Genomic DNA, 57,671 nt, shown 5'->3' with positions numbered 1-57,671 from the left:
TCCTTTTGCAGCGACTGAAGCTGTAGCTGATGCAATGGCAAAAGCAATGGAAAATGGTATTAAAGAAGTAGGGATCAAAGTACAAGGTCCTGGTTCTGGTAGAGACACTGCTGTTAAAGCAATTGGTGCAACAGAAGGTATTCGTGTAACATTCTTAAAAGATATTACACCACTTCCACACAATGGTTGTAGACCACCTAAGAAGAGAAGGGTATAAGCATGGCAAGATATAGAGGTCCAGTTGAAAGACTAGAAAGAAGACTTGGTGTTGATCTTGGGTTAAAAGGTGAGAGAAGACTCGCTGGTAAAAGTGCATTGGAGAAAAGACCATATGCACCAGGGCAACATGGGCAAAGAAGAACAAAGATCAGTGAATATGGTCTTCAACTTCAAGAGAAGCAAAAAGCTAAATTTATGTATGGTGTAAGTGAAAAACAATTTAGAGCACTTTATAAAGAAGCAAACTCAAAAGAGGGAAATACAGGTGCTATCCTTATCCAACTTCTTGAGCAAAGACTTGATAATGTTGTTTATAGAATGGGATTTGCTACGACTAGAGCGTCAGCAAGACAATTCGTAAACCACGGACACGTAATGGTAGATGGGAAAAGAGTAGATATCCCTTCATATAGAGTAAAAGCAGGTCAAAAAATCGAGATTAGAGAGAAAAGTAAAACAAATCCTCAGATCCTTAGATCAGTTGAATTGACTAACCAAACTGGTATGGTTGACTGGGTTGATATGGACAAAGAAAAACTTTTTGGTCTATTCACAAGAATCCCAGAGAGAGAAGAGATCGCAATCCCAGTTGAAGAGCGTCTAATCGTTGAGCTATACTCTAAATAATACACAACATAAGTAAAGGCTATTAATGAGAAAAATTAAAGTTGCACCATTTATGCCAACAGAAGTAGAAGTAAACGAAGTGAGTGCGAACCGTGCTGAGATCGTTGCTTATCCTTTTGAGAGCGGCTATGCCGTTACACTCGCACACCCACTAAGAAGACTTATTTTAGGTTCTTCTATCGGGTATGCACCTATTTCGATCAAGATCGAAGGAGCTGCACATGAGTTTGATAATATCAGGGGTATGCATGAAGATGTTGCTGTATTTATTATCAATCTTAAGAACATTCGTTTTAAAATTAAAGACGAAAGTGACAGAGTGGAGTTAAAATACAGTTTCTCTGGGCACAAAGAAGTTTCAGCACAAGATCTGAACAATGATCAAATTGAAGTTGTGAATGGTGATTTGCCACTTGCAACACTGAATGAAGATGCAGAACTTAACTTTACAGTGGTTATCTCAAAAGGTATTGGTTATGTACCAAGTGAAGACCTTAGAGATGATGTTGAAAGTGACAGTATTGCACTTGATGCTTTCTTTACTCCGGTAAGAAAAGCGAACTATAAGATTGAGCCTGTACTTGTAGAGGACAATCCTAACTTTGAAAAGATTACATTCGACATCGAAACAGATGGTCAGATTGGTCCGGTTGAAGCATTTACAAATGCACTGGAAGTAATGAATAAGCAACTTTCTGTTTTTAATACGGTACTTGATTTAGATATCTCTGTAGCACCGGTAAAAAGAAACAGTGACGATAGCGAACTCAAACCTTTCATGCAAACGGTAGACAGTCTTGGCCTTAGTGCAAGATCATTCAATTCACTTGACAGAGCTGGATTAAAGTTCCTTGGTGAATTGGTGTTGATGAGTGAAAATGAGATTAAAAATATTAAAAATCTTGGTAAAAAATCTTTAGATGAAATCTCTGAGTGTCTCGTAGAGCACGGATTTGGTCCAGATTTTGAACTTGCAGACGTTACAAGAGTCAATCTTGTAAAGAAAATAGAACAACTTAAAGCATAGTTGTTACAGTAAAGGAATATTATGAGACATAAGCATGGTTACCGTAAATTAAATAGAACGTCTGCGCATAGAGCAGCACTTCTTAAAAACCTATCTATTGCTTTGACAAAAGAGGGTAGAATTGAGACGACATTGCCAAAAGCTAAAGAGCTTAGAAGTTATTTTGAAAAGCTTATTAGTAAAGCTTCTTCTGGTGATTTTAATGCACACAGAGCAATTTTTGCAATGTTACAACACAAAGAGTGTACAAATAAGATTGTAAACGAGATCGCACCAAAGTATGCAGACAGAAATGGTGGATATACAAGAATTATTAAAACACGTATGAGAAAAGGTGATTCAGCACCTATGGCAATTATCGAACTCGTATAATTACCTCTGAAACTTCAGTATTTCAAGGCTTTGCCTTGAATACTATCTTCTACAACTTAAATCATTAAACAATTCAAATACACATTGACAAAGTAACACTTTTAGTGTATAACACTCTTAAAGAACATAGTAACAAAGATTTTACTATGATTTCGTTATAATAATTTTATGATATGCCTCTATAAAAGAGATGCAAGAAAAGGAGAACAATTGATACCATTTTCAGATGAAGAACTAGAACCTGCCGTAATGAACGTAATAGAAAAGGTAAGACCTTCTATTAAACTTGATGGAGGGGATATAACATTAATTGCCATTAAAGATGGAACAGTCTTTGTACAGCTTCAAGGTGCATGTGTAGGTTGCGGTAGTTCAGGTACAACGATCAAGTTCGGTGTAGAGAGACAGATGCAAACACTTATTCACCCTGAGATCAGTGTAAAAAACGTACCTGCGGGTTTTGAAGACAAATTGGATCAATTATAATTAACTATGAGTAAAATAAGTCAAGATTTACTACTTAAAAGAGCCGAACATGAGTTTCTGCAGGGAGACTATGCCAAGGCACTTAGAAGTTACGGGTTGATCTTAAAAGACTATCCTACGTTAGATGAAGCAAAAATAGGTGTCTATTTGAGTGATCTGGGAATAGAGAGTGAAGAAGAAGCACAAGCTCTGTTTGACTACTATCAGATGATCAAGAGTGAGAAAGAAAATGCGGTGGATATCATCGATGGGCTTATTGAGAATTTAGACAGTTCAAAACATAAGTTACAAGAACTGTTGGTTGAACCTTTAGAAGAACAGATAGAGTATGGTGATGGTATACGTTACAGTGATTTTCAAGAACTTGTAAAGAACAGAGGCAGCTTTAAAGAAACATTTGAGGACATAATGTTCTCAACGAAAGTGGTCATCACTAATAAAGATGAGTTTATAGATTTTGTGACACAGCTTGCAAACGAAGGTTTTGATGAGATGGCATTGGGATATTTGGATGCCTCAGCAAATTTATTTGGAAATGATCAGGATATACTTGCACTTTACCATGTGGTTAGAGGGCAAAAATAGTGAAACTGGATTTCCAAAAAGATGGTTATCTTTTTCTTACTGATGATACAAACAAACTCGATAAAGACACGATCTTTTTAAAAACAGCACAGAACAGCGGCTATTATGAAAAATTAGCGTCGAAACCGGAAGCACTCACCGTTGATGAGCTGATCTCTTTTTGGGAACTTGAAAAGATGAAAGTGGTAGGGGTTACCGGAACGAACGGTAAAACGACCGTAACCGCAGCAATTTACTCTTTTTTACTTGATCTGGATGAGAAGCCGGCACTGCAAGGTACCCGTGGATTATTTGCGCAGGAAAAGCGTATAGAAGAGAAAAGTATGACTACGCCTTCCATACTGGAAACACTGCACAATATGAAACAGTCCATGGATATGGGTTGTAATTACTTCATCATGGAAGTCAGTTCCCATGCGATAGATCAAAAACGTATAGAGGGTTTAACCTTTGCCCTTAAGGTCCACACCAATGTTACCTCTGACCATTTGGATTACCATGGAACGGTTGAAGAGTACAGACGAGTGAAGAGTCTCTTTTTTGCAGATGAATCACCCAAGCTGCTCAATAAAGATGATCTTAAAAACATTACGTATAACCCCATAGGTGCGCAGAGTTATGGTGTGGATGAACCTGCTACATTCAAAGTGCAGGCGTTTTCTTTGTTACATGGTATTACCGCGGGTATCAAACATTTGCAGACAGAAGCTACATTCCACTCTCCTATGGTAGGACTTTTCAACCTCTTTAACCTTATGGCAGCGATAGGTGCTGTACAGATGCTGACAGGAAGAAACATAGAAGAGATATGTGAAGTGGTAGAGTACTTTGCCGGTGTCTCAGGGCGTATGGAAGTGGTAAGTCGAGACCCGCTGGTCATTGTAGATTTTGCACATACCGATGATGGCATGCATGCAGTGTTAGAGTCTATGAAAGACAGAGACATTTCAGTGGTCTTTGGTGCAGGCGGGAACAGAGATAAAGAGAAACGTCCTCGTATGGGTGCTGTGGTAGGTAGGTATGCAAACAAGATCTATGTGACCAGTGATAACCCTCGTGATGAAGTACCGGAAATGATACTCGAAGACATCTTATTGGGGTTGCATGGTAAAGATCATGTCACTGCAACGCCGGACAGAAGGCTTGCCATCAAGATGGCGCTGGATGCACTCGAAGATAATGAAGTATTGCTGATACTTGGCAAAGGGGATGAAGATTATCAGGAGATCAAAGGGGTAAAACATCCTTTTGACGACAGAGAAGTGGTACGAGAACTTCTCAAAGAGAGAGTTTAATTCTCTCCTTATGCTTTTTTTCAACAAAGCGCTTTTCGAACTTAGTCTGCTGTAATCTTTTTACTACACTTAAAATTTTTCATTGAGTATGTAAAATGCACTACTGTACGTAAGTACACAATTTAAGGCTTGATGCCCTTGATCATGTACATTTAAACTTCAATTAAGTAAATCAGAGTAAAATACTCCTAATTAAACTCAAAAGGATTATCATGGTACCAGGTACTATACCACAACCAGCGTTTTATATCTTCAAATGTCAGCAGTCGGCACCTCCGGGGATGCCAAAACCATCATGTGTTAAAGCAGATGATCAAGAGTCACAAGAACTTTTTCAGCACCTTGCGCAGAAATTGATGCAAAAAGGGATCATGCCAGCAGTAACGCCTATTCAGACAGGTTGTCTTAACCGTTGTCAACAAGGACCGGTAATGCTTGTAGAGCCAGGGCATACAATGTATGTAGGTTTGACAAAAGATAAGATAGACAGAATTATCGATGAGCATATCATTGGCGGGAATGTAGTAGAAGAGTATGTGATCCCAGCTGAAATGTGGGGAGAACCTCTTTCTCCTGCAAGTCTGGCTCGTTAAATTTTATATACTCTTAATCCTTAAGGTCGCACGACTTCATAGTGCGACTTTCTAATTTCCCCAATTTACTCACATTTTTTTAGTATAATAGAATTTAATAGAGGATTTTGGTATAATCCCAACAATTTTAATGAAATAAATAGGAATAATTATGAACATTACAATGCTTTATTCTAAAATACATAGAGCTACCGTAACAGATGCAAACTTGAATTATGTAGGCTCTATCACTATTGATCAAGAACTTTTAGATGCTGCCAGTATGCGTGTCGGACAAAAGATCGATATCGTGAATGTAAACAATGGCGAGCGTTTCTCTACCTATATCATTCCTGGTGAAGCAGGGAAAAGAGATATATGTCTGAATGGTGCAGCGGCTAGAAAAGTACATAAAGGTGATAAGATCATCATTATTGCCTATGCGACGATGAATGAACAGGAAGCTGATGCGCATCTACCAAAAATTGTCATACTTGATGATGACAACAGCATCGCCGAAGAGTTTGAGGGCTTAGAATAATGTTTGAAGGCATGGACTTGGGCAACATGGGCAAAATGATGGAGCAGATGCAAGAAAAAGCCAAAGAGATACAGGAACAGGCCAAAAATGTACAATTGACAGCTAAAGCCGGTGGTGGTCTTGTAGAACTTACAGCAAACGGTGCAGGCGAAGTGATAGATCTAAGTATAGATGACTCACTGCTTGAAGATAAAGAATCGTTGCAGATATTGCTTATTTCAGCCATGAATGATATTAATAAAATGGTCGAAGACAATAAAAAGTCTCAGGCAATGGGTATGATGGGCGGTATGAACCCGTTCGGTTCTTAAGTTTACTTAGCGGTTTTGGTCGACAAGATAGCTGAATTCTTTTGAATTCTTGAGTTTTACAATAGTCTTAGATGTGAGCGAGTGTTTTCCCTCTTCTTTGACTACTCTTTGAAGTGTTTCACTTATTTTCATCTTTTTTCCCTTTCAATGTGTATTTTCTCTTACGAGATAAGGTAATACTATATAATAGTTATAACAAAATGGTAACTCAAGGAAAATGCTTGCGTTTCTTACTGAAAAAGACGCTAAGTTTCATATTTATCCAGGCATCATACATTACAGTTCAATCAATTCCCCATATATTTACATAGATACCCTTCCGCTCTTTTTCTCACTTCTTTTAACAGATGGATGCTTATCCTTCATATAATGAAACCTCTCTTTTCAAACATGACATAAACATTTGATAACATAAATGTTTCCATTATGTTTCCACTATGTTTCCATTTTTTGTCACTATTCTGCAAACAAAATCAAGGATAGTTTAAATGATGTTTAAGGAAATTAAGATGATGAATTTGAAAAATATTGCACTTTCAGCAGTAGCAATAGCAGCAATAACTGGCTGTGGAGATACAACGATTTACCAGGAGCCCTCAAATGTAACAATCATTGGGGATACTATCTCAACTACAACTGGAACAACAGGATCTACTGGGACTGTTACCATTACTCCAACTAGCTTTGATACTATTTTAGCCGGAGCAAAATTTTTACCTCAAGAGACACTTGCAGGCAACATTAGTACATCTATGACATTAACCAATGATAAACTTTGGGTTATTGATGGCTTGGCAGTGGTAAAGTCAGGTGTGATTCTTACTATAGAGCCAGGAACAGTGATTGCAGGTTTAGAAGGAACAGGAGATGCAACCTCCTACATGATTGTTGATAAGGGTGCTGACATACTTGCAGATGGTACAAAGGACAAACCAATTATCTTTACTTCTATGCAACGTGTTGAAGATCCAACAAATCTTGCAGTAGGTCAATGGGGAGGACTGACTCTCATAGGACATGCAGGTAATTCTCAGGTGACTCCATACGAAGTAAATACTGCTTATACAGCAGATGCTACAGATATGGCTGACAGTTCAGGTACCTTGAGAAATGTATATATTCTTAATTCAGGTATTACTATGGCGGACCAGAAAGAGATCAATGGTCTTAGTCTTATAGGGGTTGGATCAGGAACAACGATTGAAGATATCACTGTGGATTACTCTGATGATGACGGTATAGAGATCTGGGGTGGTACAGTGAATCTTACGAATATAACGATCTCAAACTGTACAGATGATTACTTTGACATCGATGATGGTTACTCTGGAACAGTGAAAAACCTTGTGATCAACACAACAACAGGTAATGCAGGAATCGAAATGTCAGGTACTACAGCAGCAACATTTGACGGATTCACGATCACTACAGGTGTGACTCAGAAAAAAGAGGGTGCGATCTTCTTCAAGAAGGGTGGTATTGGAGGACACTTCAAAAATGGTACGATCATCCATAACGGGGGGCAAATTACTCCTGATGGTGCTATCCACTCTTCACCTGCAGCGGACGGTTTAGTAGATATAGCCAATGTATCATTTGAAAATGTGGCTATGACTGCTCCCGCGGAACTTCTTTTTACAGGTGATTCAGCAGCAGATCTTGAAGCTAAATTTAATGCCGGTACTGGCAATGAAATATGTTCTATCCCAACATCAGCTACGCTTGCAGGGAATTTGACAGGATGTAAGATTTTGACAGCAGATAAAATATGGGAATTGGATGGTCTTGTCGTAGTTACATCAGGATCAAAACTTAACATACAAGAGGGGACAACTATCGTAGGTCTTCCAGGTACCGGAGATGCAACTTCCTATATGATCGTGGATAAAGGCGCTAAAATATCTGCAATTGGAACAGCAACCAAGCCTATTATATTTACTTCGCAAAACACAGCAGCTCAAGAGGTTGGACTTTGGGGAGGACTGACTCTCATAGGACATGCAGGTAATTCTCAGGTAACTCCATACGAAGTAAATACTGCTTATACAGCAGATGCTACAGACATGGCTGACAATTCAGGTATTTTAAAATATGTAAAGATACTTAATTCAGGTATTACTATGGCGGACCAGAAAGAGATCAATGGTCTTAGTCTTATAGGGGTTGGATCAGGAACAACGATTGAAGATATCACTGTGGATTACTCTGATGATGACGGTATAGAGATCTGGGGTGGTACAGTGAATCTTACGAATATAACGATCTCAAACTGTACAGATGATTACTTCGACATCGATGATGGTTACTCTGGAACAGTGAAAAACCTTGATATCAACACAACAACAGGTAATGCAGGAATCGAAATGTCAGGTACTACAGCAGCAACATTTGACGGATTCACGATCACTACAGGTGTGACTCAGAAAAAAGAGGGAGGTGTCTTCTTCAAGAAAGGCGGTATTGGAGGACACTTCAAAAATGGTACGATCATCCATAACGGGGGGCAAATTACTCCTGATGGTGCTATCCACTCTTCACCTGCAGCGGACGGTTTAGTAGATATAGCCAATGTATCGTTTGAAAATGTGGCTATCACGACAGGTGTAGATCTAGACTTTACGGGGGACTCGGCTGCAGACCTTGAAACAGAATTTACTTTGGGAACAGGGAATAGCGTTACTATCAAGTAGAGTATACATGAGACGGGATCTCCCCGGGCTCATTGTATCTGTCATATTATTCATTATACACATTGATGTTTCCATTTTGTTATGAATTGTAGGCACTATTTCACATCTCAAAATCCATACAGATTTTTTAATAATAAACAAGGAAGAAAAATGGGCAAATTTACAAAGTTGATCTTTGTATCAACAGTTATAGCCATCTCTAGTACAGCAGTATATGCTGCAGACAATACAGAGATGGTCAAGTCAATCATGAAACTTAGAGCCGATGTAGAAGGTCTCTATACGCAGATAGATGAGAACAAAGACAGCTATAAATCACACATGAAATCTTATGCTATGCAAATAGCGGACAATGAAGTTCAGATTAACAGAAAAACGACTGCGATTAAAGTTTCGAATGCGGAAATAGTAAAACTTCAAGAGCAGATAGCCAAAAAAGGTGCCACGGCAAATGATCTCACTCCGATGCTTGAGACAGCGATAGATAATTTAGAAAAAATCATCTCAACAGGCATCCCGTTTAAAGTAGAAGAGAGAGTTGCTGATCTTGCAAAAATAAAGTCTGATTTGAAGAGTGGAAATATTACTCAGGAAAAAGCGCTTTCTTTACTATGGGCCTCTTATGATGATGCAATCAGACTTACTAAAGAGATAGGACTGTTCAAACAGCATGTACAGATCGATGATATCCAAAAATTGGCAAAAGTAGTGAAGATTGGTACAGCGATGATGTTTTTCCTTACCCCAGATGATCAAACGGGCTATGTTAAAAACAACAACGGCACTTACGAATATATTGTGGTAGAAGAGAGTAGACATAAAGAGCAGATACATACACTCTTTGATGCCCTTCAAAAACAGATCAGAACAGGTTACTTTAACCTGCCTAATGCACTGATGATCGCAGGAGTAAAATAGATGAAACAATTAATAATTATGATAACAGCTGTATTGCTTGCTGTAACACTCAATGCAAGTGAATTAAGTGAAGCATATAAAAAAGAGTATACTTTTCTAAAAGCGCAAAAAAGTGAATTGCAAAGCAGATTTATTAAAGAACAACAAGAGCAAAAAGAGAATATTCGTGCAGCAGGTGAAAAACTCAACGGACTTCAAGCCCAGCTTGTAAAAGTTTCAGATGAATTAAAAATATCACAAGAAAAACTTGAAAAGTTAAACAGAAAAGCCAGTGAAGTAACAGAGAATAGTGATACAACATCTGTGGTAATACTGCAGGCGATCTCAGTACTTAATGAGTATGGTATAGAGGTGGATGAGAGTAACAAAACAACCAATCTTCAAAAGCTAACTGATGCATTTTCACAGGCATCAAAATTATATGGGACATTATCTTCTCTACGAAACGAAAAAGGTAGATTTTATTTGCCTAATGGGAAACCCGTAGAAGCAGATATTGTTAAAGTGGGCAATATAGCGGCATTTGGTATCGCCAAAGAAGCTGCAGGCGCGTTGGCACCAGCTGGAGACGGAAAGTATAAACTTTGGAACTCTACTGATTCTTCTGATGATGCAAAAGCACTTTTTTCGGGGGAGAAACTGGATACCTTAGATATCTTTGTTTATGAAAACTTAGATAAAGAGATAGAGTTCAAAAAAGAGAAAACGGTTGCTGATACGGTGAAAGCAGGTGGTGTGATAGGCTATATTATTCTTGCGCTAGGTCTATTTGGCTTGTTGCTTATCGCTTTAAGAGTGAAACTGTTGTCAAAATCAGGGTCGAATGTAGAGAATCTGACCAATGCGGTAGTAGAAAAGTTAAATACAAGCGGTGTTGCTGAGGCACAAGAAGCGATCAAAGGATATAAAGGTTCAACAGCCAGAGTATTGAGAGCAACACTTAGAAATATCACTAGAGACAGAGAGCACATAGAAGACATTGTGACAGAAAATATTCTTAATGAAAGTACAGCGATCGATAAATTCGGATCTTTTGTACTGGTGATCGCGGCAGTGGCACCACTCCTTGGACTTCTTGGAACAGTGACAGGTATGATATCGACATTTGACATCATTACAGAGCATGGTACAGGGGATCCTAAATTACTCTCAGGGGGTATCTCTGAAGCATTAGTAACAACGATGCTGGGTCTTATAGTAGCGATACCCCTTCTTCTGCTTGGAAACCTATTGTCCGGTTGGGCGCAGAAGATCAAGGATTCAATGGAACAGAGTGCACTTCATATAATCAATGTGTTTGAGAAAAACAATATAGTGAGATAGAGATGTATGGGGCTATTGGGGATTTTGTCTCCTTGATGAATGCTGGAGGTGTAGTAATGTGGGTACTTTTTGTACTCAATCTTGCGCTTTGGTATGGACTGGGTTTCAGGTATTTGACACTTCGTCGTGGAACAGAGGGTAACGTGAGAAGACTAGTGGCCAAACATGAAAAGAGGGGTGAGGCGCAGGCGATGAGAGGATTGCTTGATTATGCGGCAGCAGACGCACTTGCCGCAGCGGAAGAAGCGAATAACATAGGCCAAAACTGTAGAAATTTTGTTATGGATGCCTTGTCCCCCTATATGATAGTGGTGGGCACCTATTCAACATTGGTTAAAACAATAGTTGTACTGGCACCGTTGGTTGGGTTGCTTGGAACCGTCATAGGAATGATTGAGACTTTTGATGCGCTGCAGTCAAGCAGTATGTTTGCACAAGGGAACAGTATTTCAGGTGGTATATCAAAAGCACTTTTTACTACGGAATTAGGACTGGTTGTAGCAGTACCCGGACTTATCATAGGAAGAATATTTGATAAACAAGAAGAGCGATATGAGTTAGAGTTTGAACAGATCGCAGATGTAATATGTACAAAGGATGAGTATGAGATTTAGACCAAGAAAGCAGAGTATTGACAATATTGATGTATCACCATTAATTGATATGGTATTTATATTGTTAATATTTTTTATGGTTACAACAACATTTGTAAAAGATATGAAGCTTGATCTTAATCGTCCTTCTGCAGCTTCCGCGAGTAAAGCCTCATCTAAAGTAATACGTGTCTATATAGACAATACAAATGAGATTTATATCGACAACCAACCTGTAAAACTTTGGGTAGTACAGAGTAAACTTAGGGATCTTCTAAGGGTCAACAGCGAGAAAGCTGTACTGGTGATATCGGATACTTCTATACCGGTCGAGAGGTTGATAGATGTGGTTGATGAGTGTCGAATGAGTGGTGCACAAGATGTTGCCGTATCTACAACTAAAGAGATGGGTTAAGATATATGTTTGCAGATAAACGCATGAAGCAAAAAAGAGAGCTTGCAGCACTCCTTTCGATGCTTTTTGGTGCTATCCTTATGGTAGTTCTGGTGGTATCTTTTAGCAAAGATGTAGAGAAAAAAGAAAAAGTCAAAAAAGAGCCTTTGAGGTATATGAAAGTTAAAAAGGTACAGCAAGAGCTCAAAAAGCCTAAGCCCAAACCAAAACCAAAGAAAAAATCAACACCAAAAGCACCCCTGCCAGACCTTGGTTCTATGTTGGGTGGTATCGAGATGGATATCCCTGAGTTTGAACTGGGAAACATAGCAGGTAATCCGAATGATCTTTTGGGGGAAATAGCCAAAGATGCAGCAATGAGTGAAGGTACAGTAGATACAAAACCAAGAGTGGTGTCAAGATCTCCTATGGAGTACCCGGCAATCGCTATGAAAAAGCGTATAAATGGGTATGTTATTGTAAATCTTCTCATCGATACAGATGGAAGTATTGAGGCTGCAAAAGTATTACAGTCCTCTCCCCCAGGTGTATTTGATACTGCAGCAATAAGCGGGATCAGGTCTTGGAGGTTTTCACCAGGTAAGTACAAAGGAAGACCTGTAAAAGTATGGGCAAAACAAAAAGTCAGATTTGATTTTAATTAAAGAGAAGAGATGCATAAGATTTTAAAAATAACAATAGTAACACTAATGTTCTTTACGTTCGTAGAGGCAAAAGGTGATGATATCCCTGAGGTTGATCATTTGTCATTGGCAACTATGATGGTGTTCGATGGAAAGTTTGATAAAGCAAATGCTGAACTTTCAGAGGCAAAAAAATATGATAAAAACCTTGATATGTCAAAGTATTACACGATTCAAGGTGTTATAGCAATGCGCCAGGAGAAACATACTCAAGCGATAGGGCTTCTTAAAAAAGCAGTTCAGGCGACTAAAGAAAAAGTCTATAAAGCGCCTGCGCCTATCAAAGAGAAACGAAAGCATCTCTTTTCTGTTGGAAGTAATCCTAAACCTGTAAAAAAAGTGACTACTCCTATTTTTGATGGGGAAAAGATCAGAAAAGAGCAACTACAAAAACTTTACAGTTATCTAAGTCAAGAGTCGTACAAAGTTAAAAATTATCGCGAAACGATTACTTATCTTGATCTACAAGGTCCATCAGGACGAGATCAGGCTGCTGAGTATATGCTCAGGGCTGACTGTTATTGGAAAATGAACAATGAAGATAGTGCCATAGAAATGCTGACAAGAGGTGCCAAAGCATTTCCAGAAGACCAGTCATTATTGAAGCAGAAGTTTTATTATTTTACTGAACTTGGTCTGTATCAAGAAGCGGTAATAAGTGCAAAAGAGTATATGAAACGTGCTAAACCCAATGCAAAAGAGTATATGGGATTGGCACAAATGCTACTTTCTTCGGGGCAAAGAGAGGAAGCGATCAAGGTACTAGAAGAGACAAAAATGCTTTTCCCCAAAGAGGCTAAGGTAGATATGCTGCTTGGACACCTGTACTTAAAAAAAGGTATGCAATTCACTACTGCTAACCTTTTCGAACAAGGTTCATACTACGAGCATAAATATACAAAGGAAGCAGCAGAATTGTATAGAAGAGCAAGGATGATTCCGCATGCTTTGTATCTAAATTCTCAAGTCACGAACAAACAAGAGAAGTTGAAACAGAAAATAGCCATTTATGTAGATCGTAAAGAGTATGAAAAGATAATCGGGCTAATAGATGCGCTAAAAAGATATAAGATGCTTGATGATGATACTATCAGATATGCAGTAGCCTATGCCTATTATATGTCTAAAGATTATGAAGAAGCAGAAGCACAACTCAAAAAGATAACAGATAATGAGTTGTTTTCTAAAGCAACTATCATTAGAAAAAATATAGAAAAATGTCAAGACAACAGTATGGAGTGTATATAACAATGAAACAATTATTTAGGCTTTGTCTACTATTTTCAGTAGTTTCAGTAGCGTGGGGAAAAAACAATGCGATGGGAACACTGACTGTTTTTGTTTTTAAAAACCAGACGCCTTTACACGGAAGTGTGGTCACAGTAGATGGCAATAGAGTCTATAAAAGTGACATCGACGGTTCAATAACAACAAAACTCACAGTAGGACAACATACGGTTGAAATAGTAGGTCGTGGACTAGATAGAGAGAATTTGGGGTATTTCAAAAAAAGAGTACTGATTAAAGAAAATAGAGATACACAAGTGATCTCAACTTTTAAAACAAGCAAAAGACCTCTAGTGACTATAGATACTCCTGTGGGTAAACTCACACAGGAAAAAAGTAGACAGCAAAATGTAACAGGCAAGGGTAGGCTGAATGGACTGGTATTGTCTGCAGAAGGTAAAACGCCTATTGCTGGGGCCAGAGTATTTGTTAAAGGTACAGCTGTGGATGCAAGAACAGATGTAAACGGTCGATTTTCTGTAGAAGTGCCTTCTGGAGTCGCACTAAGTATATCGGTTGTGCATACAGCATATAGTGCACAGACTCTCAGTGGTATTAAGGTAACAAAAAATGGATCATTATCTCGCAAGATTACTCTTACTCCAGCAAGTATGGAACTTGATGAGTATGTGGTGCTTGCTCCAAGGATTGAAGGCTCTTTGACAGATGTCATTACCGAAGAGAAAAACGCTAATGCTATTGCCAATATCCTTGGCTCAGAAGAGTTGTCAAAGAAGGGTGACAGTACTGCTGCTGCAGCATTACGCAGGGTCACCGGTGTCACTTTGGTTGATGGTCGAAACATTTATGTCAGAGGTCTTGGAGAAAGGTATTCGAATATTGAGATGAACTCACTTCCTTTGCCTTCCCCAAATCCTTTAAAAAGAACCGTTCCTTTGGATATATTCCCCTCTTCTATAATCGGGTCTATGAAGATACAGAAAAGTGCTTCTGCCGACATCCCAAGTAGTTTTGGTGGAGGGTATATAGATATTAGAACCAAGGAGAGATTCGATGAAGATTTCATCAAAATATCTCTTGGAGCAAAGGTCAATAACTATACGGGTGATGCACAGATAGATCATGTAGGGTCTGCAACAGATTGGACAGGCTATGATCATAGTTTTAGAAATATTCCGCAACCTATATTGGATGCTACAGAGGTAAAAGTAGGGGAAAGAACACCTACATTCACTACAAGGTTTTTTACCCCTGAACAGTTGGCAGAATTTACCAGAATGTATCCCAATCGTATCTATGGAGTGTATGAAACAGCACTAAAACCTGGTTTTGGAGGTTCAATGGAAGGTGCTAAAAGTTTTGATATTAATGATGATCATCATATTACTGTCTATGGGAATTATGGTTATTCACAAGAGCATAGATATGTACCCGAAGAGTTTTTTGGATATGGATTTGACGCAGATGGTAATCAAAATACTGAACCAAGCAAATATGGAACCATAGATCAGACTACTATGTCCATTGCCCATGGAGGTATGCTGAACATCGGGTATAACTATTTAGATGTATTAAGACTGAAATATACGAAACTGTATACAAAAAACGCATTAAAAACAACAAGAGTGACTGACGGTATTATAGATTCTGACCTCACACATCGAACATACTATAACTTAAATTGGGAAGAGAGGGAACTTAATGCGGATCAAATCAGTGGGGATTTTGATTATCAGTTCTTTAATCTGGACTCTAACTTGAAGTTTGGACTTGAAAACAGTACAGCAGAATTTTATCAGCCAAATAATTATAAATATGTATATGTTGAGGAAGGTGGACTTACTTTTAATGACAACTCCGTTACGAATCATGTATCAAACAGGGTTACATCGGATGATACGCTCAATGCAATGTACATCAAAAACAAACATAATATTGAAGTTTTTGATAAAGATGAATCTATTGAATATGGTATAAATATTTCATCTAAAGAGAGAATCTCTCGACAACAAAAATATGTTTTAGGTAAGAAAGTGGATGATCCGTTAATTCCAGACCGTTATTTGGTAGGAGAGATTGACAGTATATACAATAATTTTGTATTGCCTGCTTATCCATATGAGTATAGATCATTTTTGATTGAGGTACTTTCCAAAGCAGAAGATTCTTTTGATGGGTATATTGATGAAATGAGTCCTTATGTATCATGGATGAGTAGACCTTGGGATGATGTAGAAATGGTATTAGGAGTGAGATATGTTAACTTGGAGCAGAAGATCGATCAGTACAAATTAGATGTAACAAACCCTGATTCTTCACAAGCAAATAACGTTATAAAGGTTCCTCAAACACTAACAATTGATGACTATTTTCCTTCATTTAGTCTAAAATATAAATACAGTGAAAAACATTATTTTGATTTCGCAGCATCAAAAACCTATATCATGCCTGATATGAGAGAGTTTACAGAGGGTGAATATTTTCACCCATTTGAAGTTGCTACCATAGTTGGAAATCCTGAACTTGTTAATACACTTATCTATAACTTTGACTTGAAATACAGTTATTTTTTCTCGGAAAGTGAAAACATTAAGTTTGGACTCTTTTATAAATATATGGATAAGCCAATTGAAGATGTTGTAGAACCATCTACATCCTTGACAGCGTACTCTTTCACAAATACTGATTATGCAACACTGTATGGTTTTGAAATCGATGGGCGAAAAAATCTGGATTTCATACATCCAAAATGGTCGGACTATTATGTTTCTGGTAACTTCTCTTATAACCATTCCAACGTATCTTTAACTGAGGAGCAAAAAGAAGAGTTTACATCAGACAACAGAGAACTGCAGGGATTATCTCCTTATGTAGTAAATCTTACGCTTGGCTATGAAACGAAAGAAAGATCTGCACTTTTGAACCTCAATCATATGGCAGAACGTATACGTAAGGTTGGTGCCATCGATGGACCGGATAAAGAGTTAGATCAGTATGAAGTACCACCAACACTTTTGGATCTTGTCTGGATAGAGAATTTTGATTATGGATATCCTTTAGAATTGAAGATGAAAGCAGGAAATATACTGGATGAAGAAATTATTTGGAAACAGGGAGAAGGTATCACAAGAAAATATAAAAAAGGAAGAACACTAGATTTGAAAATATCAGCTAAATTCTAAAGCGTTTGATTCCTGTAATCATAAAGTAATCAATTTGTAACCAATTTGTTTTATACTTCCGCCATAAATTAAAACAAGGAACTACACAAATGAAAAAGATTGTATTATCAATGGCCGCACTAGCGACAGTAGCAATGGCTGAATCTGACATTACTCACCCAATTGAAAGAATCGAAGAAGTGAAAGACGCAACTGGAGTAACTGAAAAAAGCTTTTTTGATAGAGTTCATTTCAAAGGTGACTTAAGAGTAAGATATGAGAGTAAAGAGACTGACTATTATGATGGTAGTGAAAAAAATGCTTATCTTGGTCGATATCGTTTAAGACTAGGCGCACATATTGATATTACAGATCATCTTCAATTTGAAGTTGGTATGAGAAGTGGTAGAGGTAATCCAACGTCAGGTAACCAAACTTTTGCTGAGGCGAATAAGCCTACTGAAGGTCTGGCAGACTACTTTTTCCAGTCGCTTAGATTCAATGCTTTAGCTCTTGATTATACATCTGGTAACTCTACTTGGAAAATAGGTAGATCGGCATACATGATGTATAGACCTATCAAATCACAGCTTGTTTGGGATAACGATCTTTCAATGAATGGTGTGAACTATCAGTACCAAGACGACACAAAGATTATCACTGCAGGTATTAACCAACCAAGTTATGCGGAAAATGTTCCTGATACTACAGACGATGTTAATCTCTTTCTAGCACAATATGTACAAAAAACAAAGTTAGAGAACTCAACACTTAATCTAGGTGCTGGTATCTACTATTATGATGGGTTAAAAGGCAATACGCCTCTTTACGGTAAAGATATGGGTAACACTTTAGTAGGTGACGTGTATGCAAATGATTATCATATTATTGAAGGATTTGGAGAACTCAAGTTCAAAGATGTACTTGGTAAACCATTTGCAATAGCTGCCGGTGTAGCATATAACACAGCTGCAGATGACAATAACTTTGGATACGATTTGGCATTTCAACTCGGTAAAGCAAAAAAAGTTGGTGATTGGCAAGTAAAATACTCTTATACTGATATCCAAGAAGATGCGGTATTTGGTGCACACTCTGACTCAGATAACTTCGGTGGTGGTACGGCTGCTAAAGGTCATGCTATCAGAACAAAATATAAATTTGGTAAAAACACATATCTTGCCGGTACTTACTTCATCAATACACTCTATGGAAGCAAAGTTGGCGATCCTGCAGATGCAGACTACGAGCGTGTGCAGTTAGACGCGATTATTACATTCTAGTCCGAAATATCATGTAAACTTCTAAAGATGGGCATCCGCCCATCTTGACTCCTTTCACCTCCACGTTTTATTCACCTCCATTTGGTTACAGTTTGGTAACAAAATTGTAATACTTTTCTACTATAATTCCGTCAATAATATACAGGTGAAGGAAATAAGATGAACAATACATTAAAAATGATACTGGGTGCAGGGTTTGCCGTAGCCGTAGCTTTTTATGCAAACAGTATCATAGGACAAGCAGCACACGGAGGCTTTTTAGTACTTGCAGCCGTATTTGGGGCCTATATGGCGATGAACATTGGTGCAAATGATGTTGCCAATAACGTAGGGCCCGCAGTGGGTTCTGGCGCACTAACGATAGGTGGCGCTATCCTCATCGCTTCTATTTTTGAGGCAGGTGGTGCACTCATCGCTGGTGGTGATGTGGTTGGGACCATCAAAAAAGGGATCATCTCTCCAGATGCATTCGGTAATGACCCTATGCTTTTTGTCTATGGTATGTCAGCAGCACTGCTTGCAGCAGCACTATGGCTAAATCTTGCAACATGGCTTAAAGCCCCAGTATCAACAACACACTCTATCGTAGGTGGTGTGCTTGGCGGTGGTATCGCTGCAGGTGGGTTTGCTATCGTTTCTTGGGGAACCATGGGTAAGATCGCTGCTTCATGGGTGATCTCACCTGTACTGGGTGGTGTGATCGCTGCGATATTCCTCTATGTGATCAAATCACAGATCATTTATAAAGAAGATAAATTGACAGCAGCGAAGAAGATCGTGCCTATTTTGGTCGCTCTTATGGCAGCAGCGTTTATTACTTATCTTACGGTCAAGGGACTTAAAAAGGTTTGGCCTTTGATCGTAGAGACCATTAGCTTTTTACCACAAACAAAAAAGCCTACTTTTACCGTAGCTCTTATTTTTGGTGCTATCGGTGGAGTGATCACATATATTATTGTGAAGCCTAGAGTACTAAAAAAGGTGATAGGAATGGAGGGGACTAGAGAATCTATCAATCTTCTTTTTACGATTCCTCTTATTTTTGCAGCGGCACTTTTGAGTTTTGCACATGGCGCAAATGACGTTGCCAATGCCGTGGGTCCTTTGGCAGCAGTCAATGATGCACTGACCACACTGGCTGTTTCTAAAAAAGCAGCAATTCCTTTATGGGTGATGGTTGTCGGTGGTGTCGGTATCTCTGTAGGTCTTGCCCTTTTTGGACCAAGACTCATCAGAACAGTAGGGTCTGAGATCACTGAGCTTGATCAAATGAGAGCATTTTCCATTATGATGGCTGCGGCGATCACAGTGGTTATCGCTTCTCAGCTCGGCTTACCCGTTTCTTCTACACATATTGCTGTAGGTGCAATCTTTGGGGTCGGTTTTCTTAGAGAGTGGCTTGACAGTAAAGATATGAGTGTGAAGCAAGAGAAACTTCACGCAGAAGTAGAAAAACACCATGCGCTTAAAACGGAACTTGCAGAACTGAAAGCTGAAGGGGATTATAAAAGACAAGTCGAATTAATTGAAGCGACTAAAGTGCAAAAGAAAAAAGTAAAAAGTCTTAAACGTTCATTGCGTGAAAACTATGTAAAGCGCGGTATGGTGAAAAAGATCGTAGCGGCATGGGTGATCACTGTTCCAGCAGCAGCAGTACTTTCTGCCATTATTTTCTTCATACTTAAAGGTGTCGCAAGCTAAGAGTAACCTGGTGTGCATCATCAGCTTGCACAAAAATAATGTATCATTTTAACGTGGGCAGAAATGCCTGCGTTATCTTCAAAAAATCTTCCTATTTTTTTATCTTCTGTAATCAAATTGTTATCAAGATATACTATGCTATAACATGCAAAATACAGACATAGAAATCATTGTTATTGAAGACGAACCAGATATTTTAGAACTTCTTGAATATCATCTTGAAAAAGAAGGATACTCTGTTACCGGGTTCCTTTCTACAGAAAATGTAGAACAGTTCTTGGAAGAAGAAAATCCTGCCCTTATGATCATTGATAGAAATCTCCCTGGTGTAGAAGGAAGTGAATTTGTCTCAAAAATACGGGAGCTGGGATATGATATACCAGTACTGTTCCTGACCGCGAGAGACAAAGAGAGTGACCTGGAAGAAGGTTTCCATTCTGGAGGTGATGACTATATGACAAAGCCTTTTAGCAGTAAAGAACTCCTTTTAAGAATAGCCGCATTACTAAAGCGTAGTGGAGTGACATCTAGTGATAAAGTAAAATACAGAGATATCACATTGGATCTGCAAAAACGAGAACTTTTCATAGAGAATAAGCGTATAGAGTTGACCAATTTAGAATTTAAACTACTCCATACTTTTATCAAGAATCCACATCAGTCGTTAGACAGAGATTTTCTGCGTGATGAAGTTTGGGGTGATGACAGTGTAAACTTTCATGATAAAACCATCAATGTAGCTATGAACAGACTCAAAAAGAAGATCGATCCTGAAGGTAACAAAGAATACTTTGCTCCTGTATGGGGTGTTGGATATAAATTAATCTAAGATAACTTTTCATTTTTTCTCTTTTTGAACAGTGCAGGGGAGAACTGTACAGCCAAAATTCTAAAGAGGAAAAAGATAAAGATCACTAAAAGTAAAAAGAGTATCTCTTTGTAGTCCTTGTTGGGGTTTGTTGCCAATATGATCACATCTCGCGTCAAAAAGATAATAAACACATCGATTACATACCTCAGACGTAATCTTTTCTTTTTCATAAACTCTGAAATCATTTTTATCACCTCTATGATCACGATAAACTCAAGCATCAAGATGATAGCTTTGTAAAACGGATAATGTGTACCTAGGATAGCTGTAAAAATAACAAAGGCTAGCAGTAATTCGTAATTCTTTTTTATAAAATGCATGTGAGATTGTAAAGACAATACATAACAGATTGATAACGAATAAACTGACTGTTTAGTATAGTAAATGTTACCAAAATGAAACCAGTTTTGTATAGTATGCCTTCATGAATCTTTATTATAGAATTTGATGCAATATATAAAGATTAAGAGAGATACAAAAGGTTTTGTAATGGTAACTAATATCGATCCTGTCGCAACGATTTTAATTATTGAAGATAATGAAGATCTATTGGAAATAGAAGAGTTCCATCTGATGAAAGAGGGATATTGTGTGATAGGAGTAACCTCCACCAAAGAGGTAGAGTCTATGTTAGAGCAAGGCGTAGACTTAATGCTTGTTGACCGGACACTTCCTCAAGTAGAAGGAAGTGAATTTGTCTCTTATCTTCGTGATAAAGGTGTGACTATCCCTGTGATGTTTGTCTCTGCAAAAGATACCGATAAAGAGATAGAAGAGGGCTTCTTGCGTGGAGGGGATGATTATTTAAGGAAACCCTTTAACATGAAAGAATTGCTCTATCGTGTTAAAGCGATACTTCGACGTACAAATGCCATAGAGCAAGAGAGGTTAATGGCTAGAGACATCATCATGGACTTTAATACACGTAAAACATATATAGAAAGTGATGAGGTAGAACTTACCAAATTAGAATTCGAACTTCTTAGTCTGTTTATTAAAAATAAAAACAGAGCGCTTGAAAGGGAATATCTGATCCAGAATATATGGCATGAAAGTGAAGATATCCAAAAACGTACAGTCAATGTCACTATCAATCGATTAAAGAAAAAGATAGACCCTCAAGAAAATAAAGAGTATATTGTCCCTGTTCGTGGTATAGGGTATAAGTTTCAATAAATATATACTTCAACAAATCTCTATACTCTGTGATAAAAATAAACTATTTTGATTTAACATCTTATATGGCATTTCTTCTCAGGAACATTAAAAGAAAGAGATACTATTCTAACTTATTACATTCTGTAACCAAAATGTTTCCAAGTTGTTTTATACTTCACACAATCCAAAATGGATAACTTATTTCTTAAGGAAAGAAAACCATGACATTGAAAAAAATTCTTACAGCAGCAGTGGCAGCTTCAGTAGCACTCTCAGCAGTAAACGCTGATGAAATTAAAGGTAGAGGTGCATCATTCCCTGGGCCTATATATAAGGCTTGGACAGCAGAGTATTACGCTGCAACAAAAAATCAAGTGAACTACACACCAACTGGTTCTGGTGACGGGGTTAAATCTATCACTAAAAGAATGGTTGATTTTGCCGGTTCAGACAAGCCACTTAAGCCAAAAGCACTTAAAAAAGACAAACTTTACATGTTCCCTACGGTAGTAGGTTCAGTGGTTTTAGCATATAACATCGATGGTATAAAAGATGGAGAACTTAAACTTAGCCGTGCAGCAATCGCAGGTATCTTTAGTGGAAGCATTACATACTGGGATGATAAGGCGATCATGGCACAAAATGCCGGTTTGAAATTACCACATGAGCCTATCACAGTAGCTGTAAGAGCTGACAAGTCAGGTACAACATTTAACTTTACCTACTTCTTGAATAAACTTGATGAAAACATAAAAGTTAGTAAAAAACCTACTTGGAAAGTAGCTAAAGTAGTTGCAGGTAAATCAAACTCAGGTGTATCAGCAAATATCCAGCAGATCAAAAATTCTATCGGGTACATTGAGTACTCTTATAAAGAGAAATTAGGATTGGCAGCAGCACAGATCGAAAACAAAGAAGGTAAATACATCAACCCAACGCTAAAATCTTTCCAAGATGCAGCTAAATACGCAAGCTGGACCGCGGAGAATGATTTCTACGCAGTGATCGGTGACCCGGCAGGTGCAACTTCGTACCCTATCGTTGCAGCTACATTTATCTTGCTTCCAGCAGAAAAAATGGAAACAAATAAACAAGTCACAGCATTTATCGACTGGGCATATACCAATGGTGATAAAGCAGCAACAGATCTTGGTTATGTGCCACTTCCTGCATCGACTAAAGATGAAATTAGAAAATATTGGGAAGCTAAAAACATTAAATAAAACGTTTTAGAAACCACATAACCTTAAGCTCTCCACTTGGAGAGCTTCTTCACACATCAATTTATTATCCTACACCTTGAATTTGTTATAGTATAATAGATATAATTTGTAATTAAAATGTAACCAACTTTGATTACAATCTTTTCCAATTAATTACGAAGGCAATATATGGGTGGTAAACTCTTTAAGAATTTCTCTTTTTTCTCTGCAACACTCTCCTTTTTTATTCTTGTAGGGATCTTTGCAGTACTTTTTTCTTATGCACAAGATGCATTACATGAATTTGGCTTTGATTTCTTGTACAATGAAACCTGGGAAGCAGATGAAGATGATGAAGGCGGTATCTTTGGCGGATATATACCTATCATCGGTACCTTGCTTAGCACACTTATTGCTATGGCCATTGCAACACCATTGGCGATGGGGATAGCTATATTTTTAACAGAGATCGCGACTGAAAAACTGGTAAAGCCTGTTTCGATAGCCATCGAATTACTGGCAGCCATTCCAAGTATCATTTATGGCATGTGGGGACTTTTTTACTTTGCCCCTATTGTACAGGCAACAGTAGGAGGAAATGGGGTAGGGTTATTGACTGCGGGAATCGTTTTGGCGATCATGATCATTCCTTTTATGGCAGCGATCACAAGAGATGCCATGAACACCGCACCTTCTGTTCTTAAAGAGTCAGCATATGCTATGGGTGCAACGAAGTTTGAAGTGATCAAGGATGTCATCATGCCTTATGCTAAGGGAGGGATCATCGGTTCAATTATCTTGGCGCTTGGACGTGCGTTGGGTGAGACGATGGCAGTGGCATTCCTTATCGGTTCGGTTATGAGCATACCAAGTAGAATAACGGATCCTACGACTTCCATCCCGGTATTACTTGCAAATAACTTTGCAGAAGCGCAAGACCTTGAGATGAGCAGTATGTATTATCTGGCACTTATTTTATTTGTAGTCAGTTTTGCCATTATTTCTATAGCGAAATTTTATTTCCTTGGAAGAAAAACAGTATGAAAAGGAGAGCATCATGAATAGACTCATACTCAATAAAATCATTTTAATCCTCTCGACGCTTTCCGCAGTGATAGGCATAGGTTTTTTATTTTGGATACTTGTAACTTTGAGCTATAAAGGCATCACAAGTCTGCATTTTAATACTTTTACCAACGACTTGGTAGAAGGAGGAATTAGAAACCTTCTTATAGGGCAGTTTACTATGGCACTTATGGCAAGTGCAATAGCAGTTCCCCTTGGCATGATGGCAGGTATCTATCTTAGAGAATATAGTAACAATGGCAAGTTGGCCTCTGTTATAAGAAATCTTAGTGATGTGATGATGTCAGCACCATCCATTGTCATTGGTGTATTTGTTTTTGCTTTGTTTGTTGACCCTTTTGGCGGGTATAACGGTTGGGCAGGTATCGTTGCATTGGCCATTATGATGATACCTATCATCATCAGCACTACGGATAACATGCTGGCATTGGTTCCTAAGGAACTCAGAGAAGCGGGTATCGCTTTGGGTGGGAGCAAACACAAGATCATTTTACAGATAGTGATCAAAGCGGCTAAAGTAGGGATAACGACAGGTGTTTTACTCTCATTTGCACGTATTATCGGAGAGACTGCACCATTGCTCTTTACATCGGCGAATAACCAGTTTTTCACGATGGACCTCACCGAGCAGTTTCCCTCTCTTACAGTGAGTATCTACAACCTTGCGACCTATCCGGATGCGGAGAGTCGGGAGTTGGCATGGGCAGCATCTTTTGTGCTTACAGTCATTGTGTTATGTATCAATCTATTCGGTCGATATATGACAAGAAATAAAAAATAATAGAAAAGGTCAGAAAATAACATGGCAGAAAATAACATTATAATGGATATTAAAGATTTTTATTTTACCTATGCAGGTGTGGATGAACCTTCATTAAAGAAGATCGATCTTCCTATAGAGAAAAATAAAATTACAGCGATGATCGGTCCTAGTGGTTGTGGTAAATCCACACTTTTACGTGCCATGAACCGTATCCATGATCTCTACCCTGGAAACAGCTATGAAGGTGAGATCAATCTTTATGGCGGTAATGATGAAAAACAAAATATCTTGGATCTTAAAAAAGAGAATGATTTCATCAAGTTGCGTCAACAAGTGGGGATGATCTTTCAAAAACCCACACCGTTTCCTATGAGTATCTTTGATAATGTGGCCTATGGATTGAGACTGTCAGGGGTAAAAGATAAGACTGAAATAGCGGGGCGTGTAGAAAAAGCCCTTAAAGATGCAGCTATTTGGAAAGAGACACAAGACAGACTGAACAAAAGTGCACTTGGACTCAGTGGAGGGCAACAGCAGAGGCTATGTATCGCGAGGGCGGTAGCACTTAAGCCGGAGGTTTTACTTTTTGATGAGCCAACCTCTGCACTTGACCCCATCTCAACAGGGGCGATAGAAGAGTTGATCTCGGAGCTTAAGAAAGATGTCTCCGTGGTGATCGTGACACACAATATGCAACAAGCCAGTCGCTTAAGTGATTATACGGCGTTTATGTATCTGGGCGATCTGATAGAGTATGACAAAACAGATAAGATCTTTTTGAACCCTTCAGAGAAGTTGACAGAAGATTACATCACAGGTAGATTTGGATAAATCTATTTGCCAGAGGCAAACTTTTACGAGAAATCATTTAGTGATTTCCTGTATCAGTCTGTTGGAGTAGAAGTGAGCAAAAAGAAAAAAGATTTGGATAAAGGATAAAATATGTTACCAGGATATCAAGAGGCAAGACTTTCTGTAAGAGCTGATGTGCTTAGTGTACTAGAAGGGCTTGCAACAGCAAATAAAGAGGGACTTGAAGCACTTCAGGCTACAGATGCAGTGAAGTTGGATGAAGCGAGAAGCAGACTGAAAGATATTAGTCAAGAGACAGAGAAAATAGACAATGATATCGTACTGATCTTTGCAAAATATACACCCGAAGCAAGAGATCTAAGAGAACTGGTCTCTTATCTTAAAATTACTTCAGCTCTGAACCGTATTCATGCAAATATCAATAATTATCTTAAAAATATGCAAAGTATGCTCCTGGAAAAAAATGAAAAGATGATACAACTGATCCAAGATTCATTAAGAATTAACCGTTGTACACTTAACTCTTTTGACTATACGGTTGAAATGTTGCAAACGTTTGATGATAATGACCACATAAAGGCATTAGCTGCGAGAATAGATGTGGAATACAGTAAAACAGATGATATCTATACGCTGCTTGAAAAAGATGTCATACAACAAATAGGTAGTGCGGATGGGTTTGCAGAAGAATATTTTAACCTTTTGAAATACATACGTAAAAACCTTAAGATCATAGACCGTTTAGAAAGTGTGTCACAGCGTGTGATATTTGCACGCATGGGCGGAAAACTCTAAATAGAAACTATGCAGTGTATGTTATAATACATGCATGCAAAATGAAAATATAGAAATAGTTATTATCGAAGATGAAGAAGATATCTTAGAACTTATAGAGTATCATTTGAGTAAAGAGGGGTATACTGTGACCGGCTTTCTTTCTACAGAAAATGTAGAGCAGTTTTTAGAAGAGGAAACCCCTTCTCTTATGCTTGTTGACCGTAATCTTCCTGGAATGGAGGGGAGTCATTTTGTAGCCTATCTTAGAGAAATAGGTTATGATATTCCTGTGATATTCCTTTCTGCCAAAGATAAAGAGTCTGAACTTGAAGAGGGATTTGAGGCAGGCGGTGATGACTATATGAGTAAACCTTTTTCGCCTAAAGAACTGACACTAAGAGTCAAAGCACTACTTAAGCGTTCCGGTGCTCTTCAAAAACAGCAATGTATCAAGTATAAATCACTTACGATAGATCTGGAAAAAAAAGATCTTACTATTGGCGGACAGATTGTCCCTCTTACCAACCTTGAGTTTAATTTGCTGCATACCTTTATGAAAAATATAGATAAAGCACTGACAAGAGATCTCCTTCGTGATGAGGTATGGGGATCTGATGGAGAAGGGGTCAATGACAATGCGGTAAATGTTGCTATTAACCGGCTTAAAAATAAAATCGATCCCAACAATGAGCAGAATTATTTCCATCCAGTATGGGGAGTAGGGTATAAGTTCTCTTAAAAACATGTACCCAAAGGGCATTTCCTCCCTTCGGTCACGGCACAATTTGAATGGTAACATTTTTTATAAAAACATGACAATTTGACATGTTTTTCCTCTCTTTGACCTTAGACACGCTACACTTCCAGTATGAATAAATTAGAAACCCTTGAACACTATTTCGGACACAGCGCGTTTAGACCTTTGCAGGAAGAGGTAGTGGATGCTATTTTGGCAAAGCAGGATGTCTTGATGATCCTTCCTACGGGTGGCGGGAAATCACTCTGTTACCAGCTTCCTACACTTCTGATGGAAGGCATTACTGTGGTGGTCTCTCCTTTGTTGGCACTGATGCATGACCAGGTAGTCGCTCTTAAGGAAAATGGCATTGCTGCAGAGATGCTCTCTTCTATGCAGAATCTTGAGGAGAGTCAAAAGATAGAAGCACGTCTGAGAGCCGGTGAGATAAAACTGCTTTATGTCGCACCCGAACGTCTTACCAATGCCTATTTCCTCAACTTGCTCCATCAACTTCCCATCAACTTTTTTGTGATCGATGAAGCACACTGTGTGAGTGAATGGGGGCATGAATTCAGAGAAAATTATAGACGTCTCTCTTTACTCAAAGAGCAGTTTGCAACCACACCTATAGCAGCATTTACTGCAACCGCAACACATGCAGTTGAGAGTGACATCGCCAGCAATCTGGGATTACAGGATCCTAAACGTGTGAGAGGGTCACTCTTCCGTGACAATTTGACCATTAATGCAAGACACCGTATCAAAGATGGTCGGGCACAGTTGATGGAGTTTTTGAAGCTTCATACAGATGAGTCTGGTATCATCTATACACTTTCAAGAAAGTCTACAGAAGCGGTAGCACACTTTTTGCAAAGCAAAGGTATCGAAGCCAAAGCGTATCATGCTGGACTTCCTACTGAAGAAAAGAACCGTACGTATGCCGATTTTGTGGCCGACAGGGTACAGATAGTGGTTGCGACCATTGCTTTTGGTATGGGGATAGACAAGAGTAACATCCGTTTTGTGGTACATATGACCATGCCAAAGACATTGGAAAACTATTATCAGGAGATAGGACGCGCTGGTAGAGATGGATTAGCCTCTGAGACACTCTTGCTCTTTTCGGCGCAGGATATCGTGCAGCAAAAAATGTTTATAGAAGACCTGCCGGAGACACCTTACAAACAACACGCATTCAACAAGCTTGACAGTATGGTCCGTTTTGCCAATTCTGAGAATTGCAGGCATCAGAGTATTGCTGCTTATTTTGATGACCGCATGGAAACGTGTGGAGACAAATGTGACAACTGTACGGCACCTGAAAGTGAAAAGATAGACATTACCACAGCTGCACGTATGTTGCTCTCGACTATCTTACGTACGGATCAGAATTTTGGTTTACATTACGTGATAGATGTATTGAAAGGGAGTAAAGAGCAGAGAGTACTGCAAAATGGGCATGATACGCTTTCTGTCTATGGTATAGGAGATGAGTACAGTAAATCGCAATGGTTGACAATAGGTGACAAGTTGTTGGAATTGAATGCGGTGGAGATAGGTGAATTCAAAGTCTATCGGTTGACAGCTTTTGGTATAGAAGTGATCAAAGGTGCACATCAGATTGAACTCAAAAAAGAGAGGCTGACTGTACAAAAAGCGGCGACGAAAAAGAAAGTAACCTATTTTGATGATTATAATGTAGAAGTGTATGATAGGCTTCGTGACTTACGTACACAGATCGCTTCGGAAAAAGGTATTCCTCCTTATATCGTTTTTTCAGACAAGACTTTAAAAGACTTGAGTATGAAGGTCCCGCAAGATAAAGAAGCCATGCTGGAAGTACACGGAATTGGGGAAGTGAAATTTGAACGTTACGGGAAAGAGTTTTTGACTCTTTTAAATGATGCACAGTAAACCATTATGCGGCATAGATGAAGCAGGCCGTGGTCCTTTGGCTGGTTCATTGGTGATAGCGGGGGTGGTGTTGAAAAAACCTATTGAGGGGTTGATGGATTCAAAGAAGCTGACAGAGAAAAAGCGTGAAGCACTTTATCCGATGGTGATCGAAAATTCAGCGTATCACATCGTCTCTTTTTCAGCCAAAGAGGTCGATGAAATGGGTATCTCTCAATGTTTACAGGCAGGTTTACAAAGTATACAGAAGCATTTGTCTGGTGTTGAGTATCTTTTTGACGGAAACAGCACTTTCGGTGTTGAAAATATTAGCACGATGGTCAAAGCAGATACGAAAGTAGCTGAAGTGAGTGCCGCTAGTATCTTGGCGAAAGTCACGCATGACAGAGAGATGATAGAGATGGCAAAAAAATATCCAGAATACGGCTTTGAGAAACATAAAGGGTACGGGACCAAAGCCCACATTGAGGCTTTACTCAAATATGACCGGTGTGAAATGCATCGTAAAACGTTTAGAGTGAAAGGTTTGGATGACCCGGTATTAAAATTCTAAAAGTTTGCCGTTTATCTTGACGGAACCATCCATAATGTTGATATGATAGATCCTTTGACCCTCTGATCTTTTCGGTCTATACATCATATATCCTATCATGAATTCTGGATCTTCTTTGAGCATAGTAAGCATCTCGTTCGAAAAGGATAGGTGTAAATCCCCATCTATTTGTTGTAGGACATGTTTTGGTTTCATGCCTAAACGGTAAATATCCAAAGATTCATCTAGTTGCAATGTAGCCTTCAGGGTAAATCCATACATCTCTTTCCCATGAAGTGTGACTTTCTTAACAGAAAGCATGGGGATTGCAAGATGCATCTTATTTGAAGCGAGTGCCTCTAACTGTGCACCTAACTCTTTTTCTTTATTTGGATCTGTTTTTTGTAGTTTCTCCGACGTATCTACATCAATGTTACTTATATTCATATCCATGTGTAATGTATGCATCGCAAATTTTTCTTTTTCAAAGAGGAGTTCAAGATTTTTTATCTTTGCTTTGAGCGTTTCTGTAGCCAGACCATCTTTTACAGTGGATGTTGAGTGTAGAACCATTGTATCTGCAAGGAGGGTACCTTCAGCTTCCTCATCGATCTCTATTTTCTTTATGCTGTAGTCTGTCATATAATCATAAGCCGTTGTTCCTGTAAGTTCATAATGGCTTTGATACCCGGAGATCGTTCTGTTTAGCGCATCACTCATATAGAGGTGAAGTGTCTCAAATCTCTGCATATATTTAACGATTTTTTCTTTTTTGATATCTCCTGAAAAGTGCAGTCCCTGGAGTATGAGTTTAACTTCTTTCTCTCCTTCTATTCGTTCGTTAATATCTTTCACATACCCTTTGAAGGTAGTAGTACTATGGACGATATCGACATGCATAAGGAATATTTTTTTCTTGATCATATCTTTGAGCTGTGCTAAGACTTTTTTGTCATTTTCAGTAGTGAAGGCTGTAGATAAATAGGTTGGCAGGGTAAGCGGATATACTTCCAAAGCGATCATATCTTTTAAGTATGTCACATCAGTACCTATCTGTATACCTTTGAGCTCTTTTGTTTCTTCAACAGTAAGCCGAATCCCCTTTTGAGCTAAAAACAGAGCAGCTTTTTGGGGATCATTGATTTGGATCACAAAGTGTTCAGTATCTTTTTTAATCTGTCTGTCCGAGACGGTAAATCCATTTGTTTGTATATCCGTGAGCTGCAGATTGAGAGCTTTTTGTAATGTGTTTAGGTTTTGAACGTTTTCCGTATGATTAAAATAATAGAGTACGGTAACAATGATCAGTACAAGTAATCCAAAACCTAATTTTTTCCGGCCCATTAATACTCTTTGTAAATAGCAGTGAGGTGGTCCATCTTTTTGCCCATATTCAACAGGGTCATATCAGCGAGTGTCAGTGCCATCATGGCTTCACATACCACAGCACCTCTAATAGCCACACAAGGGTCATGTCTTCCTTTGAGGTTACATTTGACCTCTTCATCATGCGTTGTGATGGTCTGTTGCTCTTGAAAGATAGAGGGTGTCGGTTTGAAGTGTGTCTTCACAACGATCGTATCCCCATTGGAGATACCTCCGAGCATACCGCCTGAGTGGTTGGAAGTAAAACCGTCCAAGGTAATTTCGTCATTATTCTCACTCCCTTTTAGGTGGGTACTGGCAACACCATCTCCTATCTCTACTGCTTTGGCTGCATTGATACCCATCATGGCTTCTGCAAGTATGGCATCGAGTTTGTAGTAGAGTGGCTCACCCAGTCCTATGGGTACACCTGTGGCAGTCGTAAGTACCACACCGCCTACAGAGTCATGGTTCTCTTTCGCTGCGAGGATCGCAGCTTCCTGTGCCGCTTCTTGTGCAGGGTCAAGGGCGTACATCTTGGAACTTTTTGCATATTCAAAATCCTGTACAGATCCTTTGATACCATCGACTTCACAGAGACCGCTCTGTATAGAAACACCCAACTCTTTAAGCATCAGTTTCGCGATGGCACCGCCTGCCACACGTGCAGCAGTTTCTCTGGCCGAACTTCTTCCACCGCCACGGTAATCTCTTAACCCATATTTGTGAAAGTAGGTAAAGTCTGCATGTCCGGGACGGAAGAGGTCTTTGACATTCTCATAATCTTTGGATTTTTGATTGGTGTTGAAGATGATCATAGCGATAGGGGTACCTGTACTCACACCTTCAAATGTACCAGAAAGGATATCCACTTTATCTGCTTCTTTACGCCCTGTCTCCAATTTGGATTTACCGGGTTTTCTTCTGTCCAGTTCACTTTGTATAAATGCCTCATCTATCTTCAGCCCGGCAGGTACACCGTCAAGTATGCAGCCAAGGGCCTTACCGTGAGATTCGCCAAACGTCGTGAGGGTGAGTTTTTTTCCAAAGGTATTCATGCTTTTAATTCCTTTAATGCAAGTTCGGCTGCTTTTTGTTGTGCCTCTTTTTTACTTTTACCTTTTGCTGTCGCAATGGTCTTGTCATCGAGTGTCACTGCAATGACAAACTCTTTTTTATGGTCTGGACCCGAAGAGTCCAAAAGCGTATAGTTGGGTGTGACTCCGTGGGTTGCCTGTGTGAGTTCCTGTAAAGCAGTTTTGTAATCTTTTGAGAGAGAGTCAAGGTCTATTTTTGGATGACACTCTTCTAAGAGTTTGATAGATATCTCTTTGGCCGTAGTTAAACCGGCTTCAAGGTAAATAGCCCCGATGATCGCTTCAAAGGCATTAGAAAGTAATGAGGGTTTGTTGCGACCATTGTTGTTCTCTTCTGCCAATGAAAGGTAGATATAGGAACCAAGGTCCAGTTTCCTTGCTAAAAGTGTAAAACCGCTTTCATTGACAAGTGAAGCACGGATCTTTGAAAGTATCCCTTCATTTGAATTGGGGAACTTGCTGAAAAGATACTCTCCTACAATGAGGTCCAGTACGGCATCTCCCAAAAATTCAAGCCGCTCATTATTGTAAGGCTTTTTGTAACTTTTATGTGTCAAAGCCTCAATAATCAATTGCTTGTTTTTAAATGTATAGTTCAGTCGTGCTTCCAGTTGACTGTAATCATTCATAAATTTCTCCTATAGTGTTAATTTTATTCTTTCTGCTTCGTTACGGGCCAGTTCATCGCAACGTTCATTTTCCGGATGACCATTGTGTCCTCTGACCCATGTGCCACGTACATTGTGAGGACTCGATACTTCAATATACTCTTTCCATAAGTCTACATTCTTTACCTTGGAAAAGTTCTTGCGCACCCAGCCTTCTAACCATTCATTGATGGCTTTGACCACATAAGAACTGTCAGAGATGATCTCTACATCACAAGGTTCTTTAAGAAGCTTTAGCCCCTCTATCACCCCTCGAAGTTCCATTCGGTTGTTGGTGGTATGGGAATCTCCGCCAAAGTACTCTTTACGGGCCCCCTTAAATTCCAAGATGCCTCCATAGCCACCAGGGCCAGGATTTCCCAGACTAGAACCATCAGAGTAAAGAGTAATCTGTTTTCGGACTTGATTTTGCAATTTTTTCCTCAACTTTAACAGAATTTATCGCCATACAATTTGGACAGCGTTTGAAAGAAACAGGGAAACTCTGTTTACATTTTTGACAGAGATAAGAGAAAACCAAATCTCCCTCTTCAAAGCCATTTTGTTTTGCTGTTGCTAACATATCTATACTAAAAATACCACTTTGGGTTGCAGGTTCTTGCAGATAACCTTTCGCATAGTAAAGTGTTTGCAACTGTTTATTTGACGTGATTATATCCAAATCGAGTTGTGAATTCGGTAAGAACCAAAGGATGTCAAGAAGCTCTTTGATACGTTCAGGATCAATGCTCTCCCAGGCACTTTTGGTATCAAGCTGTAAAAGCGCTTTGATGATGTGTCTATAGAGACTTGGTTCTTCTTTTAATATCTGTTTGAGTTTCTGTACTTTATCAGGTATGGATAAGGTTTTATTTGCAAGGAGTTCTGAAAAATCCAGGAATTTTTCAAGTGACCTTGTCTCTTCTCCTAACATATTCAGAGGCCCTAAGACCTCTTTGGCTTTATCATATTTTTGCATGATCTCATATACGATCCCCAGTTCATAAAGGGCTTGGACATTACGAGGTTTCTTGCGTAAAACTTCTGTGTAAATGGACTGGGATCGTTCCAGAAATCCTGCATGAAGATAGGTGCTCCCCAGACGTTCCATCAGCTCTATTTTCCCTGGGTCATGGGTAATATTTTTAATAAGGAACAGATAAATACTAATGGCTTTGTGGTACTCTCCGGCATTTTCAAATGCTTTTGCCAGAATGGTAAGTGGTTTAAGCATATGAGGTTCGAAAGGCATGTCCGCTGTTTCCAAAGCACATTCGGCAGTGTCAAATTTTTCTAAGAACTTAAGTAGGTTCCCTTCTTCTTTTTGCTGCTTATGCAGTCCCCATCCATAGGTAACGAGTGCAATGATAAGAGAGATCACAACAATAAGCATAATGCTGAAAAGAGGGTCATTATACGCAGGTAATATATGTTCCAAAATAATCCTTAAAAGATACAAAGCAATGGGGAAAAGGTTAAAATAACCTGTTACATGCGCTTTACTCTGTTTACGTCCTTAAATTATATCTAATTAGATATAATTTTAGAATGATAGATAATGCCTCGATAGAATCTTTAAAAAACAGTATTGACATTGTAGATGTGATAGGTAGCTTTATAGAGTTACGTAAAGCCGGAGCAAACTACAAAGCGAACTGTCCTTTTCATGGAGAAAAAACCCCTTCTTTTGTTGTCAGTCCAAGTAAACAGATATATCACTGTTTTGGTTGTGGCGTAGGGGGAGACAGCATTAAATTTGTGATGGAGTTAGAAAAACTTTCCTACCCTGAAGCGATAGAAAAGCTTGCTTCTATGAATAACTTTTCGTTGACCTATACCAAAGGAAGTTCGGATTATTCTGATGCAAAACGTGTACTTGAGGCCGTAGGTCAGTGGTATGTGAAAAATCTTAATCATAATGAAACAGCGATGAAGTATCTCCTTGACAGAGGCATATCCCAAAATTCCATCGAAACGTTTGAGATAGGCTATGTGCCAAGCGGACAAGAAGTGATGCAGTTTCTGCAAAGGGCTTTACTCCCTTTGCCCAAGGCAGCAGAAGCAGGGATCATCGCACAAAATGAAAGTGGTAATGGCTATTATGCACGTTTGGTGGAAAGGATCACTTTTCCTATCTATTCTACAAGCGGTTCTTTGGTAGGTTTTGGCGGCAGGACCATTACGAACCATCCTGCAAAGTACATCAATTCTCCCCAAACAAAACTGTTTAATAAGTCGAGACTCCTTTATGGGTATCACTTGGCAAAAGAGAGCATCTATAAGAACAAAAAGATCATTGTTTGTGAAGGGTATTTGGATGTCGTGATGTTCCATCAGGCAGGCTTTAAAGAAGCGGTCGCAGGGATGGGAACGGCACTGACACCGGAACATTTGCCTCTGCTGCGTAAAGGAGATCCAAAAGTGATCTTGGCCTATGACGGTGACAAAGCAGGTATATCAGCAGCACTGAAAGCGGCTCAGATGTTGTCAGTGGGAGGTTTTGATGGCGGGGTTGTACTCTTTCCTGATGGACAAGACCCTGCAGACCTTATAGCCAAAGGCCAGAGTGAAACCGTAGCGAAGTTGCTTCGTGAAGCTAAACCGTTGATCCCTTTTGTGCTGGAGATGATCGTTTCACTATATAATTTAAATGATCCTAGAGCCAAAGAAGCCGCTTTTGGCGCCGTGAAACAGTATCTTGAGACGCTCAGCCAGATCATCAAAGATGCATACATTCCTATGGCAGCGACATTGGTGGGTGTAGCCCCTTCCCTTTTTGGTAAAGAGACCAATGTCGCCAGAGCCAGAGAAAGTTTTACGCAAAAAAGAGATGATGTAGCACAATTAAGCATACTGAAGACCCTCATTGAAAATCCTAATCTTATCGATAATGTTCTCAGTGTGATGGATATCAATATGTTGGGTGGTTATGCAGAACTATTTACAGCACTCATCAATGGAGAGACCGAACATCCTGGTTTGGTAGGGATCAGTGTAGATGACAGTCTGGAAGTCATGAATGAAGAAGAACTCAACAGTGTACTGCGTAATTTTCTCATAAAACATTATGATCTGAAGTTAAAAAGTATCGCAAGTTCACAACAGATACCGTTTGAAAAAAAGAGTTTTCTCATACGTAAGATTAGAACAGATATCATACCCAGATTGAAAAAGGGCGAATTGGTTGCTTTTGAAGCAGGGATATGATTTTTTACTTGACATCAAGGAAAAATAGTATATAAACGTTGCAGATTAAATCAACAGTAAGGAAAGTACAATGGCAACAGCATCAGCAAGACACATATTGGTAAACGATGAAGCACTCTGTAAGGAACTCAAAGAAAAGATCAATGCAGGTGAGATCAGCTTTGAAGAAGCAGCGAAGCAGAACTCTACTTGTCCATCAGGAGCAAGAGGAGGAGAACTGGGAAGATTTGGCCAAGGTCAAATGGTACCGGAGTTCGATAAAGTGGTGTTCAACGATGAGGTAGGTGTCGTGCATGGTCCAGTGAAAACACAATTTGGTTACCATCTGCTTGAAATAACAGAACGTTCATAAAAAGTCTACAAGATAGGTAAATTATATCTATCTTGTGCTAGAATCTTATTTTTCACATCAATGGGGCATTAGCTCAGCTGGGAGAGCGCTTCGCTGGCAGCGAAGAGGTCATCGGTTCGATCCCGTTATGCTCCACCAAACTTCGTTTAAATCATTCATGACACTTTTAGAACATAGAGAACATAGATAAATATGCTAAAATAGATTCTATAATTATTGGTTGTATCGTTTTTAACACTACAAAAGTAACATATTTAAATATAATTAATTATTTTTTAAAATTATACATATTTATTTAATATAAATGATTTATAATGCAAGATACTTTTCGTAAAATGCTACACCTGTCGTGAGACGGGGCCAGAAAGCCATGGGTCTTGGATATACTATATATACAGTCAATAAAAGATCGCCAGGTCACACAAACAGTACAACTATTTTCTTAAGAACTATTTTAAGGTATGACATGCTCGACAATATGAACTTCTATGATTTTATGCAGAAACAGATACTTGTAGTGATTACATTATTTGCCGGCACTGGAATGGGGTATCTTTATATAGGATGGCTCTATTCTTCTTCTTTGCTTCCTGAATTTTTATGGTTTTCTCTTGTAGTGTTACTCTCTTTTTGGGGATATCGATTACATAGAACCTTTGCTGATAATGATCTTAATATACAGCAAAAAGAAAAGTGGCTTGGGCAACTGAGGTATTTTTTATTTAGCTATTTCTCTATTTGGACAGTGATGTTCCTGATATATACATCACGCAGTGATATAGAGTTACATTATGTGGCCATTGCAACCCAATTGGGTTGCGCTGTTGTCTCTGCAACCATTTTGGCTTCACAGAAAAAGCTGGCTGTGTTTACTTTGGGCACACTTATGCTGCCTTTGACTATGTATTTTATCTTGGTCGGTGAGTTCTACAGCTATCTATTGGCTTTTTTTACGATTGTTCTAAGTGGTGTTTTGTTATATGCTGCACACAATACTTTTAATTATCTGATCAAAAGTCAGTACCAGGCCTATCATGACCCTTTAACTTTACTTGGAAATAGACGCTATTTTATCGAACTTCTCAATGATGCTATGAAAAGCCAAAAACAGGACCATAAACATATCTATTTGATATTGATCGATCTTGATCATTTTAAGACCATTAATGATACTTTAGGCCATGATATTGGGGATGTGTTACTCTGTCAAGTAGCCAAGCGTATGCTCACTCTTTGTAAAGAGCATCAAAATTTTGTATCCCGTCTTGGCGGAGATGAGTTTTGTATTCTCAGTACTTCCTATGCTACGGAGAAAGAGTGTTTTCATCATGCATCACAGTTTGCGGAGAAGTTACTGGCATTGATCAGAGAAAGCTACCATATAGAAGAGCACTCTTTATATATTAGTGCCAGTATCGGTGTGAGTATTATCAGTGATCCCAAAATGGAAGCCAGCACCTTCATCAAAGAAGCAGATATCGCCATGTATGAGGCTAAAGGAAAAGGAAGAAACGGCATTATCTTCTTCAATGATACACTTTCAAAAGATGTCGAATGGAAACTTGAAATAGAACGTTTATTACATTTCTCACTTCAAAATAACGAAATATCATTGACCTACCAGCCACAGTATAATCCTGAGAATGAAATAATCGGTTGCGAAGTCCTTTCACGTTGGGACAACGAAACATTAGGAGAGGTCAGTCCTACTGAATTTATACCGATCTCTGAAAAAACGGGATTCATTATAGAGTTGGGATATTATATATTAGAAGAAGCTTTTCTCACATTTAAAAAGTGGGAAGAGAAGGGTATTGCGTTACAACAGATGTCTATTAACGTCAGTATGCGACAACTTTTTCATTATAATTTTATTCACGATGTGAAACAGCTTTGTGACATCTATCTTACAAAGGAACAACGATCAAAAATAGTCTTTGAAATTACAGAGACTTCCGTTGCGGATGATATAACAAAACTGATCGAAAACATGAGGATCCTTCAAAATTACGGTATTCGTTTTTCAATGGATGATTTTGGAACAGGATATTCCTCTTTAAGTTATCTTCGACAGTTGCCTATCAATGAAATCAAGATAGACAAGTCTTTCATCTCTGAATTACATCATCTTGAAGATAATGAAGACAAATGTTTCATTGAAACGATCTTTACTATAGCTAAAAACCTCAATTTAAAAATTGTTGCAGAAGGGATTGAGAATGAGGAACAGCGCAAGTTTATTGTTGATCAAAAATGCGATATTTTACAGGGTTATTATTTTTCAGGACCTTTGCAAGATGATGCATTTGAAAAACGCTTCTTGGAAGCTGAACATACAGAGGAGCTAAAATCCTCTGACTATTTCAAAGAAGCAACATATGCTTTTTCTTTATCCAACTCAAAATAGTAGCGTATGATTTTAGGGAGTTCTTTTTTGACTTTCGTTCTATTTTCCTCTGTTTTTTAATACTTTGAATATAAAGGCATCAGGAAAGGTTTTTTGGTAAGAGGGTAAAAGTCTTTGTAGTGTTGTTTTGTCTTCTGTCTGGATAGAAGAAGCAATATGTAGGTCCCCTTTTTTTTCTACTTCAACGGTTCTTCTCAGTGCAGGAGGGAGTTTTTTTAACTCTTGTTTCAGGGAATCAACATTATGATATGCCGCAATACGGACAGTATAAGAGACAGAGGCGATACTTTGTAGAGGTAATATCAATAGTGTAGTGATAATAAGTAGACGAAACATTTAAAGGTCCATTTTTATTAGTATTATATCAGAGTTTTTATAAAATAAATTTTGTGGTAAATAAATGAAGTAATTGGTGACCCCAAGGAGACTCGAACTCCTGTAACATGGATGAAAACCATGGATCCTAACCGCTAGACGATGGGGCCACAAATATTGAAAAGGTTACAAGTTATAAATGGTGACCCCAAGGAGACTCGAACTCCTGTAACATGGATGAAAACCATGGATCCTAACCGCTAGACGATGGGGCCATCTGTAACTTGTGGATGGCATTATATAGATAGGGTGCTTAAAAATCTCTTAAGATACTGTATAATTTGGCTAAAATAAGGAAAAAAAGATGAATTTTAAAAGAACTGTTTTGATTTTTATAATGGGTTTTCTTTTGAGTGCATGCGCCTCTAAAGAGTATGTGAAACAAAATTCTGCATACATCCTGTTTAAAACACCTACCTTCAAGTATGCAGATATGGGGTTCATTTATGAGAATGAAGAAGAGATGAAAATAGAGATTTACGGTAGTGGACAGGCACTCATCTCTCTAGAAATATCTGAGACCTCAGTGTGCATGAGTGTGTTAGAATGTATGGGTAAAAGTGCTTTCAACAAAGAAGTCTTAAGTGGACTGTACCCAGAGAGTATACTGGAAAATATATTTAGAGGGAGACCGATATTTTCTAGTACTGGGTTAGAAAAAATGGGTGACGGGTTTACACAAAGAATTATAAAAAAAGACAAATATAATATCGAGTACACGGTTTTAAACAAGCAGATTATTTTCCATGATACAATCAACTCTATACTTATACAAGTCAAAAAACAATACTAAGGTTAGAAAATGACAAAATTTGTCGGAGCACATGTAAGTGCAAGCGGAGGTGTAGATAATGCGCCACTTAATGCTATGGCTATAGGGGCTAAAGCATTTGCACTTTTTACGAAAAATCAAAGACAGTGGGTAGCAAAACCTTTAGAAACAAAAACAATAGACGCATTTCATGAAAATCTTGAAAAATCCGGTATCTTACCAAAACACATTTTACCGCATGACTCTTACCTCATAAATCTGGGACACCCTGAGGTAGAAAAGCTTGAGAAATCAAGAGACGCCTTTATAGATGAGTTAGAACGTTGTCGCATTTTAGGGCTTGACAGACTTAACTTTCACCCTGGTTCTCATTTGACAAAGATCCCTAAAAAAGACCCAGAATATATGGATAAGCTTATGCAGGCCGAATTGGGATGTTTGGATGTTATAGCAGATTCACTGAATAGAGCCATAGAAGCTACACAGGATTCCAATGTCAAACTGGTCATAGAAAATACAGCAGGACAGGGATCTAACCTTGGTTATAAATTTGAGCATTTGGCACATATCATAGATAAGGTAGAAGATAAAAGCAGGGTAGGTGTGTGTATTGATACCTGTCATATGTTTACGGCAGGATATGATATCCGTACCAGGGAAACCTATGATGAAACATGGAACAGTTTTGATAAAGTAGTAGGAAGAGAGTACTTGATGGGAATGCATATTAATGACTCTAAACCAAAGTTAGGTTCAAGAGTTGACCGACATGATTCACTAGGCCAGGGAGAGATCGGATGGGACGCTTTTAACTTCATTATGAATGACTCGCGTATGGATGATATACCACTTGTCTTGGAAACCATTGATGAGTCGATCTGGGCACAGGAGATCAGTGCACTGTATGCTTTAATGGAAGATTAAATTTGAAATAGAGGGGAAAAAGGATGGGGAGAATGATAAAAGGGTTGGCACTCAGTGCAATAGCAAGTTCGGTTGTCATGGCGGGAGGATACAAGATACCGGAGCAATCACTGAACTCGATGGCACTGGGAGCCGCTTATGTAGCGCATACGACAGGTGCTGATACAGCATATTATAACCCTGCAAATATGGTTTTTATAGATGAAGGTAAAAGTTATGTAGAGGGTGGCATCACTTTAGCACATCTCCCATCAAATGTCTTTAGCAGTGCACCTGAATATTCAGGTGAATCAGAAGTAGAAAACATATTGATCCCCTATTTTCATTATATTGCTCCTGCGATGGGGAATTTTAGATGGGGTGTCAGTTTAACTGTACCCGGAGGATTAACAAAAAGATGGGAGACACCTTTCCAAAAAGCTTTTGCCGAAGAGTTTACGCTTAAAGTAGTAGAGTTTAACCCTTCTCTATCTTATAGGATCAGGGATGATTTTAGTATCGGAGGGGGTCTCCGATTGGTATACAGTGAAGGAGTCATTAAAAATGACAGTGCAGTAGCTACGACAGATATGGAGGGTGATACGGTAGGGCTTGGCTATAATTTAGCTATGACATATAAACCGACATCAGAGATGAATTTTGCTGTAACCTATCGCTCTAGTATCGACCTTGATGAAGAAGGTACGGCAACACTTTACTCTGGAGATACTTTGTTATATGATGGTGATGCCAGTGTATCTGTGCCTTTGCCTGCAGCACTTAATGTGGCGATTTCTAAAACGTGGCAAGATACATTTACACTGGAATTGCTTTACGAAAGAACCTATTGGTCTCAGTATGAGACCTTAAAGTTCGAAGGGGTTCCTTTACCTGAGGCACCCAAGAACTGGAAAGATACGGATACTTTTAGAGTGGGTGCAACCATCAAAATGGATAACAAGATCACAGCGATGATGGGTTTTGCAATCGATGAAACACCCGTACCTGAAAACACTATAGGATTTGAACTCCCTGATAGTGACGCTAAGATCTTTTCTATGGGGTTTCGGTATCAGCAGAGAGAAGACCTCTCATGGGGTGCTGCATTCTTATATGATAGTAAAGAATCACGAACTATCAATGGTTTTGGTACATTTCATGAAGGTGGGGCATTCTTGACGACTATCGGCATAGCGTACGAGTATTAAGATGGACTATAAGTTTAATAACTTTTATGAACTTATCACCTTTCAGGCAAAAAAGCGTAAGAAAAAAGTGGCGCTTTTTGTGGATAATGAGAAGATTACCTATGGAGATATTTTACTAGCAGCAGATAAACTGGCTGCTTTTCTTGCTAACAAAGGTGTAAAAAAAGGTGATAAAGTCGCATTTTTTTTACGAAACTCTCCTGAGTTCATCTATACGATCTTTGCCGCTTCAAAACTAGGGGTTATGGTTGTACCTATCAATACATTTTTGAAAGAGGATGAACTTAGCTATATTTTAGAAGACAGTGGCTCTTCAGTACTTATTGCCTCCGCTATCCATGAGAAGGTTGTCAACAGCAGTAAGGCAAGTACATTATGTCAATTTGTTCTATGGGAAGGTGACAAGAGCGCTCAGGGAGAGCAGTATTACTCTTTTGATGAAGCGTTAAACACAGAGTTATCTGTAGCACATACCGATACTGCATTGGAAGATACAGCTGTGATCATTTATACTTCAGGTACAACAGGCAAACCTAAAGGGGCGATGTTAAGCCATAAGAATATTTTTTCAAACGCAAGTTCTGGTATGAAGCATATTAAGTTGACACCTAGAGATAGAGGGATCGTATTTCTTCCAATGTTCCACTCTTTTACATTTACGATCGCTGTTATGCTTCCACTATATGTAGGCATGAGTATCGTGATCATCAAATCGATACAGCCTTTTTCAAATATCTTTAAACAGACACTGTTAAAACGGGTGACACTCTTTTTTGGTATTCCTGATGTCTATAATGCATTAGCCAAAGCAAAACTTCCATGGTATTTTATGTGGTTCAACAACATACGGGCATTTATTTCCGGTGCAGCAGCACTACAGCCTAAAACACTTGATGCTATGGCAAAAAAATTTAAACGGGCAACATTACTGGAAGGGTACGGACTTAGCGAAGCAAGCCCTGCGGTCAGTATGAATACATTAAAAAAACAAAAAGCGGGATCTGTAGGTACAGCACTCTATGGCTATGAGATAAAGATCGTAGATCAAGAGTTGAATGAGGTACATCGTGGAGCTATAGGAGATATTATCGTAAAAGGTGATAATGTAATGAAAGGCTATTTGAATCATCCCACTGCAACCGATGAGACGATCATTAACGGGTGGCTACTTACGGGTGATGTAGGGTATATGGATGATGACGGGTTTTTGTTTATCGTTGATAGAAAAAAAGATCTCATTATTTCAAAAGGTATCAATATTTATCCTCGTGAAATAGAGGAAGTGATAGATGTGTTCGAGGGGGTAAGTGCTTCAGCTGTAATAGGCATAGATGATAAGAATAGCGGAGAAGTTCCTGTTGCTTATATAGAACTTGAAGAGGGTGTAGAGACACTTGATGAAGCAGATTTGAAAAAATATCTGAGAGAACACCTTGCAAATTATAAAATACCCAAACAAATACATGTCATTCAAGAACTCCCTAAAAATGCTACGGGTAAAGTACTTAAAAGAACACTCAAAGTAAGTCTTAGGACTGATGTGTGATCAGGGTACAACAAAATAAGGTGAGGTAAAAGAACAAAATGAAAGCTATCCTCAATGCAAAGATATTTAGTGATGATAAGATCATTGAAGATAAAGTACTTTTATTTGATCATAAGATTGTCAATATCGTAAAGGAGAGTGATCTTACAGATATTGAAACGATCGATGCCAAAGGTGCTTACGTCAGTGCAGGGTTTATTGATCTGCATATACATGGCAGTGGCGGTGCAGATGTGATGGATGCCACACCTGATGCTTTGGAGACGATCTCTTCAACGCTTCTTCAAACAGGGACCACTTCTTTTTTGGCCACGACAATGACCATGTCAAGTGGGGCTATTGACAAGGCTTTACAAAATATACAACTGCATGCGGAGAAGGTCAGTGGTGCGAATGTGCTTGGCATTCATCTTGAAGGTCCTTTTATCAATGCAGATAAACACGGTGCACAAGATAAAGCTTATGTCCAATCCCCGAATATGGCACTGATAGAAAACTATTTAAACGAAGTAAAAATGATCACACTGGCACCTGAAATAGCGGGTGCAGAAGATTTTGTAAAACGATTGACAAAAGAGTATCCTCATGTCATTTTGAGTATTGGGCATTCTGATGCAAGTTACGAAGAGAGTCAAGAGAGTTTTGTCTGGGGTATCTCACATGCAACCCATCTCTTTAATGCCATGAACCCTTATCATCATAGAAAACCTGGCATCGTAGGTGCAGTCTTTGACGCTGATGTGACTTGTGATATTATCGCAGATCTTGTGCATACACACCCGACTACGCTTGAACTGGTACAGAAAGTCAAAAAAGAGAAGCTTATACTTATCACTGACGCTATGCGGGCAGGATGTATGAAATGCGGAACCTATGATTTGGGTGGCAGAAGTGTTGAGGTAGATGAAGGCAAGGCAGTATTAGAAAACGGTACGCTTGCAGGTTCTGTACTGAAGATGAATGATGCATTGTCAAATATGAGAGTACATACATCTATGACTCTTCCTGAGATTGTCAATGCTGTGACAAAAATACCTGCACGTAAACTGGGGATTCCTAAAGGTGAACTACAAGCAGGGTATGATGCGGATATAGTCATCTTTGATGAAAATTTTAGTATCATATCAACCATATTGAATGGTGAAGTAAAGTATAGAAGGTAAATAGATGTTCGGATTTTTAAAACGCAAAGTAAGAGAGATCAAGTCACCTGTAGATGGACAGGTCGTAGCACTTGAAAGTGTGAAGGATGACGTGTTTTCACAAAAACTTGTAGGCGATGGTGTAGCGATCATCCCTATGTCAGATGTGTTTACAGCACCTATAGATGGAAAGATCACAAAAATATTTTCTACAAACCATGCATATAGTATTAAGAGTTCAAAAGATCTAGAGGTGATGGTTCACATTGGTTTAGAGACTGTGGCACTTGAGGGAAAAGGTTTTGAACGTCTTGCAAATGAAGGCGATGAGGTCAAAGCGGGAGATCCGGTAATTCGTGCTGACCTATCGTACATTCGTGAACATGCCAAGGATGTCATTACCCCTGTGATCATTTCTGATGAAAGTGATGTGAAAAGTATCGACAAACGGTTGAATATCGTCAAAAGCCAAGATATCATCATGGAGGTCAACTAATGCCAGTCAGTGACAATATTTATTATTATGTAATCTATGGTTTGATCTTGGTCGCATTTGTCATTGTGCTCAAAATGCCTAAAAAAAAGAAATAATCTCTTATAATATTTTCTTAATATTACTGTTGTATACTTTAATATTATGAGAATACTACTACTTGAAGATGACCAGATTTTATGTGATAGCCTAAAAGAGTTCTTGGAACTTGAAGGTTATAAGGTAGATGTGGCACATCGTGGACCTGAAGTATTTGACCTCACCTTTACCCATAAGTATGACCTGTACATTTTAGATGTGAATGTACCTGAAGTCGATGGTTTTGATGTGCTCTCAGCACTGAAAGAGGCAGGAGATGAAACACCCGCTATTTACATCACAGCCCTTACAGACATCAATTCTATTTCCAAAGGTTTTGCCATAGGGGCGGAAGACTATATCAAAAAACCTTTTGATCCCGAAGAACTACTGATACGCATTAAACGAAAATATCAAAATGATGATGAACTGCTTTATCTGAATGATATTGTTTATAATCCGGTGACAAGAGTGTTAAAAAAAGGAGAACAGACGATAGGATTGGGAGATGTACAGCAAAATATTTTTCATGCACTTATCACAGCACAAAATAAAATTGTAGACAGTTATACACTGATGGACTTTTTAGAACAGCCTACAGCAAATGCGTTGCGCGTAAATCTTGCAAAATTAAAGAACAAATTGGGCATAGAGATCAAGAATATACGTGGGAAGGGGTATATGATTGAAAAGGTATGAACGGGAGTCATTTCTCAAAAGTTTTTTGATATTCCTGGTACTATTAGAAGTATTACTGGCGATTAATTTTTGGAATGAATATCAAATTAAAAAAGTAGAGATAGAAGATAAAATCCACATAGAGATGAAACTATGTGCCTTTACCCTGCAGTGCGAAGGTCTTACTACAGACTTTGTGGATAAGGATGAAACGAAAGAGGAAAATATACTCTATCAGGATGGTGGTTTTTATAGTTATTTCAAGGTGCCGACATCAGATAAGTATTTGATGAAAGTCATGTATTCAAAAGAAAATTATCTGTTGAGGGTGGAAAAGTTAGCGAATAAACTGTATAGAAAGTTTGGGTTCTTCTCCATTTTTGCTGCATTTGTCTCTCTTCTTTTCTCCATCTATTCGCTTATGCCGTTGCAAAAAGCGCTTCGTCTTAATGAAGAATTTGTCAAAGATATCCTCCATGATTTTAATACACCTATCAGTTCTATGCTTATCAACTTAAAACTCTTTAAAAGAGAGATAGGGGATAATCAAAAAATACAGAGACTTGAAAATAACATTCAAAGTATACTCTCTTTGCAGGAAAATCTGCGTATTTTTCTTAAAGGGGTCCCTGCACAATCAGAAAGGTTTTCGTTAAAGGAGTTGGTACACAGCCGTATACACTATTTTGAAGTACTCTACCCTGACGTGACATATAACATGGATATAGATAAAATGACGTTAGTGACAAATAAAGATGCATTTACCCGTATTGTGGATAACCTCTTAAGCAATGCAGGCAAATATAATATTGAAAATGGTGAGGTGAATATTGTATTGCAAGGGAGTAATTTAACGATACAAGACACGGGTAAGGGTATCAAACATCCTTCAAAAGTGTTTGATAGATATTATAAAGAACAAGACAGAGGGATAGGGATAGGGTTGCATATTGTGAAAAAACTTTGTGATGAATTAACAATTCCCGTTCATATACAAAGTAAACAGAATGAGGGGACACAGATCGAATTAAATCTTTCACGAGTTATTGCTGCTACATAGTGATATTCAGCCTATTGATTTTCTTGTTGGTCTTTCATAAGCGACATGATACGTTTTTTGTATTTTGGGTTTTTATTTATTTTGTATGCAGCAATGAGATCTTCCAGTGATCCTTCATTGAAGAGTTTTTCTTCTTGTAAGGATTTTTTTCTTCTTTTTAACATCTTGTATTGACGATAGGTGAGTGAGGCTCTTGTATCTTTCTGTACGATATAGGCAGACAGCGCATCAAGCGATGCCTCATTCAAATAGTAAGTGTAGATCTCTTCTTGTGTTTTGATCTGCAGCTTTTGCGCGATGATCTGTAGTTGATCTAACTGTGTTTGTGTTTTAGCCCGATTTTCGTAGCGTCTATAATAATCATATACGAAGTGCTTTGGTAATTTTGTTTGAATGTTTTTGACTCTATTTGCATTGTAGGTCCTGATGGCCTGTCTGTATAGCTCTTGGAGAGGTGAATAGTCCTGAAATTCAACTAAAAGTGTTTTTACCCCTTTGTATCGTCTCGGTGCTATAGATACAATAGCCCCCACTGTATCTAAAGATGTTATGGGGGTAAATCCCTTGCGTTTAAAACTTCTTACTACATAGCTATAGGTTGTTTTTGGGCCTGCATGAAGTATGAGTTCGGGTTGTTTTGGTTTGGAGAGATTGTAGAGTATATATTGGTTTTTACGATGAAGAAGCAGGCCTAGGTCTTTCTCTTTTTCATGATAAAGATAGAGGTATTTCTGATCCTCTTTGATCATTTCTAATTCTGTTCTTGTAAAGTATGCCCGGTGGTGTTTCATGTAGGATGAACACTTTACAACAGTGACTTTATTGATCTCCCCTGGAACAAATAGGGTGTTCAAAGAACAGCCGCTCAGTATTAGAAAGAATAAAAACAAGACAACTGTACGCATTACTATATCCTGAGGGTTTTTGCTATAAGTATAATGTTTATAAGTTAATATATGGCTAATGCAATCTTAACAAATAGTTAGACCTTTTGTAAGAATGCCTTTATCTTCTCTGCGACACTCTCTGCTTTCGTCCCCAATACTACTTGGATACTGCGTCTATCTGGACGAATGACCCCTTTTGCACCTAAACGTATAAATGCATCGTCCGTAAGCAGAGAACTATCGTGTACTTGCATGCGCAACCTAGTGATGCAGGCATCGGTATGAATAATATTTTCTTCCCCTCCCAAGGCTTCAATAAACGCTTTTGCTTCCTCATCTGATTCGACTGTTTTTTCATCTATCATCTCTTCAAATATATTGAGTTTAAAGAGTTTGATCATGTAGTAGGAACTGACAAAATAAATAAGAGAGAATACTGCCCCCAATGGGAGGATAAGCAGAGGATTGGTAGCAAGTTTGTAGTTGATCACATAATCTATGAAGCCTGCCGAAAACCCGAATCCTGCATGAATATCCAGCATCTGTGCTACAGCAAGGGCCAGACCGGTAAGGAGGGCGTGTAAAACAAAGAGAAGAGGTGCGACAAACAAAAAGAGAAACTCCAAAGGTTCTGTAATCCCTGTAAGAAATGAGGTAAATGCAACACCAGCCAGAATGGCACCGACTTTTTGACGAGAGTCTTTTGGGGTATTCAGATAGATCGCATAGGCCATTGCAGGCAGACCGAACATCATGATGACATAAAAACCTGACATATAGACACCTGCAGTCTCATCACCGGCAAAGAAACGATGCAAATCTCCGTTCGCCACTACTTCCACACCCTCTTTGAGATAAGTGTATTCCCCCAGCTGGAACCAAAACACTGAGTTGAGTATATGGTGCAATCCTAAAGGAATGAGCAGACGGTTCAGTGTACCGTAGATGAATGTACCTGTCTCTTTTAATCCTATGATAGCATTTGAAAACATGTCTATACCATTTTGCGCAAAATGCCAGAAATAGCCGGCAACTACACCAACCCCTATGGCAGTCACAGCAGTCAGAATAGGAACAAAGCGTTTTCCTCCAAAGAAGCCTAAAAACTCAGGGAGTTTAATGCTATGATAACGATTATACAATGTCCCGGCAATGACACCCATGATGATACCCACAAAGACACCCATATTGACCTCTTTGTCTATACTGAGATAGACGGCTTTAGCGATGAGTACACCTATAGCACCTGCTAGTGCGGCTGCACCATCATTATTTTTAGCCAGTCCGTAGGCGATACCTATACCAAAAAGCAGGTCAAGATGAGAAAAGATCGCATCCCCGGCACTTTTCATGATCAGGGCGACTTGACCATCAAAGATATCACCAAAACCTAAACGAAGCAGAAGCGCAGCAACCGGAAGTACTGCGATAGGGGTCATCAGTGCTTTACCAATGCGTTGAAGTAAATTAAACATATCTTATTTCCTCTTTTGTTTGGGCGATACTTTTGGGAGAAACACTGAGCGTTTCCATGCCTAGATCTAAAAGTTTGGGTATGGCATTTTTATCTGCAGCCAGTTCACCGCAGATACTTACAGGTTTAGTTGCTTTATGAAGAATGATCTCAATAGCAGAAAATACTGCGGGAGAGAGTGCATCCGCTTTGAGAAGAGGATGTGTTCTTTCTATGGCAAAAAGGTACTGTATAAGGTCATTGGTACCGATAGAGTAGAAATCTACGACATCATTAAATGATTCCAGTAAGAAAAGTACCGATGGTACTTCTATCATGATACCAAAATGAAGGTGTGAAATATCAAGCTTGTGTTTTTGAGCTACGCTTTGCGCAAAGGATTTTGTTTGTTTAAATTCTTCCACAGAGCTGATCATCGGGAACATGATCTTTACACGTTTATTTTCTGCAGCCAGAAAAATCGCAAGTAGTTGTTCTTCCAAGAGTTCAGGATGCGTATGGAATAGACGTACACCGCGTATACCTAAAAAAGGGTTGTCCTCCGTAGGTATCTGTATATAAGGCAGGGCTTTGTCCCCGCCTACATCCAGTGTACGTACTGTGATATCATCAAACAGTTCAAAGATCTCTTTGTAGGCATTTTGCTGTTTTCCCAAAGAGGGTTTGACATCCTTAAATAAAAATTCTGAACGTAAAAGACCTATGCCTTCCGCTCCTTCTTCTTTTGCTGCTTTGGCTGTGTTAATGTCGGCAGCGTTGGCAAATACCTTGATATGTCTACCATTTTGTGTGGTTGCCGGTTCAAAACGTTTTTTGGCAGAGAGCGCTTTTTGTACACTCTCTTTGCTTAAACGTTCTCTAGCTTTTTGCAGATCGTGGGCACTTGGGTCTTGAATGATCACGCCGGAGTATGTATCGAGTATGACAGTCTCATTTTCGACAAGGTTTTGGGTATCTGCAATAAGAGAACAGATACCAGAAGCACGAAGCAAGATAGCCGTATGGGAGTTCATAGAAGTCTCTTTTAAGATCACGCCTTCCACCTTTGTCTGCTGCAGTTGGTCTATCTCGCTGGGAAGCAGGTCATTACATAGCAATATAAAGGGGGTATCTGGAAAAGTGACTTTTATTTCTAACCCCAAATGTTTTTTGACACGTTGAAGTATATCTTGATAATCACTTGTTTTAGTATCAAGTTTTGTCCCTACAAGTTTTCTGGATTCTTCTTCAACTTTCTCTTCAAGTTCTGTCAAAGTTTGACAGTGTGTGCCTAGTGAGATCAGAAGTTCTTTTTGTGCAAGGTAGATAGCAGAATTTTCATCATCTTCTTTGTTGCGATAGAGTGTTTCGAGTTCTTTGGTACTTTGAGAGAGAGCAGTTCTAAAGTCCATCTCACTTTGATGCTGCACCTTTGTCGTATGATAGGTGTAGGTAGGAGCAATGGCAATGCCCTCAGAGATGATTTCTCCTTCTATGACAGAACCTTCATAACTGTATGCACTCTTTTCTATTTTTTGGATCTCTTTATCCTCTTGCATCAGTGTTTCAAAAAGCAGTTGAAGTTTTTCAAGGGCTACCTCTGCCTTTTCCCCTTTGGCAACCAAAATAAAAGTATCTCCTTTTTCTAAAGAGAGTGAAAGTAAAGTGTTGACACCTTTTGCGTCGACACTTTTGTTGTGAAAGGTGGCAGTGATCTGACAGGGAAATGATTTGGCTAAAGTAGCAAATTGTGCAACGGGCCTAAGATGAAATCCATTATTTGAGGTGACAGAAAGTGGTACAGAAAGAGGTTTCGAAAACAGATTTTTAAACAGGTACATCACTTATTTACTATCTCCAGTACAGATAGGCTCAGCCATTACTATAGAGTGTGTTACAGTCATCATCAAGACGATACCCATCTGTTCTCCTTTTTTGCACATTCATGTATTACTCAAAGTATAGCAAATATTTGTTATACTCAAATTATTATCAACTATTAGGAACACGCATTGAAATACCTTATTGACTTTATTGAAACAAAAGATGTGAAGAAGACAGCCATTTTTGAACATTTGAAATGTACAGAAGAAGAAGCATCTCTGGTACAGTATATCTGTAAACGTTATGTGGCAGGGCTGGAAGAGATCTCTGTACTGGAAATACTGCAAGAGAATTTTTCATCAGAGGGGTATGTTTATCTGGAAAAACTCGGATCGATCAAAAATCTTTTGGACCTAGGATGGATGATCCAAGTAAGTTTTGGACAGGTCAAAGCACATGAAGCATCCAAGTTGGAACTGCTCAGCACTTCTGTCACACCAAGTATCTCTTTACTACGTCTGCTAGAAGAGGGCTCATTGGAAATTTTCCTTCCCGAAGTCAAACCTTATACAGATCACCTGGAGTACCTTCAAGATCAGTTTGATATGGTGTCACTTTTACATAAAATCGCTACATTTAAACAAGGTTTTGCAGATAATTCACTGAGCATAGGACGTTTGAAAAACAAATTGACACTTTTGACAACACGCATTGAAGAACGTGTCAAAATGACAAAATCACCCATTGTCGTAGAAGAGTTTTTTAAAGAAAAAGGACTTGATGAAAAAGAAAAACGAATTTTCCTGGCATTACTTAAAGAAGAGTATAGTGGCGGAGAAGGGCAATTTAGGGACATGAATACGCTGATAGAACTTATCAGCTTTGATGAGTACGAAAAAATAAAAAACCGTGCGTTGCTTGAAGATGGTGCAAAACTCATCAATGAAGACATCATTGACTATGAAGAGATACTGAACATGTTTGGTGGGGTGAGTCGGTCTTTTTATCTACAAGAAGAGGTGATGCAACGTATCATACATCCTAAAAAAAGTAAAAAAGTAACAAAACTCAAGTTGGATGCATTGGTTCAGGAACAAGAGCTTTTTGAGTATCTGAAACCTGTAACTACTTTGGACGATGTGGTCTTGCATCCTAAAACAAGAGAGACATTACAAAATGTTGTCAAACAAGTTGACAAAGAGGTGTTTAAAAAACTCAGAGAGTGGGGTATTAAAGACAAACGTAAAGGTATCGATGCACGTATTATTTTTTATGGGGCTGCAGGTACAGGTAAAACAATGACAGCGATGAGTCTGGCTAAAACACTCAAACGCCCTATACTCTCATTTGACTGTTCTAAGATCCTCTCGATGTATGTAGGGGAGAGTGAAAAGAATGTACGTAAGATATTTGATGACTTTAAAGAGTTAAGTGCAAAAGCAAAAGTAAATCCTATTTTACTACTGAATGAAGCCGATCAGTTTTTGAGTGCAAGAAGTGAAGGAACAGGAAGTTCGGCAGATAAAATGCATAACCAGATGCAAAATATCTTCCTTGAACAGATAGAAAAATTTGAAGGCATACTTATCGCTACCACCAATTTGCTTGGTAACATAGATAAAGCGTTTTCAAGACGTTTCAATTACAAGATAGAATTCAAAAAACCAGGGAAAAAACAGCGTCTTAGACTTTGGCAGTTCATGCTTCCTGAAAATGCAGATTATGAAGAAGGGTTTGAGATGTCAGAGCTTGCCAAATACGAACTTACCGGTGGACAGATCAATCTTATCATCAAAAATACAGCCTATAAAGTCGCTGTACGTGAAGAGAGTGTATTTGGAAATCAAGACTTCCTTGAAGAGATCGAAAAAGAGCTTGGTTCGAGCTTTGAAGGGTCAAAGAGTATGGGCTTTAAAGTGTAGTTTTACCTATTCAATGAAAGGCGTTAGATGTTTTCTTATATAAGGTCATTCATGACCAAAACCAAGTCAACTTTATTTACGTTCAACAATGAACCATTTTCTAAGTTTTCCATACTTTTGATCATCATTTTAGATATCTTTTTATTGATTACGATCTTAACGGGGATTGACTCTGAAAAAAATATGTCTCCCACGTTAAATGTAAAATATCCCTATCAATGTAAAAATCATTTTGACCCAAAATATAAAAATAGCGTCTGGAATAGTGCAACGAGAGGATATACCTATGATAGGTTTCCTTTTTCGGAGTATGTCTCTTTTTATATCCCTACTCATTCAGAATATTACAGTGGCAAAAAGATCCAAACCTACCATGACAAAAGAATGGCTCCAATATGTACAGAACTTTATAAGAAAATAGCTGTTTTTGCTCAATCTGATGAATTTAAAAACAACAAAGAACTCAAAAATAACCTAAGAAATGACAAACGAAATGTTGTCTCTGAAATCAATAGCATCGAAAAAAGATATAATACTGCTTTGTTTGAAAAAATCTCTTTTACTGAACAAGATAGAGATAAGAAGATTAGAGATAAATACTATGGTTTGCTGGAAAAAGAGAAAAATATCGATAGGCAGATCAAAGAGATCAAGAAAGTATCTACGTATAAAGGCTACCAACAATATGTTGATTTTGTGAATAACAATAAGGATACATTCAAAAAAGAGTACGATTCTTATGCATTTTGGCAACCCTTTGTCTCTTTCCTCTATTTATTAAAATTTACACTGCCTTTATTACTTTTATCTTTACTGGCCTATAGATTCTCTACAAGGCCTGAAAGAAAAATATCCGTGCCAAATAAGCTGATCACATTGATCAGTACTCATATCATTATCATTACTTTGCTTCCTATATTTATTGACGTGTTGCGCTTGATCTTTCATATTATCCCGCGCAGATTTTTAGAGAAGATCATTACTTTTTTATATGAATATGGGTTTATATTCTTGGGATACTATTTCTTGATGTTGCTTGGTATTGTAAGTATCGGTTTGGTTATTTTCTTGATACAAAGAAGTGTTTCCAAGAGAGAAAAATTAAGACAAGAGTTGAGAGAAAAGACCCTTTATATCGATGCCTATAATCAAAGCAGATGTCCAAATTGTAAAAACAGGGTGGATTATAGTAAAAACTATTGTGGTTTTTGTCAAGAGGAACTCAACAGGGTGTGCAGCGCATGTCACAAAAGAACACCTAAACACATTCAGTACTGTATAGAATGTGGGGCATAGGTAGCGTTATTTTTCGAGTGTAGCTCCAGCACCGATCAATTGGATGATCCCGCCTTTGACATTCAGCGGGGTAAAGCCATTTTCTTCCAATATGCGGGATGCAGATACGCTTCTACTTCCTGTTCTGCAATAGACGATGATCTTTTTGTCTTTATCCTGTTTGAGCATACCGAGGTTTTGACTGAGCGCCTGTACGGGAATAAGCGTCGCACCTCTGAGATGTCCACTTTTATACTCTGGTATCGTTCTCACATCTAGCAGTGTTACATTATCATCATTTTCCAGTAAATGTATGGCTTGTTTGGCATCGATAGATTCAAAATTGGCAAGTATCCATCCTTTGGAGTAGGCAAACCAAAAGAGTAAGCCTGCCATGGCGATCCAGTATAGTACATTGATATAGTTTTTAGGAAAGTTCACTCTGTTAACCCTTATAGTTATTATAATTTCATTTGATATTGTAGCGCTATTTTCTTTATGCATAGTTACATCTCGTTACATACTAAAGAGTAATCACCTAAAGGATAAAGTCCTCCAAAATCTTTTAATCATCTTTTAGATAATATGAAGCAAATATTCTAAAGGAATCTCTCTACTGACAGAAGCAAGTGAAAACTTAAGCCTAAGGCAAGCTTTAGTGAGAGGAATTAAAAACGAGCGTTGCTTGTTTTTTAAAGAGAATTATGAAATTAAAGGGATTAAAATGACTCATGTAATTACAGAACATCCATATTTCGGTGTATTTGTTCTATTTGCGTTGACAGCCGTGGCGTTCCCAGCGACGCTATGGGCTGCACGTTTCGTTAGTAGAAAATTTGCACGGCTTGATACGGAAAGACTTAAGTTAAGTATATACGAATGTGGACCAGAGGTAACGAAGCAACCTAACACCATTTCTGCACAGTTTTATCTGATAGCACTTTTGTTTATCTTGTTTGATGTTGAGATTATCTTTATGTTCCCTTGGGCGATTGACTTTAAATTGCTTGGTTGGTTTGGTTTTGCTGAGATGATACTCTTTATATTATTACTTACGATTGGTTTCGTATACGCATGGAAAAAAGGAGCACTTGAATGGCACAGCATCAAGTAAACTATGCCAGTTCTGCTGGCTTACCGATAGCATTGACTTCGGTAGATAAACTCGTAAACTGGGGGCGTTCGAACTCGCTTTGGCCGCTTACTTATGGACTCGCATGTTGTGCGATCGAAATGATGGCATCGGGAGCATCCCGTTATGACTTCGATAGAATGGGAACGATCTTTAGAGCTTCTCCAAGACAGGCAGACGTAATGATCTTGGCAGGAACACTTTCTAAAAAGCACTCTGAGTTTGCCAGAAGACTGTATGACCAGATGACAGAGCCTAAATGGGTGATATCTATGGGGTCATGTGCAAATACCGGCGGTATGTTCAACACCTATGCAACAGTACAAGGTGTGGATCGTATCATCCCTGTTGACATCTATCTTCCAGGGTGTGCACCAAGACCTGAGACACTTCAGTATGCACTGATGATGCTTCAGAAGAAGATTCGTAAAGAGTCTGCAGATATGAAGAAAAACACAAAACAAGACTTGACCAATCAAACGGGTAAAAGAGCGAGGTTAATCTAATGAGAAAATACGTACCAAAAGATAACGTTCAAGGGAAGGCTTACTATACAGACAGATTCTGGGTAGCACCACGTGTACCTAGAAGTGAAGTAGAAGATGAGCATTTCGCAGCAGTAGTGACAGCACTGGGAGACTTGGCAAAAGAAACCTATGTTGAGATCGGACAATTGGTTGTACATATTGATGCAACAACAAACTTTGCTGTACTTAAAACACTGAAAGAAAAATGCGGATATACACAGTGTTCTGAGCAATCTGCTGTAGACTATTTGGCTAAAGACGGAGAATTTGAACTTTTTTACCAACTTCTTAATGTCAATGAAGCCAAAAGAGTAAGGGTTGTATGCCGTCTTAAAAAAGGTGAAGCGATTGAAAGTGTTGAACCTCTTTTCAAGTCTGCAAACTTTGCAGAACGTGAAATGTTTGATATGTTCGGTATCAAAGTAAACAATCATCCATTCCTTAAGCGTATCATTATGCCTGATGACTGGGAAGGACATCCGTTACTTAAAACATATCCTCTCTTTGGAGATGAGTTCGCTTCATGGTATGAAGTAGATAAAATCTTTGGAAAAGAATACAGAGACATCATAGGACCAGAAAACAGAGATCCTGCAAAAATAGACAGACACGATACAAAACGTTTCTCAAGAGTAGGATATGAAGTACCATTCGGTGCAGATATTTCTGAAGGTGAAAAAGAACAAGCAGTTGAATATAGTGAAACATTCTTAGTAAACTATAATAAAAAAGGGTCTAAGCAATTAGACGAAAGAAAATAGGGGAGCCGATGCAAGTAGCTAATAAATTAACACCATTTTTTGAGAACCTCAATTTTGAGCGTGACGACAACACAATGGTTATCAATTTTGGTCCTCAACACCCTTCGGCACACGGTCAGTTAAGACTAGTGCTTGAACTCGACGGTGAGCAAGTAATTAAAGCCTATCCGGATATCGGTTACCTTCACAGAGGTATCGAAAAGATGGCAGAAAACATGACGTATAATGAGTTTTTGCCAACAACAGACAGACTTGACTATATTGCGTCAACTTCAAACAACTATGCGTATGCATTGGCTGTTGAAAAGCTTATCGGTGTAGAAGCGCCAAGACGTGCACAAGTGATCAGAACGATGTTACTTGAGCTGAACCGTACTATTTCACACCTATTCTTTATCGCAACGCATGCCCTGGATGTTGGTGCAATGTCAGTCTTCCTTTATGCATTCCGTGAACGTGAATTTGCAATGGACCTCATGGAAGATTATTGTGGTGCAAGATTGACACACTCTGCAGTACGTATCGGTGGTGTTCCGCTTGACCTTCCTGAAGGTTGGTTAGAGAATATTGCTGCATTCTGTGATAAAGTGGATTATGAAGTAGAGCATACTTATGAAGCACTTCTTACCGAAAACCGTATCTGGAAAATGCGTTT

Annotated in this window: 59 protein-coding genes, 3 tRNA genes and 1 riboswitch (2 of these 63 cut by a window edge); of the genes, 48 read left to right on the top strand and 14 right to left on the bottom strand. The window is 38.7% G+C overall.

The window, feature by feature from the left end; all coding sequences use genetic code 11:
* The 10 genes from rpsK to LDM93_RS08120 form a co-directional block, all read left to right on the top strand.
* Positions 1 to 217 carry the 3' portion of a 30S ribosomal protein S11 gene (gene rpsK / locus LDM93_RS08165; protein WP_223891918.1) on the top strand. The gene continues 158 nt to the left of window position 1, outside the view, so 217 of the gene's 375 nt are visible here — the last part of the coding sequence; its start codon lies off the left edge, out of view; the stop codon is at positions 215 to 217.
* Positions 218 to 219: 2 nt separating this feature from the next.
* Positions 220 to 846: a 30S ribosomal protein S4 gene (gene rpsD / locus LDM93_RS08160; protein ID WP_223891917.1), complete on the top strand. Its 627-nt coding sequence runs from the start codon at positions 220 to 222 to the stop codon at positions 844 to 846.
* Positions 847 to 871: 25 nt separating this feature from the next.
* Complete coding sequence (locus tag LDM93_RS08155) at positions 872 to 1,873, top strand: DNA-directed RNA polymerase subunit alpha (protein WP_223891916.1); 1,002 nt, start codon at positions 872 to 874, stop codon at positions 1,871 to 1,873.
* Between the two features lie 21 nt (positions 1,874 to 1,894).
* Positions 1,895 to 2,245 (top strand): 50S ribosomal protein L17, encoded by a 351-nt coding sequence (rplQ, locus tag LDM93_RS08150; protein ID WP_223891915.1) that lies wholly within the window; start codon positions 1,895 to 1,897, stop codon positions 2,243 to 2,245.
* Positions 2,246 to 2,455: 210 nt separating this feature from the next.
* A complete protein-coding gene (locus tag LDM93_RS08145; protein WP_223891912.1) occupies positions 2,456 to 2,731 on the top strand; it encodes a NifU family protein in 276 nt (91 codons plus the stop codon).
* A gap of 6 nt (positions 2,732 to 2,737) precedes the next feature.
* Positions 2,738 to 3,316, top strand: a complete 579-nt coding sequence (locus LDM93_RS08140) for a hypothetical protein (RefSeq protein WP_223891909.1) — start codon at positions 2,738 to 2,740, stop codon at positions 3,314 to 3,316.
* The gene (locus LDM93_RS08135; protein ID WP_223891907.1) at positions 3,316 to 4,611 is read left to right on the top strand and encodes a UDP-N-acetylmuramoyl-L-alanyl-D-glutamate--2,6-diaminopimelate ligase; all 1,296 of its coding nucleotides are present in this window, start codon (positions 3,316 to 3,318) and stop codon (positions 4,609 to 4,611) included. The genes LDM93_RS08140 and LDM93_RS08135 overlap by 1 nt, the downstream gene beginning before the upstream one ends.
* 212 nt (positions 4,612 to 4,823) lie before the next feature.
* Entirely contained in the window at positions 4,824 to 5,204 is a 381-nt protein-coding gene (locus LDM93_RS08130) for a ferredoxin (RefSeq protein ID WP_223891905.1), read from the top strand.
* A 151-nt stretch (positions 5,205 to 5,355) separates the two neighbouring features.
* Positions 5,356 to 5,724 (top strand): aspartate 1-decarboxylase, encoded by a 369-nt coding sequence (panD, locus tag LDM93_RS08125; RefSeq protein ID WP_223891903.1) that lies wholly within the window; start codon positions 5,356 to 5,358, stop codon positions 5,722 to 5,724.
* Positions 5,724 to 6,035, top strand: a complete 312-nt coding sequence (locus LDM93_RS08120) for a YbaB/EbfC family nucleoid-associated protein (protein WP_223891897.1) — start codon at positions 5,724 to 5,726, stop codon at positions 6,033 to 6,035. Before panD ends, LDM93_RS08120 begins: the two co-directional genes overlap by 1 nt.
* Before the next feature lie 6 nt (positions 6,036 to 6,041).
* On the opposite strand, the gene LDM93_RS11350 is transcribed toward LDM93_RS08120, so the two are convergent.
* On the bottom strand, positions 6,042 to 6,167 hold the full coding sequence (locus LDM93_RS11350) for a hypothetical protein (RefSeq protein WP_255586212.1): 126 nt from the start codon (positions 6,165 to 6,167) through the stop codon (positions 6,042 to 6,044).
* A 377-nt stretch (positions 6,168 to 6,544) separates the two neighbouring features.
* Here LDM93_RS11350 and LDM93_RS08115 point away from each other — a divergent pair, with 377 nt between their 5' ends.
* The 11 genes from LDM93_RS08115 to LDM93_RS08065 all read left to right on the top strand — a co-directional run bounded on the left by LDM93_RS08115 (position 6,545) and on the right by LDM93_RS08065 (position 20,879).
* Positions 6,545 to 8,725, top strand: coding sequence for a hypothetical protein (locus tag LDM93_RS08115; protein WP_223891895.1), 2,181 nt, complete (start codon positions 6,545 to 6,547; stop codon positions 8,723 to 8,725).
* A gap of 150 nt (positions 8,726 to 8,875) precedes the next feature.
* On the top strand, positions 8,876 to 9,643 hold the full coding sequence (locus tag LDM93_RS08110; protein ID WP_223891894.1) for a DUF3450 family protein: 768 nt from the start codon (positions 8,876 to 8,878) through the stop codon (positions 9,641 to 9,643).
* Entirely contained in the window at positions 9,644 to 10,966 is a 1,323-nt protein-coding gene (locus tag LDM93_RS08105) for a MotA/TolQ/ExbB proton channel family protein (RefSeq protein ID WP_223891892.1), read from the top strand.
* Between the two features lie 35 nt (positions 10,967 to 11,001).
* Positions 11,002 to 11,580: a MotA/TolQ/ExbB proton channel family protein gene (locus tag LDM93_RS08100; protein WP_223892059.1), complete on the top strand. Its 579-nt coding sequence runs from the start codon at positions 11,002 to 11,004 to the stop codon at positions 11,578 to 11,580.
* Entirely contained in the window at positions 11,570 to 11,974 is a 405-nt protein-coding gene (locus LDM93_RS08095) for a biopolymer transporter ExbD (RefSeq protein WP_223891891.1), read from the top strand. Before LDM93_RS08100 ends, LDM93_RS08095 begins: the two co-directional genes overlap by 11 nt.
* A 5-nt stretch (positions 11,975 to 11,979) precedes the next feature.
* Positions 11,980 to 12,618: an energy transducer TonB gene (locus tag LDM93_RS08090; RefSeq protein ID WP_223891890.1), complete on the top strand. Its 639-nt coding sequence runs from the start codon at positions 11,980 to 11,982 to the stop codon at positions 12,616 to 12,618.
* Between the two features lie 45 nt (positions 12,619 to 12,663).
* Positions 12,664 to 13,905, top strand: coding sequence for a hypothetical protein (locus tag LDM93_RS08085; protein WP_223891888.1), 1,242 nt, complete (start codon positions 12,664 to 12,666; stop codon positions 13,903 to 13,905).
* 2 nt (positions 13,906 to 13,907) lie between these two features.
* Positions 13,908 to 17,087 carry a carboxypeptidase-like regulatory domain-containing protein gene (locus tag LDM93_RS08080; RefSeq protein WP_223891887.1) on the top strand — a complete coding sequence of 1,060 codons (3,180 nt, stop codon included), beginning with the start codon at positions 13,908 to 13,910 and terminating at the stop codon, positions 17,085 to 17,087.
* A gap of 89 nt (positions 17,088 to 17,176) precedes the next feature.
* Positions 17,177 to 18,349, top strand: coding sequence for a putative porin (locus LDM93_RS08075; protein WP_223891886.1), 1,173 nt, complete (start codon positions 17,177 to 17,179; stop codon positions 18,347 to 18,349).
* 159 nt (positions 18,350 to 18,508) lie between these two features.
* Positions 18,509 to 20,050 (top strand): inorganic phosphate transporter, encoded by a 1,542-nt coding sequence (locus tag LDM93_RS08070; protein WP_223891883.1) that lies wholly within the window; start codon positions 18,509 to 18,511, stop codon positions 20,048 to 20,050.
* Between the two features lie 145 nt (positions 20,051 to 20,195).
* Complete coding sequence (locus LDM93_RS08065; protein WP_223891882.1) at positions 20,196 to 20,879, top strand: response regulator transcription factor; 684 nt, start codon at positions 20,196 to 20,198, stop codon at positions 20,877 to 20,879.
* On the opposite strand, the gene LDM93_RS08060 is transcribed toward LDM93_RS08065, so the two are convergent.
* Entirely contained in the window at positions 20,876 to 21,241 is a 366-nt protein-coding gene (locus tag LDM93_RS08060; protein WP_223891880.1) for a phosphate-starvation-inducible PsiE family protein, read from the bottom strand. The two genes, LDM93_RS08065 and LDM93_RS08060, sit on opposite strands and share 4 nt — an antisense overlap.
* Positions 21,242 to 21,410: 169 nt before the next feature.
* On the opposite strand from LDM93_RS08060, the gene LDM93_RS08055 reads away from it, so the two are divergent.
* The 9 genes from LDM93_RS08055 (at position 21,411) to LDM93_RS08015 (ending at position 29,926) form a co-directional block, all read left to right on the top strand.
* Entirely contained in the window at positions 21,411 to 22,097 is a 687-nt protein-coding gene (locus tag LDM93_RS08055; protein ID WP_223891879.1) for a response regulator transcription factor, read from the top strand.
* Positions 22,098 to 22,300: 203 nt separating this feature from the next.
* Positions 22,301 to 23,302: a phosphate ABC transporter substrate-binding protein PstS gene (gene pstS / locus LDM93_RS08050; RefSeq protein ID WP_223891878.1), complete on the top strand. Its 1,002-nt coding sequence runs from the start codon at positions 22,301 to 22,303 to the stop codon at positions 23,300 to 23,302.
* 168 nt (positions 23,303 to 23,470) lie between these two features.
* Positions 23,471 to 24,325: a phosphate ABC transporter permease subunit PstC gene (gene pstC / locus LDM93_RS08045; RefSeq protein ID WP_223891871.1), complete on the top strand. Its 855-nt coding sequence runs from the start codon at positions 23,471 to 23,473 to the stop codon at positions 24,323 to 24,325.
* Between the two features lie 13 nt (positions 24,326 to 24,338).
* Positions 24,339 to 25,148 (top strand): phosphate ABC transporter permease PstA, encoded by an 810-nt coding sequence (pstA, locus tag LDM93_RS08040; RefSeq protein WP_223891870.1) that lies wholly within the window; start codon positions 24,339 to 24,341, stop codon positions 25,146 to 25,148.
* Positions 25,149 to 25,169: 21 nt separating this feature from the next.
* Positions 25,170 to 25,961 (top strand): phosphate ABC transporter ATP-binding protein PstB, encoded by a 792-nt coding sequence (pstB, locus tag LDM93_RS08035; RefSeq protein WP_223891869.1) that lies wholly within the window; start codon positions 25,170 to 25,172, stop codon positions 25,959 to 25,961.
* A gap of 111 nt (positions 25,962 to 26,072) precedes the next feature.
* The gene (locus LDM93_RS08030) at positions 26,073 to 26,738 is read left to right on the top strand and encodes a PhoU domain-containing protein (RefSeq protein WP_223891868.1); all 666 of its coding nucleotides are present in this window, start codon (positions 26,073 to 26,075) and stop codon (positions 26,736 to 26,738) included.
* Between the two features lie 34 nt (positions 26,739 to 26,772).
* Positions 26,773 to 27,459, top strand: coding sequence for a response regulator transcription factor (locus LDM93_RS08025; protein ID WP_223891866.1), 687 nt, complete (start codon positions 26,773 to 26,775; stop codon positions 27,457 to 27,459).
* 129 nt (positions 27,460 to 27,588) lie between these two features.
* Positions 27,589 to 29,373, top strand: coding sequence for a DNA helicase RecQ (gene recQ, locus LDM93_RS08020; RefSeq protein ID WP_223891864.1), 1,785 nt, complete (start codon positions 27,589 to 27,591; stop codon positions 29,371 to 29,373).
* Complete coding sequence (locus tag LDM93_RS08015) at positions 29,360 to 29,926, top strand: ribonuclease HII (RefSeq protein ID WP_223891862.1); 567 nt, start codon at positions 29,360 to 29,362, stop codon at positions 29,924 to 29,926. Before recQ ends, LDM93_RS08015 begins: the two co-directional genes overlap by 14 nt.
* Here LDM93_RS08015 and LDM93_RS08010 read toward each other — a convergent pair.
* From LDM93_RS08010 to LDM93_RS07990, 5 genes are read right to left on the bottom strand one after another with little or no spacing between them, the layout of a single operon-like run.
* Positions 29,915 to 31,249 carry a hypothetical protein gene (locus LDM93_RS08010; protein ID WP_223891861.1) on the bottom strand — a complete coding sequence of 445 codons (1,335 nt, stop codon included), beginning with the start codon at positions 31,247 to 31,249 and terminating at the stop codon, positions 29,915 to 29,917. The genes LDM93_RS08015 and LDM93_RS08010 overlap by 12 nt on opposite strands.
* Positions 31,249 to 32,328 (bottom strand): chorismate synthase, encoded by a 1,080-nt coding sequence (gene aroC / locus LDM93_RS08005; RefSeq protein WP_223891856.1) that lies wholly within the window; start codon positions 32,326 to 32,328, stop codon positions 31,249 to 31,251. The genes LDM93_RS08010 and aroC overlap by 1 nt, the downstream gene beginning before the upstream one ends.
* Complete coding sequence (rnc, locus tag LDM93_RS08000; RefSeq protein WP_223891854.1) at positions 32,325 to 32,996, bottom strand: ribonuclease III; 672 nt, start codon at positions 32,994 to 32,996, stop codon at positions 32,325 to 32,327. Before rnc ends, aroC begins: the two co-directional genes overlap by 4 nt.
* Before the next feature lie 9 nt (positions 32,997 to 33,005).
* A complete protein-coding gene (gene rnhA, locus LDM93_RS07995; RefSeq protein ID WP_223891852.1) occupies positions 33,006 to 33,449 on the bottom strand; it encodes a ribonuclease HI in 444 nt (147 codons plus the stop codon).
* Positions 33,409 to 34,452 carry a lipopolysaccharide assembly protein LapB gene (locus LDM93_RS07990; protein ID WP_223891850.1) on the bottom strand — a complete coding sequence of 348 codons (1,044 nt, stop codon included), beginning with the start codon at positions 34,450 to 34,452 and terminating at the stop codon, positions 33,409 to 33,411. The genes rnhA and LDM93_RS07990 overlap by 41 nt, the downstream gene beginning before the upstream one ends.
* Positions 34,453 to 34,562: 110 nt before the next feature.
* Between LDM93_RS07990 and dnaG the strand changes: the two genes are divergently transcribed.
* The 4 genes from dnaG (at position 34,563) to LDM93_RS07970 (ending at position 38,980) form a co-directional block, all read left to right on the top strand.
* Positions 34,563 to 36,221: a DNA primase gene (gene dnaG / locus LDM93_RS07985; protein ID WP_223891848.1), complete on the top strand. Its 1,659-nt coding sequence runs from the start codon at positions 34,563 to 34,565 to the stop codon at positions 36,219 to 36,221.
* A gap of 70 nt (positions 36,222 to 36,291) precedes the next feature.
* A complete protein-coding gene (locus LDM93_RS07980; RefSeq protein WP_223891845.1) occupies positions 36,292 to 36,573 on the top strand; it encodes a peptidylprolyl isomerase in 282 nt (93 codons plus the stop codon).
* 62 nt (positions 36,574 to 36,635) lie between these two features.
* Positions 36,636 to 36,711 (top strand) — tRNA-Ala (locus LDM93_RS07975).
* A gap of 189 nt (positions 36,712 to 36,900) precedes the next feature.
* A riboswitch (cyclic di-GMP riboswitch) is annotated at positions 36,901 to 36,998 on the top strand.
* A gap of 41 nt (positions 36,999 to 37,039) precedes the next feature.
* The gene (locus LDM93_RS07970; RefSeq protein WP_223891843.1) at positions 37,040 to 38,980 is read left to right on the top strand and encodes a bifunctional diguanylate cyclase/phosphodiesterase; all 1,941 of its coding nucleotides are present in this window, start codon (positions 37,040 to 37,042) and stop codon (positions 38,978 to 38,980) included.
* A 39-nt stretch (positions 38,981 to 39,019) separates the two neighbouring features.
* On the opposite strand, the gene LDM93_RS07965 is transcribed toward LDM93_RS07970, so the two are convergent.
* The 3 genes from LDM93_RS07965 to LDM93_RS07955 all read right to left on the bottom strand — a co-directional run bounded on the left by LDM93_RS07965 (position 39,020) and on the right by LDM93_RS07955 (position 39,570).
* Positions 39,020 to 39,316, bottom strand: a complete 297-nt coding sequence (locus tag LDM93_RS07965) for a hypothetical protein (RefSeq protein WP_223891841.1) — start codon at positions 39,314 to 39,316, stop codon at positions 39,020 to 39,022.
* A 74-nt stretch (positions 39,317 to 39,390) separates the two neighbouring features.
* Positions 39,391 to 39,465 (bottom strand) — tRNA-Glu (locus LDM93_RS07960).
* Positions 39,466 to 39,495: 30 nt separating this feature from the next.
* Positions 39,496 to 39,570, bottom strand: a tRNA-Glu gene (locus tag LDM93_RS07955).
* An 89-nt stretch (positions 39,571 to 39,659) separates the two neighbouring features.
* Here LDM93_RS07955 and LDM93_RS07950 point away from each other — a divergent pair.
* The 8 genes from LDM93_RS07950 (at position 39,660) to LDM93_RS07915 (ending at position 47,235) form a co-directional block, all read left to right on the top strand.
* Complete coding sequence (locus tag LDM93_RS07950) at positions 39,660 to 40,148, top strand: hypothetical protein (RefSeq protein WP_223891839.1); 489 nt, start codon at positions 39,660 to 39,662, stop codon at positions 40,146 to 40,148.
* A 9-nt stretch (positions 40,149 to 40,157) separates the two neighbouring features.
* Positions 40,158 to 41,051 (top strand): deoxyribonuclease IV, encoded by an 894-nt coding sequence (nfo, locus tag LDM93_RS07945; protein WP_223891838.1) that lies wholly within the window; start codon positions 40,158 to 40,160, stop codon positions 41,049 to 41,051.
* 32 nt (positions 41,052 to 41,083) lie between these two features.
* Positions 41,084 to 42,238: an OmpP1/FadL family transporter gene (locus LDM93_RS07940; protein ID WP_223891837.1), complete on the top strand. Its 1,155-nt coding sequence runs from the start codon at positions 41,084 to 41,086 to the stop codon at positions 42,236 to 42,238.
* Position 42,239: 1 nt separating this feature from the next.
* The gene (locus tag LDM93_RS07935; protein ID WP_223891836.1) at positions 42,240 to 43,784 is read left to right on the top strand and encodes a long-chain-fatty-acid--CoA ligase; all 1,545 of its coding nucleotides are present in this window, start codon (positions 42,240 to 42,242) and stop codon (positions 43,782 to 43,784) included.
* 38 nt (positions 43,785 to 43,822) lie between these two features.
* Positions 43,823 to 44,947 (top strand): N-acetylglucosamine-6-phosphate deacetylase, encoded by a 1,125-nt coding sequence (gene nagA / locus LDM93_RS07930; protein WP_223891835.1) that lies wholly within the window; start codon positions 43,823 to 43,825, stop codon positions 44,945 to 44,947.
* Positions 44,948 to 44,951: 4 nt separating this feature from the next.
* A complete protein-coding gene (locus LDM93_RS07925) occupies positions 44,952 to 45,422 on the top strand; it encodes a PTS glucose transporter subunit IIA (RefSeq protein ID WP_223891834.1) in 471 nt (156 codons plus the stop codon).
* A gap of 141 nt (positions 45,423 to 45,563) precedes the next feature.
* Positions 45,564 to 46,196 carry a response regulator transcription factor gene (locus LDM93_RS07920; protein ID WP_223891833.1) on the top strand — a complete coding sequence of 211 codons (633 nt, stop codon included), beginning with the start codon at positions 45,564 to 45,566 and terminating at the stop codon, positions 46,194 to 46,196.
* Positions 46,183 to 47,235, top strand: coding sequence for a HAMP domain-containing sensor histidine kinase (locus LDM93_RS07915; protein WP_223891831.1), 1,053 nt, complete (start codon positions 46,183 to 46,185; stop codon positions 47,233 to 47,235). Before LDM93_RS07920 ends, LDM93_RS07915 begins: the two co-directional genes overlap by 14 nt.
* Before the next feature lie 11 nt (positions 47,236 to 47,246).
* Here the strand turns inward: LDM93_RS07915 and LDM93_RS07910 are convergent, their stop codons facing one another.
* The 3 genes from LDM93_RS07910 to LDM93_RS07900 form a co-directional block, all read right to left on the bottom strand.
* The gene (locus tag LDM93_RS07910) at positions 47,247 to 48,140 is read right to left on the bottom strand and encodes a hypothetical protein (protein ID WP_223891830.1); all 894 of its coding nucleotides are present in this window, start codon (positions 48,138 to 48,140) and stop codon (positions 47,247 to 47,249) included.
* Positions 48,141 to 48,217: 77 nt separating this feature from the next.
* Positions 48,218 to 49,597, bottom strand: coding sequence for a PTS transporter subunit EIIC (locus LDM93_RS07905; RefSeq protein ID WP_223891829.1), 1,380 nt, complete (start codon positions 49,595 to 49,597; stop codon positions 48,218 to 48,220).
* The gene (locus tag LDM93_RS07900) at positions 49,590 to 51,416 is read right to left on the bottom strand and encodes a putative PEP-binding protein (protein ID WP_223892058.1); all 1,827 of its coding nucleotides are present in this window, start codon (positions 51,414 to 51,416) and stop codon (positions 49,590 to 49,592) included. Before LDM93_RS07900 ends, LDM93_RS07905 begins: the two co-directional genes overlap by 8 nt.
* Before the next feature lie 171 nt (positions 51,417 to 51,587).
* Between LDM93_RS07900 and LDM93_RS07895 the strand changes: the two genes are divergently transcribed.
* Positions 51,588 to 53,321: an ATP-binding protein gene (locus tag LDM93_RS07895; protein WP_223891828.1), complete on the top strand. Its 1,734-nt coding sequence runs from the start codon at positions 51,588 to 51,590 to the stop codon at positions 53,319 to 53,321.
* A 51-nt stretch (positions 53,322 to 53,372) separates the two neighbouring features.
* Entirely contained in the window at positions 53,373 to 54,617 is a 1,245-nt protein-coding gene (locus LDM93_RS07890; protein WP_223891827.1) for a zinc ribbon domain-containing protein, read from the top strand.
* Between the two features lie 6 nt (positions 54,618 to 54,623).
* On the opposite strand, the gene LDM93_RS07885 is transcribed toward LDM93_RS07890, so the two are convergent.
* A complete protein-coding gene (locus tag LDM93_RS07885) occupies positions 54,624 to 55,037 on the bottom strand; it encodes a rhodanese-like domain-containing protein (RefSeq protein WP_223891826.1) in 414 nt (137 codons plus the stop codon).
* A gap of 283 nt (positions 55,038 to 55,320) precedes the next feature.
* Between LDM93_RS07885 and LDM93_RS07880 the strand changes: the two genes are divergently transcribed.
* The 4 genes in view from LDM93_RS07880 to nuoD are tightly spaced (at most 8 nt apart) and all read left to right on the top strand, a layout consistent with a single transcriptional unit that may run on beyond the window.
* Positions 55,321 to 55,710 carry an NAD(P)H-quinone oxidoreductase subunit 3 gene (locus LDM93_RS07880; RefSeq protein WP_223891825.1) on the top strand — a complete coding sequence of 130 codons (390 nt, stop codon included), beginning with the start codon at positions 55,321 to 55,323 and terminating at the stop codon, positions 55,708 to 55,710.
* A complete protein-coding gene (locus LDM93_RS07875; RefSeq protein ID WP_008244697.1) occupies positions 55,692 to 56,234 on the top strand; it encodes an NADH-quinone oxidoreductase subunit B family protein in 543 nt (180 codons plus the stop codon). The genes LDM93_RS07880 and LDM93_RS07875 overlap by 19 nt, the downstream gene beginning before the upstream one ends.
* The gene (locus LDM93_RS07870) at positions 56,234 to 57,016 is read left to right on the top strand and encodes an NADH-quinone oxidoreductase subunit C (protein WP_223891821.1); all 783 of its coding nucleotides are present in this window, start codon (positions 56,234 to 56,236) and stop codon (positions 57,014 to 57,016) included. Before LDM93_RS07875 ends, LDM93_RS07870 begins: the two co-directional genes overlap by 1 nt.
* Positions 57,017 to 57,024: 8 nt before the next feature.
* Positions 57,025 to 57,671, top strand: partial view of an NADH dehydrogenase (quinone) subunit D gene (gene nuoD / locus LDM93_RS07865; RefSeq protein WP_223891820.1) — the 5' portion only. It continues 583 nt past the right edge of the window; the window shows 647 of its 1,230 coding nt (coding positions 1–647); its start codon is at positions 57,025 to 57,027; its stop codon lies off the right edge, out of view.

Source organism: Sulfurovum sp. TSL6 (assembly GCF_019972115.1).
Lineage (GTDB): Bacteria > Campylobacterota > Campylobacteria > Campylobacterales > Sulfurovaceae > Sulfurovum.
The sequence above is the reverse complement of the archived record's forward strand: the minus strand, read 5'-3'. Positions and strand labels throughout refer to the sequence as shown.

Excerpts from the sequence above, each read along its gene's own strand:
- LDM93_RS08015 (WP_223891862.1), top strand. The coding sequence starts at position 29,360 with ATGATGCACAGTAAACCATTATGCGGCATAGATGAAGCAGGCCGTGGT.
- LDM93_RS08055 (WP_223891879.1), top strand. The coding sequence starts at position 21,411 with ATGGTAACTAATATCGATCCTGTCGCAACGATTTTAATTATTGAAGAT.
- LDM93_RS07905 (WP_223891829.1), bottom strand. The coding sequence starts at position 49,597 with ATGTTTAATTTACTTCAACGCATTGGTAAAGCACTGATGACCCCTATC.
- nfo (WP_223891838.1), top strand. The coding sequence starts at position 40,158 with ATGACAAAATTTGTCGGAGCACATGTAAGTGCAAGCGGAGGTGTAGAT.
- LDM93_RS07890 (WP_223891827.1), top strand. The coding sequence starts at position 53,373 with ATGACCAAAACCAAGTCAACTTTATTTACGTTCAACAATGAACCATTT.
- recQ (WP_223891864.1), top strand. The coding sequence starts at position 27,589 with ATGAATAAATTAGAAACCCTTGAACACTATTTCGGACACAGCGCGTTT.
- LDM93_RS07965 (WP_223891841.1), bottom strand. The coding sequence starts at position 39,316 with ATGTTTCGTCTACTTATTATCACTACACTATTGATATTACCTCTACAA.
- LDM93_RS08080 (WP_223891887.1), top strand. The coding sequence starts at position 13,908 with ATGAAACAATTATTTAGGCTTTGTCTACTATTTTCAGTAGTTTCAGTA.
- LDM93_RS07950 (WP_223891839.1), top strand. The coding sequence starts at position 39,660 with ATGAATTTTAAAAGAACTGTTTTGATTTTTATAATGGGTTTTCTTTTG.
- LDM93_RS08120 (WP_223891897.1), top strand. The coding sequence starts at position 5,724 with ATGTTTGAAGGCATGGACTTGGGCAACATGGGCAAAATGATGGAGCAG.
- LDM93_RS07980 (WP_223891845.1), top strand. The coding sequence starts at position 36,292 with ATGGCAACAGCATCAGCAAGACACATATTGGTAAACGATGAAGCACTC.
- LDM93_RS08060 (WP_223891880.1), bottom strand. The coding sequence starts at position 21,241 with ATGCATTTTATAAAAAAGAATTACGAATTACTGCTAGCCTTTGTTATT.
- pstS (WP_223891878.1), top strand. The coding sequence starts at position 22,301 with ATGACATTGAAAAAAATTCTTACAGCAGCAGTGGCAGCTTCAGTAGCA.
- nagA (WP_223891835.1), top strand. The coding sequence starts at position 43,823 with ATGAAAGCTATCCTCAATGCAAAGATATTTAGTGATGATAAGATCATT.
- rplQ (WP_223891915.1), top strand. The coding sequence starts at position 1,895 with ATGAGACATAAGCATGGTTACCGTAAATTAAATAGAACGTCTGCGCAT.
- pstB (WP_223891869.1), top strand. The coding sequence starts at position 25,170 with ATGGCAGAAAATAACATTATAATGGATATTAAAGATTTTTATTTTACC.
- LDM93_RS08085 (WP_223891888.1), top strand. The coding sequence starts at position 12,664 with ATGTTCTTTACGTTCGTAGAGGCAAAAGGTGATGATATCCCTGAGGTT.
- LDM93_RS08115 (WP_223891895.1), top strand. The coding sequence starts at position 6,545 with ATGATGAATTTGAAAAATATTGCACTTTCAGCAGTAGCAATAGCAGCA.
- LDM93_RS07925 (WP_223891834.1), top strand. The coding sequence starts at position 44,952 with ATGTTCGGATTTTTAAAACGCAAAGTAAGAGAGATCAAGTCACCTGTA.
- LDM93_RS08075 (WP_223891886.1), top strand. The coding sequence starts at position 17,177 with ATGAAAAAGATTGTATTATCAATGGCCGCACTAGCGACAGTAGCAATG.
- dnaG (WP_223891848.1), top strand. The coding sequence starts at position 34,563 with ATGATAGATAATGCCTCGATAGAATCTTTAAAAAACAGTATTGACATT.
- LDM93_RS08070 (WP_223891883.1), top strand. The coding sequence starts at position 18,509 with ATGAACAATACATTAAAAATGATACTGGGTGCAGGGTTTGCCGTAGCC.
- LDM93_RS08110 (WP_223891894.1), top strand. The coding sequence starts at position 8,876 with ATGGGCAAATTTACAAAGTTGATCTTTGTATCAACAGTTATAGCCATC.
- LDM93_RS08100 (WP_223892059.1), top strand. The coding sequence starts at position 11,002 with ATGAATGCTGGAGGTGTAGTAATGTGGGTACTTTTTGTACTCAATCTT.
- LDM93_RS07870 (WP_223891821.1), top strand. The coding sequence starts at position 56,234 with ATGAGAAAATACGTACCAAAAGATAACGTTCAAGGGAAGGCTTACTAT.
- LDM93_RS08095 (WP_223891891.1), top strand. The coding sequence starts at position 11,570 with ATGAGATTTAGACCAAGAAAGCAGAGTATTGACAATATTGATGTATCA.
- LDM93_RS08010 (WP_223891861.1), bottom strand. The coding sequence starts at position 31,249 with ATGGGCCGGAAAAAATTAGGTTTTGGATTACTTGTACTGATCATTGTT.
- LDM93_RS08065 (WP_223891882.1), top strand. The coding sequence starts at position 20,196 with ATGCAAAATACAGACATAGAAATCATTGTTATTGAAGACGAACCAGAT.
- pstA (WP_223891870.1), top strand. The coding sequence starts at position 24,339 with ATGAATAGACTCATACTCAATAAAATCATTTTAATCCTCTCGACGCTT.
- LDM93_RS08090 (WP_223891890.1), top strand. The coding sequence starts at position 11,980 with ATGTTTGCAGATAAACGCATGAAGCAAAAAAGAGAGCTTGCAGCACTC.
- pstC (WP_223891871.1), top strand. The coding sequence starts at position 23,471 with ATGGGTGGTAAACTCTTTAAGAATTTCTCTTTTTTCTCTGCAACACTC.
- LDM93_RS08105 (WP_223891892.1), top strand. The coding sequence starts at position 9,644 with ATGAAACAATTAATAATTATGATAACAGCTGTATTGCTTGCTGTAACA.
- rpsD (WP_223891917.1), top strand. The coding sequence starts at position 220 with ATGGCAAGATATAGAGGTCCAGTTGAAAGACTAGAAAGAAGACTTGGT.
- LDM93_RS07920 (WP_223891833.1), top strand. The coding sequence starts at position 45,564 with ATGAGAATACTACTACTTGAAGATGACCAGATTTTATGTGATAGCCTA.
- LDM93_RS07910 (WP_223891830.1), bottom strand. The coding sequence starts at position 48,140 with ATGCGTACAGTTGTCTTGTTTTTATTCTTTCTAATACTGAGCGGCTGT.
- LDM93_RS07970 (WP_223891843.1), top strand. The coding sequence starts at position 37,040 with ATGCTCGACAATATGAACTTCTATGATTTTATGCAGAAACAGATACTT.
- LDM93_RS08140 (WP_223891909.1), top strand. The coding sequence starts at position 2,738 with ATGAGTAAAATAAGTCAAGATTTACTACTTAAAAGAGCCGAACATGAG.
- LDM93_RS08025 (WP_223891866.1), top strand. The coding sequence starts at position 26,773 with ATGCAAAATGAAAATATAGAAATAGTTATTATCGAAGATGAAGAAGAT.
- LDM93_RS08130 (WP_223891905.1), top strand. The coding sequence starts at position 4,824 with ATGGTACCAGGTACTATACCACAACCAGCGTTTTATATCTTCAAATGT.
- aroC (WP_223891856.1), bottom strand. The coding sequence starts at position 32,328 with ATGAATACCTTTGGAAAAAAACTCACCCTCACGACGTTTGGCGAATCT.
- LDM93_RS11350 (WP_255586212.1), bottom strand. The coding sequence starts at position 6,167 with ATGAAAATAAGTGAAACACTTCAAAGAGTAGTCAAAGAAGAGGGAAAA.
- LDM93_RS07900 (WP_223892058.1), bottom strand. The coding sequence starts at position 51,416 with ATGTACCTGTTTAAAAATCTGTTTTCGAAACCTCTTTCTGTACCACTT.
- panD (WP_223891903.1), top strand. The coding sequence starts at position 5,356 with ATGAACATTACAATGCTTTATTCTAAAATACATAGAGCTACCGTAACA.
- LDM93_RS07875 (WP_008244697.1), top strand. The coding sequence starts at position 55,692 with ATGGCACAGCATCAAGTAAACTATGCCAGTTCTGCTGGCTTACCGATA.
- rnc (WP_223891854.1), bottom strand. The coding sequence starts at position 32,996 with ATGAATGATTACAGTCAACTGGAAGCACGACTGAACTATACATTTAAA.
- LDM93_RS07935 (WP_223891836.1), top strand. The coding sequence starts at position 42,240 with ATGGACTATAAGTTTAATAACTTTTATGAACTTATCACCTTTCAGGCA.
- LDM93_RS08030 (WP_223891868.1), top strand. The coding sequence starts at position 26,073 with ATGTTACCAGGATATCAAGAGGCAAGACTTTCTGTAAGAGCTGATGTG.
- LDM93_RS07940 (WP_223891837.1), top strand. The coding sequence starts at position 41,084 with ATGATAAAAGGGTTGGCACTCAGTGCAATAGCAAGTTCGGTTGTCATG.
- LDM93_RS07880 (WP_223891825.1), top strand. The coding sequence starts at position 55,321 with ATGACTCATGTAATTACAGAACATCCATATTTCGGTGTATTTGTTCTA.
- LDM93_RS08155 (WP_223891916.1), top strand. The coding sequence starts at position 872 with ATGAGAAAAATTAAAGTTGCACCATTTATGCCAACAGAAGTAGAAGTA.